Raw genomic sequence first — 45,282 nt, 5'->3', positions numbered from 1 at the left:
CAACCTTAAGGAACGGCTTTCCATGCGACGAATGTCCGTCGCATCAGAAGAAAACTTTGAAGGCAAACTGTTTATTCAGTTTATAGCACTTCAGATGGTGTCTTATATCAAAAAGAAGATGGATGAAAACGGTCTGTTTAGCAGGTACACAATCCAGTCATTACTTGATGAACTGGATACCATTGAGTATTATCAGCAGCCCGGAAAGGCACATCATCTATCTGAGATAACAGCAAAGCAATGTGAACTCTATGAGTTCATGGGGTTAAATGTCCCGACATGATCAAACCTTGGTATAAAATGACGGGAGTTTAGGATGAAGCACAGCCTGAAGTGTTTAAGAATGCGTTTTCCGGAATCTGGTGGTCCGCATCGACGCTTCTTACAATAGGCTATGGCGATATATATCCCGTTACGATAATGGGTAAGATTTTTGCGATAATAATAGCTTTTTTGGGCGTTGGAATGGTCGCTATCCCTACGGGTATCATTTCCGCGGGTTTCGTTGAGCAGTTTCAAAGGCTTAAGGATATAGGCGAATTTGCCGAAGAGGAGAATATTCACTTTATAAGAATCATGCTTCAAGGCGATGATTCCTGGTGTGGCAGGAAAGTTTCAGATCTCGGGATTCCCAAGGATATGATGGCCGTTGCCGTTCAAAGAGGCAATGAGACAATAATTCCGCGTGGCGACACGGTTCTTTGCGCCGGTGACATTGTTGTTTTGTGTGCAGAGAAGACCAAAGAGCTTCAGCCTGTCGCAATAAAAGAGATAGTTATAAATGAGGGACATTCCTGGAACAATACTGCCGTAAGAAATATAGATATATCGAGACAGAGCTATATCTATGTGGTAAGAAGAGGCAATAAAACGCTGATCCCGAGCGGAGATCTTGTAATAAAGGCAGGTGACGTTGTCTTGCTGTATGACAAACATCTGCATAATGAAAATATATAAAGAGGTTTTAAAATGCTTAGTATGTTTAATTTAGAAACAAAGAAAAAGATACTTAATTCAACGGAACTGTTTGTACTTGATATGGACGGAACTTTTTATCTTGAAAATGATATACTCGACGGTTCGCTTGATTTTTTGGAAGCGGTGAAAAGAGCCGGAAAAAGATATATCTTTTTTACCAATAATTCATCCACATCATCCGAGGAATACATAAAGAAACTGGCTAAAATGAACTGTCATATAATAAGCGATATGATCATGACGTCGGGTGATGTTATGATCAAGTTTTTGCAGACGGAATATCCGGGTAAATCCGTTTATCTTCTCGGTACAGAACCGCTCAGAACAAGCTTTGTAAATGCGGGGATCAATTTGTATGACGCTGAGAACGGTGTGTCATCGGACGGTAGAAAAGCCAATCGTCCCGATATTGTAGTTGTCGGTTTTGACAAGACTCTTACATATGAAACTCTTACAAATGCGTGCACATATATTCGTGAAGGAGCGATTTTTCTTGCAACGCATCTTGATATAAACTGTCCCGTAAAAAATGGATTTATACCCGATTGCGGTGCCATCTGTGCTGCGATTGAACTTTCTACGGGCGTTAAACCAAGGTTTGTCGGAAAACCTTTTAAGGAAACGGTTGACATGATCGTTGCATCTACGGGCATTTCGGCAGATAAGATATCATTTGTCGGAGACAGGATATATACCGATGTGGCAACAGGCGTAAATAACGGAGCTATGGGAGTTTTGGTTCTTACCGGTGAGACTAAAAAAGATGATATTCCTGCATCCAAAGTACAGCCTGACGCAGTATTTGATTCGATCAAAGAGATGGGAGAAATGCTTTCTGATTGAGATTAAGTACGCGAGATTAAGGAAGTTAGGTTAGGATTAAAGATAATAAAAAGTGGTAAAAAGTTAAACAGGGCGGAAATCTTTCGATTTCTGCCCTGTTTAGAAAAGAGAGAAAAGTGGGGGTTTACTTTGAGGATAGCTTAAACAGTGGTTGTGATTACTTTTAACCACAATCTGATTTTATTTAATTTTTATGATTATGTCTATGCCTATAAGGGGAATGTGTAATTTTTGCAAGATTTCGTTCATATTAGTGTGCAAATTAATTTTGAGACTAAAATTAGCCTGGTGCCATTAGGTTGTAGAATGCGTGCTTTTTTCCGTAACACGCAATATGATTTAAAATAAATTAGCTTTATGTTATAGTTAAAAATACCTGTTATAAAAATATTGTTTTAGTTACGAAATATCATACAACAGAGGAAATTGTAGTGAGTGATTTAAAGAAAGAACCAAAGTGTGTAATAATTTCAGCCGGAAGTTTTGTTCCGGTCGATATAAAACTTAATGAAGGCGATTATCTTATCGCATGTGATGCCGGATTTGCATATGCGGAGCAACTGGGACTTTTACCGGATCTTATTGTCGGAGACTTTGATTCTACTGCTGAACTTGGACCGCAGGCGCTTAGAAGTCTTGAAGAGATCGCGGGGGCAGATCCGGGCAGAATCCTGCGCCTTGATGTGAGAAAGGATGACACGGATACAATTAAAGCTGTAAAGATAGCTCTTTCAAAAGGCTACAAGAAGATATATTTATACGGAGCTCTGGGCGGCGCACGCTTCGATCACAGCTTTGCCAATGTACAGACTTTGTTGTATATTAAACATAACGGCGGAACGGGATATATCATGGAACATGACAAGATGCTCATGATAGCGGAGAACGAGACGGTTAAGTTTAACAGGGGGAATACGGGATATCTCTCAATTTTTTCTCTTTCCGAAAAATCCTACGAAGTTACTTTGAAAGGACTTATGTATACGCTTGATAACGGGACTCTTACAAGTGATTTTCCGCTTGGTGTCAGTAATGAGTTCATCATTGATGAGGAGGCGGAGGTATCTGTGGGCAGAGGGACACTTCTGATATGTATTCATTTTTTTGAAGACAACAGAAAGTAACTGCTTGTGATACTCGATATATGTATGATATGTTTTCTTGCAAAGTTTTTTATTAAAGACTATACACAGGTTAAAAATGCGAAAGTAAGACAGCAGTACGGCGTTTTGAGCGGTGCTGTCGGTATTTTTTTGAACTGTATTCTTTTTGTTTCTAAATTGATCGCGGGTTGTATCACCGGATCGATCTCTATTATGGCGGATGCCTTTAATAATCTCTCGGATGTCGGTTCGTCTGTCGTGACTCTTGTGGGCTTCAGGCTTTCCGGCTGTGAAGCCGATGAGAAACATCCCTTCGGACATGGAAGAATTGAATATATTGCGGGACTTATAGTTGCGCTTCTTATTATTCTCATGGGAGTTGAGCTTATCCGTACATCTTTTGGGAAAATACTCAATCCCGGAGAGATAAGCTTTGATCCTGTTGTGGCAGGTATTCTGATCTTTGCCATATTTGTCAAATTTTTGATGTACATGGGAAATAAGGAAGCTGCAAAGAAGATAGAGAGCCCTGCGCTTAATAATACGGCTCTTGACAGTATTTCCGATGTTTTTACAACAACCGTCGTACTTGTATGTGCGATAATTACGAGCAAAACAGGTATTGTTCTTGATGGCTATGTGGGAATACTGGTTGGAATACTCATTGTAAAAACGGGACTTGATGCCGCAAGAGATACGATCAATCCGCTTTTGGGAGAGCCACCCAGTAAAGAGCTTGTAAAAGAAATTGAAGAGACGGTTCTTTTACACGAAAATATTCTCGGAGTACATGATCTTGTGATACACAATTACGGTCCTACGGGACTTTTTATGTCGCTTCATGCCGAAGTTGACGGAAGACTCGATCTTGTGACCGTTCATGATTTTATCGATGATATCGAGAATGAACTCAGGGCCAAATACAGCTGCGAGGTTGTTATACATATGGATCCCGTAGTTATAGGAGATAAGGACACCGACAGATTAAAGCGCAAAGTGAGCTGCATTGTAAAAAATCTTGATCCTGAGCTTAAATTTCACGATTTCAGGCTTAAACATTCAAATGATAAGGGGCACAGGGTTGCGTTTGATCTGAGCGTTCCGTACAAATACAGTATGAAAGACGATGAAATAACCGCATATCTCGAAGATAGGATAAAGAGGATGGAACCCGATATCGAATGTGAGATTACAATAGATAAGACAGAGAAGACGGAAAAGGCATGAAGAAAGTTTTAGGAGGGAATATGTTGGGGCTTAAGAAAATCAGAAACGGTTTTATGGAAATAGTAAAAGAGCATCCGGTTTCGGTTATAAGTGTGCTGATATCGACGATTCTTTACTGCTTTATTTGCGAGGGCGGAAGTGACAATACAACGCTTACCGTCAAATGTTTGGCCACATTCTTTTTAATCATCGCACTTGGAGCTCTTCCCTTGGAAGCTTTTCGAATGTATAGGATAAAAAATGGCGACAAGGATATCCTAAAGAATATGAACTATAAGATAGCTTGTTCCGTTGTTATGTTTGTAAGCGTTATTCTCGGTTTTTTTACAGCGATATTTTTTTCGTTCGGTCACAATATAATTGCGGCAAAAATAGGCGTTTCCGAGTTAACCGTAGATCTCTGGGAGGAATATGATTACAGGATCGTCTCGTGTTTTGCGGTCGTTATGATATGCGCGGCGTTATATCTTTTTTTGAAAAAGAGCGGTTGTACGTTTGAAGAATATACCGCCAAGGCCTTCTGCGGACTTATGAAAGCCGAGATTGTTTTCATTGTCCTTGTTATCGGACTTATGATGATCATAGGGGCGTTCAGCGTGCTTATAGTTGAGGTTGATTTTGTTGTTTACGAGCGCGTATGGATACTGCTTCTTGGATTTGTTCAGTATCCGTGCGCTTTGATGGGCGTTTCCAAGACTGATGACGAGATATCAAAGTTTGGCAAAGTGATGCTGAACTATGTGCTCACAGGACTTTTGGCCATAGCATTTGTGATCATTTATGCCTATATAATCAAGGTTATCGTAAAATGGATGTTCCCTTTGCATATGGTATTCGGTATTCTCACGACATTGTTTGGATTTGGCGTGTTCATATGGACGATGGCACAGGGAGTATGCGAAGAGAACCTAAGAAAAATTTTTAAATATATGCCGCTTCTTTTTATTCCATGCATCATCATGGAAATATTAAGTCTCGGAAGACAGATCTCATTATATGGACTTACGCTTACAAGATATGCGGGAATCGCGGCTATTGTGTTTGAGATTGCATATTTTGTTCTGTATATCTATAACATGAAAAAAGAGAAGAATGCTATGCCGCTTGTTTTTTGCATAATCATTGCGGTTTCCTATATAGCTCTTTTGGCTCCCGGAATAAATGCATATTCTGTGGTTATCGCATCGCATAAGGGAAATGTGATGAAGTTTCTGAATGAGAACAACAGTAAGGTTTCAAAACATGCCGCCTCCGAGTCGTACAAAACAATTGCGTATTCCTGCGGCGCTGTTGGGAAAAATTATATACATAAAAAACTGAGCGACGAAGAGAATGAGGCAATGGTCGAAATTTCGGGATCCGGAGTTGAGCCTTCAACCAATTCTTTATACATCTATGCAAACAGATATGAAGACAACAGCTATGATATTTCGGGCGGATATAAGAAACTCTATGTAGCAAACCTTGAATACTACGGCTATGCGGGTGAAGAGACGGACGGTTATGAGTATGATGTTACCTGCGGCGGAAAGAAGATAGGCGTTGTCAATCTTGAAGATGTGATAAAAAAGCTTATTGAGCTTAATAAAGCGGGAGCAAGCGGTTCTGAGATGAATGATGCGATAAAGGAGCCGGTTCCTCTTAATGACGGAGGGAAATTTATTATTTCTTATATCAGTATAAATTGCAGTGAGGATATGAGTAGTATCGGAAGTATTGATGCAAACGGTTATGTACTTAAATAAACCCATCTTGTCATTTAGCCACTGTTTGAGATATACTATGCAAGGAAAAAATAATTTATCAGTATTTTAATCGCTTTATGCGTAGATTATGGAGGAATAAATAAATGAAAGGTTCAAAGCCAACAGTTCTTTTGATTCTTGACGGATACGGAATCAATCCCAATCCTGAGGGAAATGCCATTGCAATGGCAAAGACTCCTGTAATGGATTCACTTATGAAGGAATATCCTTTTGTACAGGGTAATGCCAGTGGACTTGCTGTAGGTCTTCCCGACGGCCAGATGGGTAACTCAGAGGTAGGCCATATGAATATGGGTGCCGGAAGAATCGTATATCAGGAGCTTACAAGAATTACAAAGTCTATCGAGGACGGCGATTTCTTTACAAATGAAGGACTCATGGCTGCTATAAATAACTGTAAGGCAAATGATTCGGCTCTTCATATGTACGGACTTGTTTCAGACGGTGGTGTACACAGCCACATTTCACATATTTACGGACTTCTTGAGCTTGCTAAGAAGAACGGACTCAGCAAGGTATATGTACATTGCTTCCTCGACGGAAGAGATACTCCTCCGGAGAGTGGAATCGATTTCGTTCAGCAGCTTGAGGATAAGATGAAAGAGCTTGGTGTAGGCCAGATCGCTTCTATCTCAGGCCGTTACTATGCTATGGACAGAGATAATAACTATGACCGTGTTGAGTTTGCTTACAATGCTATTACAAAGGGCGAAGGAAATAAGGCAGACAGCGCACATGAGTGCATGGTTCAGACATATAAGGACGGCAAGACAGACGAGTTCGTTATTCCTACGGTTATCATGAAGAACGGCGAGCCTGTTGCTACAGTTAAGGATAAGGATTCGGTTATCTTCTTTAACTTCCGTCCCGACAGAGCAAGAGAGATCACACATTGCTTCTGCGATGATGATTTTGATAAGTTTAACAGAGGTAAGAGACTTGACGTAACTTATGTATGCTTCACAGATTACGATCCTCTTATCCCCAATAAGGAAGTTGCATTTAAGAAGGTTCTTCTTACAAATACATTTGGTGAATGGCTTGCGGCTAAGGGGCTTAAGCAGGCACGTATCGCTGAGACAGAGAAGTATGCTCATGTAACATTCTTCTTTAACGGCGGTGTTGAGCAGCCCAACGAAGGCGAGGACAGAGTTCTTGTAAACAGCCCTAAGGATGTTCCCACATACGATCTTAAGCCTCAGATGAGTGCTCCCGAAGTATGCGAGAAGATTCTTGATGCCATCAACTCACAGAAATACGATGTTGTTGTAGCAAACTTTGCAAACCCTGACATGGTAGGACATACAGGCGTTATCCCTGCTGCAGTTCAGGCTATTGAGACAGTTGATGAGTGCGTTGGAAAGATCGTTGAAGCGGTTAAGGCAACAAACGGAACAATGTTTATCTGCGCAGATCACGGTAATGCAGATATGATGATCGATTATGAGACAGGTGAGCCTTGGACAGCTCATACAACAAATCCTGTTCCTTTCATCCTTGTAAATTACGATTCTGCGTACACACTCAGAGAGGGCGGATGCCTTGCAGACATCATTCCCACACTTATCGAGTGCATGGGAGAGAAGCAGCCTGAGGAAATGACAGGAAAGTCTTTGTTGATAAAAAAGTGATAATATGTTAAAGTATTATTTGTTCGCTAATTGCGAGAGATATTTATTTCAGTAATATGTACTGGGAGGGCTATTTTTGTGAATGCTTTAAATTACGCTGTAGGAGTAATTTTCATATTGATATGTGCCGCTCTTGTGGTGCTTGTTCTTGCTCAGGAAGGTAAGAGCCAGGGACTCGGAGCTATTCAGGGTTCAGTTGAGAATACATATTGGAGTAAGAACAAGGGACGTTCTTCCGAAGGTTTGATGAAGAAAGCAACAGTTGTTCTTGCTGTTCTTTTCATCATCATAAGTGTAGTTCTTGATATGAATATTTTTTAAAATTATTTTTTTGATGGATTTCGGGCACTCTATTAGTTTAGAGTGCCTTATTTCGTATATGACATAATGTCACGGAGCTTGATTATGAGTAAGGGAAAAAGACTTAAGAGAATAGAAGGCAGCATATATGGCGGAAGCAAGAAAAAGTCCGCGGAACTTGTGGTGGGTAAATTTATCTCTAACGCAAGAGGCTTTGGCTTTGTGAGTGTTGATGATATGGAGGATGATATTTTTATCCCTGAGGAATATGTGCACGGAGCCTACCATTCAGACACTGTGGAAGTTGAACTTCTGAAAGAACAGACGGGTAAAAGACAGGAAGGCAGGATCAGAAATATTCTTGTAAGAGGTATTGAAGAGATTGTCGGAACATACCAGGCTGAGAAGAATTTTGGCTTTGTTATTCCCGACAGTGATAAGTTTACCAGCGATATTTTTATCCCGATAGAACATCATAATAAAGCTGTTACGGGCGATAAGGTTCTTGTTAAGATAACGGATTACGGAAATATCGCAAAGAGACAGAAGCCCGAGGGCAAAGTTCTTGAGATAATCGGAAATATAAACGATCCGGGTGTAGATATCCTGTCTATTGTAAAAAATAACGGAATACCTTATGAATTTCCCGAGAAAGTTATCAATCAGGCCAATAAGTGTCCCGATTCCATAAGCGAAGCCGATATGTATGGAAGAGAAGACTTAAGAGACCTCACTATGGTCACTATTGACGGTGAGGATGCCAAGGATCTTGATGATGCGGTTAGTCTCTATGTTGATGATGAGGGACTTTATCATCTGGGTGTGCATATAGCCGATGTTACAAACTATGTGCAGGAAAGCTCTGCGCTTGACAGAGAGGCGCTAAAGCGAGGAACGAGCGTGTACCTCGTAGACAGAGTTATCCCAATGCTTCCGCACAGGCTTTCTAACGGCATTTGCTCTTTAAATCACGGCGAAGACAGGCTTGCGCTCAGCTGCCTTATGACGGTTGATAAAAACGGCGGCATTGTCGATCATAATATTGTTGAGTCGGTCATTAACGTCAATGAGAGAATGTCATATACTTCGGTTGCGAAGATTCTCGAAGATGAGGATGAAGAGGAAATTGCCAAGTACAAAGAGCTTGTTCCCATGTTCAAGGATATGGCGGTTCTTTCCGGTATTCTCAGGAAAAAGAGAGAGAAGAAAGGTGCCATTGATTTTGATTTTCCCGAATCAAAAATTCTTCTTGATGCGGACGGAAATCCTACAGATATAGTGATGCGTGAGCGAAATACGGCAACAAGGCTTATTGAAGACTTTATGCTTGCTGCAAATCAGACTGTTGCGGAGCATTTTTATTACATGCAAAGTCCTTTCGTGTATCGTATCCATGAGCAGCCTGATCCGGAGAAAATCGCGACACTTTCTGTTTTTGTAAATAATTTTGGTTTTCATATCAAGACAAGAAGGGATGAAGGCGTTAAGCCCAAAGAGATCCAAAAGCTCCTCAAGGGAATCGAGGGAACAAAGGAAGAGGCCGTTGTAAGCAGAATGACACTGAGAAGCATGATGCAGGCTAAGTATAGCACGGAGTGTACAGGCCACTTTGGACTTGCATTTGATTATTATTGTCATTTTACTTCTCCTATCAGAAGATATCCCGATCTTCAGATTCACAGGATCATCAAGGATCATCTTCGCGGCAGGATGAATGAAGCTAAGGCTTCTCACTATGAGGAGATTCTTGATGAAGTTGCAAAACATTCATCCGAGACGGAGCGAAGAGCGGAAGAAGCTGAGCGCGAGACAGAGAAGCTCAAAAAAGCCCAGTATATGGAAAATCATATCGGCGAAAAGTTTGAAGGTGTCATTTCGGGCGTTACCCAATGGGGAATGTTTGTTGAACTTGAGAATTCCTGTGAAGGCATGATACGCGCCGCTTCTATGGAAGATGATTTCTATGTGTATGATGAAGCTTCGATGAAGCTTGTCGGCGAGAGGTATCATAAGGAATATACACTTGGAATGAAAGTGATGATCCGTGTTCTTGGAGCTGACAGGATTACCAAGACCATAGATTTTATGCTTATCGATTCCGATAGTGAAGATGGTGAGACAGATTTTTATACAGGCTATGACCGTTTTGTGCCGAAAGCGAGAAAAATCGCTGAGGATAAGGCAAGAAAGATCAGGAAGCTAAGCGAAGCATCAGAAGACAGGGAAGATACAGAGTATCAGGGTGATGTTGATGATTTTGAAGCGCTTGATGATGCCGGTGATTCTGCAAAAGAGAGAGTCAGAAAGAGGCTCGTCGAGTATGCAGGTAAGCTGATAGACCTTAACGAGTATGAACCCGATCCGAGAACGGGCGAGCCACAGCCAAAGCGCAGGAAAGGCTCTAAATCCGGAAAAGGTGTTGCGGCAAAAACTTCACATTCCGGAAGAAAGAAGACCGATGACGGCGGCGATAAGAAAAAATCCACCCGCAAGGTCTACAAGGTACATAAATACAAGAAGTCTGCCACGAGTAAGGCTGCAAGAAGCGCTCAGGGCAAAGGGAAAAGAAGAAACTAAAAAGGAAATATTATGGCAGAAGATAAGGCAAGAAAACTGGTAGCCAATAATAAGAAGGCATATCACGATTATTTCATAGAGGAAAAATATGAGGCCGGCATTGAACTGTTCGGTACCGAGGTTAAGTCGATACGTCAGGGTAAGTGCAGCATTAAGGAAGCGTGGATCAGTATAGATAAAGGTGAAGCCTTTATTATGGGAATGAATATCACTCCGTATGAGAAGGGCAATATCTTTAATAAGGATCCTCTCAGGGTTAAGAAGCTTCTTTTGCATAAGACTGAGATCAGAAAGCTTGACCAGCAGAAGATGGTTCAGGGATATACGCTTGTTCCGCTTGAAGTATATTTTAAGAGCGGAAGGGTGAAGGTTGAGATCGGTCTTGCCAAAGGTAAGAAGCTGTATGATAAACGTGCGGATATGGCCAAGAAAGATCAGCAGAGAGAAGCCGAAAAAGAATTCAAGATGAGATTTAAGTGATAAAGCTGTTGATAAATGGCTGCTTAGACGATATACTTAATAAGCAATAAGAGCCAAAGGTTCTTTGCATATAATTAAATAAGGGTTAGTAAAGGTTTCGACAGGGATTTTGAAGCTGGAGAAGCTATCCGCGGGATGGTGCGTTAAACCTCAAATTAAAATTAAACGCTAACGATAATTTAGCTTACGCTGCCTAAGTGCAGCCCGTCGACCCGGGTACACCTACATATCCGGTAATCGGCGTCAAAACTTGTAGGAAACGACACAGCTTAAGCTTTGCGGCTGTGGTCGTATCATGAAGCTACCGATTGTTTGCGGTTGTCAATTACTGCAGGCATGAGGGAACAGGGATGCAGAATCCCGCAATAATTGACTATGATAGTAGAAGTACAGGGGATGAATTTTTGGACACGGGTTCGACTCCCGTCTAATCCATACTTAAAAAGCGCGTTGTTACGCGCTTTTTGCATAATAAGGATATTTAGCATAAGAAGGGCATTTGGTATGAGACGATTCGCATCACTTTTATTGACATATGTTATGGTTGCAGAGGCGTTCTGTAGCAGCGTGGTTTCCATAAAGGCTAAAGAGCCGGTGGAATCCATTATATCCGGAATGACTACAGAGCAGAAAATTGCGCAGATGATCATTCCGTCGCTTCGAACATGGAACAACAAGGATACTACGGTGCTTAATTCCGAGCAGGCAGCTGCATTAAAGAAGTATGATTTCGCCGGAGTGATCTTATTTTCACAGAATACAAAGAATGTGACTAAGACAACTGAACTTATAAACAGCATTCAGGATGCACATTCAAACGGTGGGTTCAAAGACAGTATGTTTGTTGCCGTGGATCAGGAAGGCGGAAGAGTGACACGTCTTCAGACGGGAACGCATATGCCCGGAAACATGGCTGTTGCCGCTACCGGAGATGTCACAAACGCTTACAAGGCTGCAACTGTGATCGGAAAAGAGCTCGCTGTGCAAGGTTTTAATCTCGATTTTGCACCGGTTGTTGATGTGAACAGCAATCCGGCAAATCCCGTGATCGGAGTAAGATCTTTTTCCGATAAACCTGAGATAGTAACACAGTATGGCTTAAATTATGTAAATGGCCTTCATGATCAAAAGGTTATGACGTGCCTTAAACATTTTCCGGGGCACGGAGATACTGATGTTGATAGTCATACGGGGCTTCCCAAGATTGACAAGACATATGATGAACTGCTTAAAAGCGAGCTGATTCCGTTTTCTTCGCTGGCTGCAGCAACAGATTTCATAATGACGGCACATATCCAGTTTCCTCAGATAGAAAAAGAAACGTGTATTTCCAAAGCATCCGGGCAGAAAATATATCTTCCGGCAACGCTTTCTAAAATGTTTTTGACAGATATTTTGCGAAAGAAACTTGGATATCAAGGGCTTATTATAACCGACTCTATGGAGATGGACGCAATATCCACTAATTTTGATAAGCTTGATGCTTCCGCAAGAGCGATTAACGCGGGAGCGGACATTCTTTTGATGCCGGTGCGTCTCACATCTACCAAGGATATTGCTGATCTTGACGCATATATCAAAGGGCTCGGAGATATGGTTAGGAGCGGCGCGATATCCGAAAATAGAATAAATGAGTCTGTGACAAGGATTCTTCGTACCAAAGAAAAATACGGTCTTTTGGATAAGGTTCAAAAAGCTTCCCCTAAAAATGCGGCAAGCATTGTAGGTTCCAAGGAACTCAAGGCTGTAGAGTGGGAGATTGCTCAAAAAGCCGCTACGGCGACTAAAAATGACGGAGTTTTTCCGATAGGTAAAGATAAAAAAGTAGTAATTTTTTATCCCAAAAAGGAAGAGCTTAATTCCATTAAGGCGGGAGTTAAGAAGGCCGGAATAAATAAAGTTGATTATATTTTTGACGGCGAAGGAGTTTCATCTTCGGCCGATTCATCCATACAAAACGCGGATGTGGTTATTTGCATATCAAGTTGCGCTACGGGAGGAGAGTTAAAAAATACGGCTACCGTAGATACATTGATCGAAAAGGCAAAGAACAACGGAAAAAAGACTTTGGTACTCAGCACAAATCTTCCGTACGATCTTCAGAAGTTTAATAATGCGGATGCGCTTGTTGCCTGCTACGGACCCGGAGTTAATATAACTGCGGCAATCTATAAGATTTTCTTGGGATAATCATGGAGATAAAGGAAAATATGCGGACAAAATATGATAGGCAAAACGTCAAAATTTAGTAAGTAAATATTGGAACGCGATGCTATTATCTTCAGTCTGGTTGCGGACAGACATAATATAGGTATTGCGACATTTATAAATCTTTTTCTTCTGGGATATATTACGCAGTTTACGCTTAAGGTTCTTCAAAGTCTTATTCCTGAGCCTTCGATGATCGTTCGCGTGATATGTCTTTTGATAGGTATCGTTATCATATGCTTTGGATCTGCGATGTATATGACCGCAGATCTTGGAGTTTCAACTTATGATGCGGTGGCTATTGTGATGTCATCCAAATGGAAACTCGGTAAGTTCAAATACATAAGAATCTGCACCGATCTTGTATGCGTTGTTATCGGATGCGTTTTGTTTGTACTTGCGGGCAACTCATTATCCATGATTCCCACCATTGCAGGTGTCGGAACGATTATCACGGCATTTTTCATGGGACCTTTGATTGATTTCTTCAATGTGAAATTTGCCAGACCTTTCCTTAATAAACAATAATAATGCGCCGACTTTTACAGGATTAATTTATTAAGTTCCTCTTGGCTCAGATTAGCGGCTTCTTGACTAATTTACTACGCACATATAAAATCATTTTATTCGTAAAAAAAGAGAAGAAGGAACTGATATGAGCGTAAGTAAGAAGAGAATAGTTGTAAAAGTCGGAACATCTACAATAACAAATGACAGTGGAAATGTTGATATAAGATCACTTGATCATCTATGCAGAGCACTGTCCGGTGTTGAGAACCTGGGATATGACCTGGTGCTCGTGTCGTCGGGGGCAATAGCTGTAGGCGCAGGAAAGATGCGTCTTGCGCAGAAGCCTAAGGAAATAAGACTTAAGCAGGCGGCGGCAGCGGTCGGACAGACTGAGCTCATGCATCTTTATGATAAATTCTTTGGTGAATATAACAGAATGGTTGGCCAGATATTGCTTGATAATGCGGATTTTTGCAATCCCGCAAGAAGCGAGAATCTCAAAAATACATTCGATGCACTTCTTGAAAATCATATTATTCCCATAGTTAATGAAAATGACTCTGTAAGCCATACGGAGATTGAATCGGATAAGAAGCTCTTTTCCGATAATGATATGCTTTCTGCGCTTGTTGCAATTTTCTGTAATGCAAGCAAACTTATTATTTTCTCTGATATTGACGGACTTTATGACGGCAATCCCAAAACGGATCCGAATGCAAAGGTTATAAGCAGAGTTGAGGAAATTACTGAAGAGCTTAAGAGCGTTGCGTCGGGATCAGGGTCAAACAGAGGAACAGGCGGAATGATCACTAAGCTTGAGGCCGCAGAACTGGCTACATCTCATGGAATTGACGTACTTATTACCAACGGAAAAAATCCCGAAAAGCTATATGATATTATCGAAAAAAAGAAAGTTGGAACACTTTTTGTTGCAAAGGAGCAGTGATAGAGTAGCATTTTTTTAACTAATTTATGGCAAATACTTGCATAAATATATGAAATTTTTACTATTTATATTAACTTCACTTGCTTAAAATATATGCGGATTATATTATTAAGTTAACTAATGCGCTTTATTACAATTGCATCATGGAGGCTTATATGGGACAAAAAAGGAAAAAAAGTGGTATAAAGTGGTATAATTCAATTCTTTCTCAGGTTATTGCCGTTAACGTTATAATGGCTGTAGTCTTTGGACTTGTTATGTTTGCAACGATGGATTCGTTGGATAATTCTGTAAATATGTCATCTTCACTTATGTCATATATTGCGAACGTAAATAATTACGAAGGTAAGATATCGGCAAAGGTTTATTTTTTGTATTCTCAGCCTTTTAGCTATATGTATACCGATAGAGAGCAGAAGCAAAATCTCGGTAACATTGTTCAGCAGAACAGAGCGGAGATTACTAAGCTTGTGACTGAACTTATGGATGAACTCGGTAAGAACAGAAGTGAGTATTCAGTTAAGGCTTTGGGTGTTGCACAGCAGTTGTCGGAGAGCATCGATCAGTATGTGAACCTTGTCGATCAAGCATATGAGCTTGCCAAAAAGGCCCAAGGTGCATCATGTGCTCATATGATGGAAACAGAGGTAAAAGATCAGCTCGGTGTTGTTGAACAGGATTTGCAGAATCTTAATTATGCTGTAGAACAGATTGCTACTGGATCAATCTATGACATGATAGATATGAGAAACGGCGCTGTAGTAAAGATAGTTGTTGGCCTTCTTATTTTTGTCGTATGTATTTTGGCTACATTCTTTATGAACTATTTCCTTATCATTCGTAAGATTTCTTCAATGTCAAATGAGGTTAACAGGATCATTGATGAGATTGATAACGGTCAGGGAGATCTTACTTCAAGAATTATGACGAGTGTCGATTCTGAGCTTATATATTTCAAGAAGGGATTCAACAGATTCATTGAGACTCTTCAGACAATTATGCGTGAGATCAGAGAGGGTACATTGGTACTTGCTACTTCTGAAGAGGAAGTATCCATGAAGATTCAGAAAGCAAATGACAATGTTTCAAATACATCTGCAGCTCTCGAAGAACTTTCTGCAAGTATGGAGAATGTATCACATACCGCAAACAATATGCTTGATAAGCTTGAAGATGTTAAGCGCGCTACTCAGAGCATAAATGATGAAGTATATGGCGGACAGGAAGCGGCAACAGAGATTAAGGTTGAGGCATCAAATGTTCGTGATGAGGCTAATCTTAAGAAGAGCAATACTGGCGCTAAGATGGAAGAGCTCAGTAAGGTTCTCGAGATGTCTGTTAAAGAGAGTGAGCAGGTTAACCAGATCGGTGAGCTTACAAATGTCATTCTTGATATCGCATCACAGACCAATCTTCTTGCTCTTAATGCAAGTATTGAGGCTGCCAGAGCCGGTGAAGCGGGTAAGGGATTTGCGGTCGTTGCCGAAGAGATCAGTTCACTTGCTGAAAACAGCAGACAGACAGCCGGAAACATTCAGGCAATCAGCCAGAATGTTACAAGTGCGGTTAAGGATCTTTCAGATAACGCACTTCAGGTTCTTGATTTCATTAACACAACAGTTCTTTCCGATTACGATTCATTCGTAGAAATCGGTGAGAAGTATGGAAATACAGCTGTAATCATTGACAACATGCTTAGCAAGTTTAATGCGAAGGCTGACAATCTCAATGCGATCATGGCTGAGATGGCAACATCGGTTACTTCAATCAGCGAGTCTGTTAAGGAAAGTACAGTGGCTATCAATACTTCAGCATCTAACTCAACAGAGATTGTTGGAGAGATGCAGGGTATCGGAGAAGCTATGGATAACAACAACCGTGTTACCAACCAGCTCTCAGACAGCACAAAACAGTTTGTTAATCTTTAATCCTTGCATTTTGGGATTACAGGTATATAAGACTAAATTGATTTATAAGGCATGGCTCATATCATTTTTGGGCTGTGCCTTTTTCTATGTGTTTCTATATGTTTTTATAATAAGAAAAACTGGTATTTGATAATAATATAAAGCTGTATATTCATATGATACCAGAATAAAAGTATACTAATATTGCTGTTATCATATGCTTGATTACGGCGACAATAACTTAAATTATACAGACAAGAGAGGATGCATGATGAGAGTAGCGGCAATAAACGATCTTTCCGGTTTGGGTAAATGTTCACTTGTAGCAGATATTTCGGTTTTTTCAGCAATGGGAATCGGAACCTGTGCTGTACCGACGGCTGTACTTAGTGCTCAGACGGGTTTTTCTTCATATTACTGTAAAGACCTTACGGGAATTATTCCTGAGTATAAGGCAAATTATGAGAAGCAAAAGGCAGCTTTTGACGGCATTATAACGGGATTTATGTTGAATGAGGCACAGGCAAAGAGTGCACTTGAGTTTATAAAGGCTTTTAAGACAGAGAATACCCACGTTCTCGTAGATCCTGTGCTTGGGGATGACGGAGAACGATATATGAATTTTTCGGACAGTCTTCTTAATGCTATTAAAGAGATGGTTAAAGAGGCTGATATAATAACTCCCAATATCACAGAGCTGTGTCTTCTTGCAGACGTCGATCCGGGAGAATATCATAAGTATTCCGGTGAAAAGCTTATTGATTATGTGCTTAAAGTTTCTGATGATATCAGAGGAAAGAGCAAGCAGATGATTGCTGTTACGGGAATTCCTGTGAGTGAAGAGGGTGAAGTCGGAAATCTTGTTATATCTGACGGAGAACACGGATTTATTAAATCCCGCACCAACGGCGTGCATTATTCGGGAACGGGAGATCTGTTTGCGGCAATTATAATGGGCGGAATTCTTAATGGAATGACTATTCTGGATGCGGCAAAACTTGCCGGAGATTTTATACGTGCGTCAGCTGAAGATGCGGCAAAAGACGGCACTTTGGGTATCGAAGGTGTTGCATTTGAGAAAAATCTTGGGATGCTTATTAGGTAAAATGCTTTTTTACGAGTGAAATAAAATAAGCGGTGTAGAGAGATAAAACACTCTCAATACACCGCTTATATTTTTTCTTATAGATACGATCAAGGATTTTCGTGATATTTGTCATAGATTTCCGCGAGGTATGTTTTTACTATCTGGATATTTGACATCTTGCGGAGATCGAGATTTCCCATGAGAACTGCGATTTCATCGGCGAGTAAAAGCATGTTGTAGATCTTAAGCTTGAATTCGTCTCTGGTCAGCTCATCAATGTTAATTTCCATAAGTGGAGCACCGAGTTTAAGTGTTACATTTTCGTCGGCGATTCCTGTGAGCATAATTCTTGTAGTAGGATCAAAATTTACATATAAAAGCAGTTTTTCTTTCTCATGTTTTTTGAGAGACATAGGGCTTTGATGTGATGACTCCATCCATTCGTAAAGATCTGTTTCATCGGGATTCATTAGATACTTGGTAAGCTCTTCTTTATGCTTTTCAATGTATTGCATATATTTACCGGCGTTAGGACCTGTGTATGCAAGCTCTACTTTGACCCCGTTGTCTGTTCTGACAAGTCTGCACTTCTCGGCGACTTCTTTAAGTTTTAAAGATGTTTCCGCTGCGCCGACCATTTTGAAAGTGCCTGTTTCTAACTCCTGTGTGAATTCCATTTTTATCTCCTTTACGCAAAACTACAATAACGTTAGTATAGCATATGGGGTTAGAAAATGGTATACTTATAAGAGTTTTGTATAAGTCAAGGGGAGAATATGGCACAAAGTAATAATGGTAGAAAACAGACAAGAAAGACCGCTTCGAGGAGTACGGGAAGAAGCTACTCCAGAGCAAAGACTTCCGCCAAGAGAGCAGAAGAAATTGACTATTCTTTAAGAAGCGAACTTGTGGTTATTGCAATGGTCGCTTTAACGATTTTCCTTTTCTTATGTAATTTTGGTATTTGCGGAGAGTTTGGCAGTGCGGTAAGCGGAATATTATTTGGCTTTTTCGGCGTTACGGCGTATATTGCACCACTTGTGGCACTTGGCGCTGTTCTTATTTCAGTGGCTAATTTTGGCTCAAGTGCGGCACAGCGTAAGGTCGTTTCCGGCATTGTGCTTTTCTTTATGTTGGGCATTATTGCGGAGCTTTTTACCAACAGACCTCAGCAGGCGATGAATTACGATGTCGCATTTATATTTAATTCGGCAAAAGACGGAAGAGACGGCGGCGGATTCTTTGGAGGCTCACTTGCTTATGCATTGTATAAACATCTGTCATTTGCGGGAACGGCTCTTGTGCTGCTTCTGGTTGGCATTGTCAGCGTTGTGATATTCACGGAACAGTCTTTTGTCGGTGGTATCAGGAACGGTAGCAGGAAGCTTATTGAGAAGACAAGAGAAGATGCTGCAAATTACAGAGACTACGCGGAAAGACGACGCGAGATGGCTGAGAAGAGAAGGGCTGAAATAAGAGAAGAGAAGCGCCTTGCCATCGAACAGAAAGAAGATGCCAAGATCCTCAGGATGGAGAAAAATGTCCGGGGAGTCATGCTTGACACCAACATCACAAAAGAGGATGTTGAAGAAGAGAAAACAGACAATATCCATATTTATGGTGAAAATAAAGAAGAAAATATCGGGAATATATTTATTCCGGATGAAGAAGAGTTCCATGACGATATACATGAGATCATGCTCAATAAGCATGAGATAGAGACAGACATAGAACCTGACGGACAAAGAGTCCTTGTCACCGAACCCAGAATTCACAGCATGGATTTTGGTTCAAGCAAGGAAGAAGAGCCTATTGCATTACCTGATAATCACAATGGTGGTAAGCTTGTTGCAAAGGCGGCACCTGTAGAGGTTCAGGAAGATATTCTTCCCGATGTTCCGATACATGCGGAAGATCTCGGGAACGGCATGAACGGTGATTATGCGATACATGCTCAGGACCATATTTCAAGATCGCCCGGAGCATCTTCCAAGATCACATCCACAGCCGAAACTGTGCATGTTCCTTCAGGTCCGGGACCGCATACGGTCAATGTCGGCATGGAAAAAGAAATTGAGGCACATAAGCGTGCCATTGCCAAGAAGTACGTATTCCCTCCCGTAAGTCTTTTGGAGAAGGGGGTTAAGAACAAGAATCTTGAGACGGCAAGACAGCTCAAGGAAACGGCACTCAAATTGCAGGAGACACTTAAGACTTTCGGCGTAAATGTAACCGTAACCGACATAAGTCAGGGACCTTCCGTAACAAGGTTTGAACTTCAGCCCGAAGCGGGAGTCAGAGTCAACAAGATTGTCGGACTTGCAGATGATATCAAGATGAATCTCGCTGCAAGAGATATCCGAATAGAAGCGCCTATTCCGGGTAAAGCGGCTGTCGGAATCGAAGTGCCGAACAAGGAGAATCAGGCGGTTGCACTGCGAGACCTCTTTGAGTCAAAAGAGTTCAAAGAATTCTCATCAAAGCTTGCTTTTGCCGTCGGCAAAGATATAGCAGGAAAAACGGTGGTTACGGATATTTCCAAGATGCCGCACCTTCTTATCGCGGGTGCTACGGGATCGGGTAAGTCCGTATGTATAAATACCATAATAATGAGCCTTATTTATAAGGCTAAGCCCGAAGAAGTACAGATGATCATGATTGATCCCAAGATTGTTGAGCTCAGCGTTTACAACGGAATCCCTCATCTTATGATTCCTGTCGTAACAGATCCCAAGAAAGCTGCTGCTGCGCTTAACTGGGCGGTTGCGGAGATGACAAACAGATATAAGAAGTTTGCCGAAGCCGGAGTCCGTGATCTTAAGGGATATAACAAATTTGTTGAACAGAGCGGTGATCCGGAGAAGCAGGTTCTTCCCCAGCTTGTCGTTATCGTAGATGAGCTTGCGGACCTTATGATGGTTTCCGCGAATGAAGTCGAGGATGCAATCTGTCGTCTTACACAGCTTGCAAGAGCTGCGGGAATCCATTTGATCATAGCTACTCAGAGACCTTCAGTTGATGTCATCACGGGTCTTATCAAGGCAAATATGCCGAGCCGAGTTGCGTTTGCGGTATCAAGTGGTGTTGACTCAAGAACAATCCTTGATATAACAGGTGCGGAGAAGCTTTTGGGAAAGGGTGACATGCTCTTTTATCCTCAGGGATATACAAAGCCCGCACGTATGCAGGGAGCATTTGTTTCGGATAAAGAAGTTCAGGCAGTTACCGATTTCTTAAGAAATCAGGGAATCGAATCGTCTTACGGAGAAGAGATTGAACAGCAGATTCAGAATATTCAAAGTCAAGGCGGTGGCGGCGGTGCCGCAAGTTCGGGCGATGGAGCATCGAGCAGGGATGAATACTTTGTGCAGGCCGGCGAGATGATCATTGATAAAGAGAAAGCATCTATAGGAATGCTTCAGAGAGTATTTAAGATTGGCTTTAACAGAGCGGCAAGAATCATGGACCAGCTTTGTGAAGCGGGTGTTGTCGGAGATGAAGAAGGCACAAAACCAAGAAAAGTCCTTATGACAAAGGTTGAATTTGAAGAAATGGTAGGAGGAGAATAATGGGAGTAAAAAGTGATATTGAAATCGCGCAGGAAGCGAAAATGCTTCATATCAAAGAGGTTGCTAAGTCAGTAGGTGTAGAAGAGGATGATCTTGAATTTTACGGAAAATACAAGGCTAAACTTACTGAAGAATATCTGAAAAAAGCTGAGAGCAAGAAGAAAGGTAAACTCATTCTTGTAACAGCCATCAACCCCACTCCCGCAGGAGAAGGAAAGACAACTGTTTCCGTTGGACTGGGAGATGCGCTTAACAGACTCGGACATAAGACTGTTATCGCACTCAGAGAGCCTTCACTCGGACCTTGCTTTGGTATCAAGGGTGGAGCTGCAGGCGGCGGATATGCACAGGTTGTCCCGATGGAAGATCTGAACCTTCATTTTACAGGTGATTTCCATGCAATTACTTCTGCAAACAACCTGCTTGCCGCACTTCTTGACAATCATATCCAGCAGGGCAATGAGCTTATGATCGATACAAGACAGATCATTTGGAAGAGAGCCGAGGATATGAACGACCGTGCGCTCAGAAACATCGTTGTCGGACTTGGTGCAAAGGCAGACGGTGTTCCGAGAGAAGACCACTTTGTTATAACCGTTGCTTCTGAGATTATGGCAATCCTTTGCCTTTCAAGTGACCTTGAAGATCTCAAGAAGAGACTTGCAAATATAATCGTTGCTTATAACTTTAAAGGTGAACCCGTAACTGCCGGAGACCTTCAGGCAGTCGGCGCTATGGCAGCTCTTTTAAAAGATGCGCTCAAGCCCAATATCGTACAGACACTTGAGCACACACCCGTTATCGTTCACGGCGGTCCTTTTGCGAATATCGCACACGGATGTAACTCTGTAAGAGCTACAAAGACAGCGCTTTCAATAGCTGATTATACGGTTACGGAGGCAGGATTCGGTGCGGATCTCGGCGCCGAGAAGTTCCTTGATATCAAGTGCAGAATCGCGGGACTTAAGCCTGATGCGGTTGTTCTTGTTGCTACCATAAAGGCACTTAAGTATAACGGCGGAGTACCCAAGACAGAGCTTGGAAAAGAGAACCTTGAAGCTCTCAAGAAGGGAATCGTGAACCTTGAAAAGCATATAGAGAACATTCAGAAATACGGTGTACCAGTTGTTGTTACACTTAACTCCTTCATTACGGATACCGAAGAAGAAACTAATTTTGTAAAAGAGTTCTGCGAAAAGAAAGACTGCAGATTTGCTCTTGCGGAAGTTTGGGCAAAAGGCGGCGAAGGCGGAGAAGCTCTTGCAAAAGAGGTTATTGATACAATAAATACCAAGCCAAGCAACTATGCGCCTATCTACAGCGACGATATGTCAATCAAGGATAAGATTGGAACGGTTGCTACAGAGATTTACGGTGCGGACGGAGTTACATATACACCTGCCGCAAGCAGACAGATTGCAAAGATTGAAGAGATGGGATTTTCCAAGCTTCCTGTATGTATGGCGAAAACCCAGTATTCTCTTTCGGACGATCCGACACTTCTCGGAAGACCTACAGGATACAACATTACCGTAAGAGAAGTATACGTTTCTGCCGGAGCGGGATTTGTCGTTGCACTTACGGGTGCGATCATGACAATGCCCGGACTTCCGAAGCATCCTGCCGCTTACGACATTGATGTTGATGAAAACGGCAAGATCACAGGATTATTCTAAGGAAACACCGGTTAAATCTATTTATTTGAGGAGTATGTATGAGTGCACAGATTATTGATGGAAAAGCGATTTCGCAGATAATTAAAGACGAGCTTAAAGAAAAAACGGCTCGTCTTAAGGAACAGGGAATAGAAGTTACGCTTGCCGTAATTCTTGTCGGAGAAGATCCGGCTTCCCAGGTTTATGTAAGAAACAAGAAAAAGGCATGTGAGTATATCGGATACAGATCTCTTTCTTATGAACTTCCGAAGGAAACTTCTCAGGAAGAGTTGCTTAAGCTGATTGATGAACTCAACAACAGAGAAGATGTAAACGGAATACTCGTTCAGATGCCGCTTCCTTCGCAGATAGATGAGAAGACTGTTATCGATGCAATAAGTCCGAAGAAAGACGTAGACGGATTCCATCCTATGAATGTGGGTGCGCTCTGTATAGGTGAAAAAGGCTTTGTATCATGTACTCCCGCAGGAGTTATCCAGCTCTTAAAGCGCGGATGTGACGGTAAGATCGATATAGCCGGCAAAGAATGTGTTATCGTGGGAAGATCCAATATTGTCGGTAAGCCTATGTCGATGCTGATGTTAAGAGAGAATGCAACTGTGACCGTTGCTCATTCCAAAACAAAGAATCTTGAGGAAGTCTGCAAGAGAGCGGATATCCTTATCGCAGCTGTCGGAAAAGCAGGTATGATCACCAAAGATCATGTCAAAGAAGGCGCAGTTGTTATAGATGTCGGAATTAACAGAAATGAAGACGGTAAACTTTGCGGAGATGTATGCTTTGATGAGGTTAAAGAGATAGCTTCCGCAATTACACCCGTTCCCGGTGGTGTAGGCCCCATGACTATTGCTATGCTCATGAACAACTGTTATGAAGCTGCTACAATGTTCAGATAATTGTAGAAGAGAAGTAGAGATAATAGTGGAGTATAAGATATGAAATGTCATAATTGCGGCGCCGATATACCTGATGGACATCTGTACTGTGATAAATGTGGCGCGGAGATAAATATTGTTCCGGAGTTTGAACCGGAAGTTGAAAATGAAATTGATACAACGCTGTCATCGATTGCAGATAGACTCTCTAGAGATGATAAGCCCAAAGTTGTGATCAAATATAGGAATAAAGATGATTTCTTTGAATTTATAAAGAAAAAGAAGAATGTCATCATCGGAAGTGTTCTGGGAATACTTATAATTGTACTGTTTGTAAGTATAATCTTTATGTCGCAGGATAAAACAGGTGCCAAATACCTTAAACTTGCCGAAAAGTCAAGAAGTAACGGTAATACTTATGAAGCAGTTGCATACCTAACGGAAGGAAACAAGAGATATCCGTATAATACGGATATTATTTTCAGGCTGGCGGATTGTTATCTTGAACTTGGATCTGTCGGAAATGCTGTTGATACACTGAAAATAATCACCGATTCGTCAAATTACCCAAAAGATTCTGTCACAGCAGCGTACGAAAGTATAATTTCGATATATAAACAATCGGGAGAATATGATAAAATAGCTGAGATTCTTAATGAAGGTCATAATGAATCTGCAGATGCACTCAGAAAAAAATATGTGCCGAAAGAGCCCGAAATGACTCCGGGAGACGGAACATATGAGGAAAAAGTATCAATATCAATTTCTTCCGATGACGGTTCAAGTATTTATTACACCATCAACGGGGACGACCCCACCAAGAAGAGTGAAGCTTACAGAAGCGAATTTGAGATCGATAAGGATGGCGAATATAACATTAAAGCTGTAGCCATCAATGAATACGGTGTTTCAAGTCCTATAGTTGATAGAACTCTTATAATAGAAGGCGGAACCGCGCCGACTCCTGAGATTATGGAACCGAGTGGTGATTATAAGGAAAATACCATGATAGTAGCCATATCAGGCGACGGATGCAGGATTTTTTACACGACCGACGGAACCGATCCCACTATGGAATCAGAGGAATATACGGAGCCTATTCCCATGCCGATGGGAACATCGAACTTTAAGTTTATCGCATATAATGAAAAAGGCAATCCGAGTGAGATAGTGGAGAGGGAATATGTTCTTGCGTATGACAGAAGGGTTACAAAAGAACAGGCCGTGCAGAGACTTGTAAGTAAACTTCTTGCACTTGACGTTCTTCTTGATGAAAAGGGAAGTGTAAGAGGCGGCGGACATAATGAATATATTTATGATTCCGTGATCGAGGTTGCGGGTGCCGGTGAATATTACAAGATCATTGAAGAATTTGTTCGCGGTGACGGAACAAGAATTCAGACCGGAAGATTATTTGCCGTTAATACGCATGACGGTACGTTAAATCATCTCGGATATGATACCCGTGGCAGATTTACATTAAAAACCATCAAATAAAGAGTAATTTACTTTATATACTTATTCAAGATATTGGAGGATGATGACTATGTTCAAGATTTTAGAGGCAAATGAGCTTACTACGAACATCTATCAGATGATCGTTGAGGCTCCGCGTGTTTCTGACGCATGTTTACCCGGACAATTTTTGATTATCCGTGTTGATGAGGAGGGAGAAAGAATTCCTCTTACAATATGTGATTATGACAGAGAGAAGGGCACGGTAGAGATTGTTGTTCAGGCTATCGGTGCTGAAACACACAAACTTTCTAAACTCAAGGCCGGCGATTATTTGGCAGACGTTGTCGGACCTTTGGGAAAACCTTCCGATCTTTGCGAAGAGAGCGTTGAAGATCTCAAGAAAAAGAAGATCGTATTTATTGCAGGTGGTGTAGGAACTGCTCCCGTTTACCCTCAGGCAAAGTGGTTAAAGGAACAGGGCGTTGAATGCGACGTTATCATAGGTGCAAAGACAAAGGATCTTGTTATCATGGAGGAGAGATTCAAGAAAGTATGTAATCTCCACATTACAACAGATGACGGATCATACGGAAGAAGCGGAATGGTTACAAAGGCTCTTCAGGATCTTTGGGATGAAGGAAATAAATATGATCACTGCGTAGCTATCGGACCTATGATCATGATGAAGTTTGTTTGCAAGCTTACAAAAGAACTTGGAATTCCTACAATTGTCAGCATGAATCCTATTATGGTTGACGGAACGGGAATGTGCGGAGCTTGTCGTCTTACAGTTGACGGACAGGTTAAGTTTGCCTGTGTAGACGGTCCCGAGTTTGACGGACACAAGGTTGACTTTGATCAGGCAATGAATCGTATGAAGCTTTACAAGACTGAGGAGGGAAGACTTCTTCTCAAGGCTCAGGAAGGTGATACACATCACGGTGGATGCGGAAACTGCAACTGATAGATGATTGATTCGTTTAGCAAATTATTCTATTTGCGATAACTATATAGGAGAATAAAAGATGGATGGATTTGTAAGAGTTCCGGTCCGCGAACAGGACGCTAAGGAACGTGCGACTAATTTTAAAGAAGTATGTCTCGGATATAATAAAGAAGAAGCTGAGAAGGAAGCTCTCAGATGTCTTAATTGTAAGAACCCCAAATGTGTACAGGGATGTCCTGTATCAATTAATATTCCTGCATTTATTGAGCAGGTTAAGCAGGGGAATGTTGAGGAAGCTTATCAGGTGATCAGCCAGTCAAGTGCACTTCCCGCTGTATGCGGACGTGTATGCCCTCAGGAGAGCCAGTGTGAGGGACAGTGCGTAAGAGGAATCAAGGGTGATGCCGTTTCAATCGGTAAGCTTGAGAGATATGTTGCCGACACAGCAAGAGAGATGGGAATCAAGCCCGAGGGTGCAAAAGAGAAGAAGGGCAAGAAAGTTGCCATTATCGGTTCAGGCCCTTCAGGTCTTACATGCGCAGGCGATCTTGCAAAGATGGGTTACGATGTAACTATATTTGAAGCGCTTCATGAGGCAGGCGGTGTTCTTGTATATGGTATTCCTGAGTTCCGTCTTCCCAAGGATGCCGTTGTTAAAAAAGAAATCGAGAACGTTAAGTCACTCGGCGTTAAGCTTGAGACAGACGTTGTTATCGGTAAGTCTGTTACTATAGACGACCTTATGGAGAAGGAAGGCTTTGAGGCTGTATTCATCGGTTCCGGAGCAGGACTTCCCAGATTCATGAATATCCCCGGCGAGCAGGCTATGGGTGTATTCTCAGCAAACGAGTTCCTTACAAGAAGCAATCTTATGAAAGCTTTTGATGAGAATTCAAGAACACCTATCATGAGACCTAAAAAGTGCGTAGTTGTAGGTGGCGGTAATGTTGCTATGGACGCAGCAAGAACAGCACTTCGTCTCGGAGCTGAAGTTCATGTTGTATATCGTCGTGGTGAGGAAGAGCTTCCTGCACGTAAGGAAGAAGTAGGACATGCTAAGGAAGAGGGAATCATCTTCGATCTTCTTTGCAATCCTGTTGAGATCCACGCTGATGAGAACGGCTGGGTAACAGGAATCACATGTATCAGAATGGAACTTGGCGAGCCTGATGAGTCAGGAAGAAGAAGCCCTGTTGAAGTTCCCGGTTCTGAGTTTGAGATTGAATGTGATGCTGTTATCATGTCACTCGGAACATCACCTAATCCGCTTATTTCTTCAACAACAGCGGGACTTGATATCAACAAGAGAAAATGTATCGTTGCAGAAGACAACGGACAGACATCAAAGCCCGGCGTATTTGCAGGTGGTGATGCCGTTACCGGAGCAGCTACTGTTATCCTTGCAATGGGTGCAGGTAAGGCTGCTGCAAAGGGTATTGATGAATATCTTCAGAGCAAATAATATATACTTGAAATATTGATATGGCACCGTCATCCGTTATCGGGTGACGGTGTTAATCTAAAGAAATACCGATAATACCGGTATTTATCTATAAAGAACACGGGAAGAACAGAAAATATGGTTGCTTATGTAAATGGTATTCTTGAGAGCATCGAAGAGGGAAATGCTGTTATAGACGTAAACGGCATTGGGATAAACGTAAATATTTCCGGTTCTACCATGGACAGAATGCCCGGAATTGGCGAGATGGTAAAAGTTTATACTTACACAAACGTCAAAGAGGATGCGTTTACACTTTTTGGATTCCTTTCAAGGGATGAGCTTAGTCTTTTTAAACTTCTTATTACAGTTAACGGAATAGGACCTAAGGGCGGACTTGCGATATTGTCGGTTATGTCGCCGGACGATCTTCGTTTTGCCATTATTGCGGGAGACAGTGCATCTATTGCAAAAGCTCCGGGAATAGGCAAAAAAACTGCGGAGAGAATAACTCTTGAACTCAAAGACAAGATCAAAGTTACGGAGGATTCTTTGCTTTCGCAGGGTGGAGATTCGCTTGACGGAGACCTTTTGGGTGATAACTTGTCTGCGAAAGATGAGACGGTTGCTGCACTTGTGGCGCTTGGTTACAATAATTCCGATGCTATGAGAGCGGTCAGAAAAGTTCTCGGCACTGAAGAAGGAGCAGCCGCAAATACGGAAGATTTGCTGAAACTTGCTCTTAAGGAGATGTTTTAAACAGCCATGGAAAAGAAAAAGATAGTAACAAACGCCAGAGGAATAGCACCGGAGGCAAACCGGGAAGATATAAAGATTGAGGGATCGCTTCGACCTCAGAACCTTGATTCCTATATTGGACAAAAGAAGATCAAGGAAAGCCTTAAGATTTATATTGAAGCTGCAAAGAAGAGAGGAGATTGCCTAGATCACCTTCTTTTTTACGGACCACCCGGACTTGGTAAGACCACTCTTGCGGGAATAATTGCAAATGAGATGGGTGTACATATCAAGATAACAAGCGGACCCGCTATCGAAAAGCCCGGTGATATGGCGGCTATATTAAATAATCTTCAGGAAGGCGATATCCTTTTTGTGGATGAGATTCATCGTCTTAACAGACAGGTCGAGGAAGTGCTCTATCCCGCCATGGAGGACTATGCCATTGATATTATGATAGGAAAAGGTCCTACCGCGAGATCGATAAGACTAGATCTTCCTCATTTTACTCTGATAGGTGCGACAACCAGAGCGGGAATGCTCTCTGCGCCTTTAAGAGACAGATTCGGAATGATACATAGAATGGAATTTTATGATATTGATGAACTTTGCAATATCATTTTACAGTCGGCAAAACTCCTTGATGTCGAGGTAGACAAGGGCGGCGCCGTTGAGATGGCAAGAAGAAGCAGAGGAACGCCCAGACTTGCCAACAGAATACTTAAGCGTGTCAGGGATTTTGCACAGGTTAAGTTTGACGGAAAGGTTACGGGAGAGGTCGCAATGACGGCTCTTGATCTGATGGACGTTGATAAAATGGGACTTGACCATACGGATAGAAATCTTCTTCTTACCATGATCAACAAATTTGCAGGAAAGCCTGTCGGACTCGATACATTGGCGGCAGCCATAGGAGAAGATCCGGGAACAATCGAGGATGTTTACGAGCCGTATCTTATTAAGAACGGTTTCATAAACAGAACTCCCAGAGGGCGCGTGGTTACTGAAATTGCGTATGCTCATTTGGGACTTGAAAACCCCGTCGATACCGATATATAATTTAAAAGTACAAATTTGCTTATTGTTTGATTTTTTTATGCAGGGAGAAAACTATGGCTTCTAAAACGGATACTGAAGTAATTATCGGGGGAAAAGTATTCACCTTAAGCGGCTATGAAGGCGAGGAATACCTCCAGAAGGTGGCTTCGTATATTAACAATAAGATTGCGGAGTACAACAAGTTGGATGGCTTTAAGAGACAGCCGGTAGATACACAGAATGTTTTGTTACAGCTTAATATTGCAGATGACTATTTCAAGTTGAAGAAGCAGATAGAACTTATGGAAGAGCAGCTTACCGAGAAGGAAAAAGAGCTCTACGATCTTAAACATGAGCTTATCGCGACGCAGATAAAGCTTGAAAATACCGAGAAGAACAGTAAGAGTCTTCAGAGTAAACTTGATGATTCTTCCAAAAAGATAATTCAGTTAGAAACACAGGTTAAAGGTAATAAAAGGTGATTTAATGGGGCTGTCTTTAGGGACAGCCTTTTATATGAATATGAAAAAAGTCGAACTTTTGGCTCCCGCAGGGGGTTATGAAACAATGGTAGGTGCCTTCAATGCAGGCGCCGATGCCGTTTATCTTGGCGGATCTAAGTTCGGAGCAAGGGCTTATGCGGATAATTTCGATGAGGCCCAGGTTCTGGATGCTATTTCTTATGCCCATTTACACCACAAAAAAATATATATGACAGTCAATACGCTCGTTAAAGAGCGCGAGTTTTCAGAGCTGTATGATTTTATGATTCCTTATGCGGAAAAGAATCTTGACGGTGTTATCGTTCAGGATTTCGGCGTTATGAAATTTTTGCGCGATGAGTTTCCGAATGTCGAGATTCATGCAAGTACGCAGCAGACCGTTACGGGTGTTTACGGTGCGAAGCTCTTAAAAGATCTCGGATGTTGCAGAGTCGTACCCGCAAGAGAGCTTAGTCTTTATGAAATGAAGGCAATCCGTGAAAAGGCGGATATTGAAGTTGAGGCATTTATTCATGGCGCGATGTGTTATTGCTATTCGGGAGCATGTCTTTTCAGCAGTATGGTGGGAACTAGGAGCGGTAACAGAGGACGCTGCGCCCAGCCATGCAGACTTCCGTATAAAATAGCGGGATCAAACCGCAAAGAGGAATATCCCATCAGTCTTAAGGATATGTGCACGATAGATTTGATTCCGGAACTTATAAGAGCGGGAATTGATTCTTTTAAGATAGAAGGACGAATGAAAAAGCCTGAGTATGCGGCAGGCGTTACGTCGCTCTACAGAAAATATATCGATCTGTATTACAAAGAGCCTGACAAAGAACACAAGGTATCCAAAGAAGATATGGACATCTTGAAAGCTCTTTATCTAAGGACGGGTATAAGCGACGGATATTATCACAGGCATAACGGAAGAGAGATGGTCACCGTCTCATCACCTGCATATAACGGAACTTCGGAAGAAGTTTCCAAGATGATAAAAGAAAAATATCTCGGCTACGAGAAGAAGATAAAGTGTGATATTTACTGCGATCTGACGGCCGGAAGCGCGGCAAAACTTACTATGCTTCTTAAGGACAACAGCGGTATTGTCTGCGAAGTATCGGGGAATGAAGTCCGGCAGGCATCAAACAGACCGATGGATGAAAAAAGTATTGAAAAGCAGCTGAGAAAGCTTGGAAATACGCCGTTTGAAGCGGATGAAGTCATTGTTTCCATAAATGATAACGGTTCGGGAAACGGAATCTTTATTCCCGTAAGTGAGCTTAATGAATACAGACGAAGCCTCTGCGAGAAGATGCTTAATATGCTTCTTGATTCGGATACAGGCAAGAAGGTTCGGGAGCAAGGTAACGGTAATGGTTCGGACAGTTTAGAGGTAACGGAAAGTAAAGTAGCAAAGCCGGAAAAAAGAAAAGCAGATTTCCATGTGCTTGTAAGAAGTATGGGACAGCTCAGAGTTGTTTTAAGTTTCCTTGACGGTAATTTTGGCGAAAAGAAAATCGGAAGAATTTATGTCGATTCAAATCTTCTTCTCGGAGAAGATAAGGATGATGTTTTAAATAATCTTAAAACCGCAGGAGAAGCGGGAGTTGATGTATTCGTGGCTCTTCCTTATGTCACAAGAGAAGAGAAGATTGACGGAACTTCTGATATTATAACGCTCATAAATATCTGTAAAGCAGGTAATCTGCGCGGTTTGCTGGTAAGAAACCTTGAGCAATTGGGATATTTGAGAGATAATAATTATCTTGGGAAAGTAATCTGTGATTACGGAGTTTATGTATGGAACGCAGAGAGCTGCAAACTTCTTTCCGAATGCGCGAAAGGGGATTTTGGCGTCGATGAGATATCTGTTCCGTACGAACTTACAATTCATGAGGCAAAAGATGTTACGGTTTCGATTAAGAGATTTTCCGATATTCCCGTTACATATAATGTCTATGGACATGTTCCCATGATGATAAGCGCCGGCTGCATAAAGAAAACTACGGACAGATGCAGCGGAAAGACCGGAAGCGTTCATAGTGAGAATATTCATATGATCGACAGGATGGGAAATGACATGGTGGTAACGACTGATTGCAGGAACTGCTACAATGTCATATGGAATACAGATCCGACAGTTCTTTTGGGTAAAATGAAAACTATTGAGGATATAGGAATCTTCGATCATTACAGGATTGATCTTACGATTGAATCAGGGAATGATACGGAAAATGTTCTTGAAAGCTTTATTCACGGTAAAGCTTTTGAAAAAAAGAACTATACCACGGGTCATTATAAACGCGGAGTGGAATGATTTAATGAAACTTTATGTTACAGAGATAGCTAAATATGTGATCGCTTTTTTGCTTTTTTTGTACACCGCCGATTCTTTCGGTGCACTTACAAAACCGTATGAGAGCGACAGAAAGCTTATATATACCAGGCAGATCGGCTGCATGTTCGGAGTTCAGATATCTTGTTTTATACAGATATTGGCACGAACGGGAAAGATGAGTTATTTTTTCTTTTTCGCATTTCAGCTGGTAATATTTGCTTCGATAATTATGCTTTTTTATGTCATATATCCGGATGCGAATAAGCTCGTTGTAAACAATATGTGCATGCTTCTGATGATAGGAATAATCATGCTTACGAGACTTTCTTATGAGAAGGCGATAAAACAGTTTATTATCGTTGCGGCATCTATTGTAATAGGCTTTTTTATTCCGGAGCTGATATTCAGACTGAATGTGATAAAGCGCTATGAATGGGTATTTGCTGCGATCGGTCTTGCTGCGATAGGTGTGGTTTTGGTTCTCGGAACCGCAACAAACGGATCTAAGATCACGTACACGATTGCGGGAATTACCTTTCAGCCATCGGAATTTACAAAGATTATCTATCTGCTCTTTTTGGCGGGGGCATTGTATAAGGCAAAAGAACTGACAGATCTTATGAAGATTGCCGGAGTTGCCGGTGTTCATGTAATTATCCTTGTTTTGTCAAAAGATTTGGGAAGTGCGCTTTTGTTTTTCATAGTTTTTCTTGCACTTATATATATTGCAACGAATAATATCGGATATCTTTTCATGGGACTTGGATTCGGGTCGGTGGCGAGTGTTATTGCTTACGGGCTCTTTTCACATATACAGGTGAGAGTTAAGGCATGGCTCGATCCGTTCGGAAATATTGAAAGTGCGGGATATCAGCTGTCACAGTCGCTTTTTGGAATCAGCAGCGGAGGCGCTTTCGGACTTGGACTTTACGGAGGATCGCCGCAGTCGATTCCTTTCGTTGAGCAGGATTTTATTTTCTCGGCGATAGCGGAGGAATTTGGAATCGTATTTGCAGTTATAATGACACTTATATGTCTGAGCACATTTATGCATATCATGTATGAAGGATATATGATGCACGACAAATACTACAGACTTTTGTCATGTGGAATAGGTGTGGCTTATATTTTCCAGACGTTTTTGACTATAGGAGGAGGCTCCAGATTCATTCCTCTTACGGGTGTAACACTTCCTCTTGTAAGTTACGGCGGATCGTCCGTAATGGTTACGGTTGTCATGATGATGATATTTGAGGGGATTTGTCTGGTGCGGAATTTCGAGGAAGCGGAAGACTACATGAGACGCGACAGATCAAGAGGAAGCAAGAGGGATTATTATTACGATGAGAGAAACGAGAGGTACGAGGAGGACTACTAAAGACACAAGGTCGTCGCAACCGACATCGATAATTGTACTTTCGGGTATATATGTGATGTTGTTTGTGGCAATGCTTGTATTTATAGCATATTCCGCTACCGTAAATAAACAGAAATACATGAATAACAATTTCAACACCAGACAGAAGATCTTGACGGCTCAGAATACAAGGGGCAAGATCCTGTCTCGTGACGGTGACGTTCTGGCAAGTACGAAGACGGACAAGCACGGCAAAGAAAAAAGGGAGTATCCTTACGGAAAAGACTTTGCTCATGTTGTCGGATATTCATCCCACGGAAAAGCTGGTGTTGAGCTTATGGCCAACTATTATCTGATAAATTCGGGATTGGATCTTTCAAAAAAAGCCGCATATGAGTCTAAAAATGAGAAGTTTCCGGGAAATGACGTAACAACGACTCTTTCCGTTGAACTTCAGAAAATATGCAGTGATGCAATCCAGGCACCGAGAAAAGGAGCAATAGTTGTTTCGGACCCGAAGACGGGAGAGATACTGGCGATGGTATCAAAGCCTGATTTTGACCCAAATACGATACCGCAAGACTGGGACAGTTATGTTGCTGATGAATCAGGCGATGCGACTCTTGTAAACAGAGCTACGCAGGGACTTTATCCGCCGGGTTCCACATTTAAGATAGTCACTTCGCTTGCATATTTAAGGGAACATCCAAAGGACTACAACGATTATAAGTTTACCTGTAAGGGCAAAGTTTCCGAAGGTGAGAATACCATATCCTGCTATCACGGAGAGAGGCATGGATCGCTTGATCTATACAAGTCTTTTGCGAAGTCGTGTAACTCTTCCTTTGCAAATATCGGAGTCAATTATATAGATCAGCATACATTTAATGATGTTTTAAACGATCTTATGTTCAACGGAAAACTTCCTCTTGATATGACATATTCAAGAAGTAAGGCGAGATATAAAGATGATATGTCAAAGGGAGATGTAATGCAGCTTGCAATCGGACAGGGTGCGACGACTGTTTCTCCCATGCATATGAATATGATCACTTCGGCTATAGCAAATAAGGGAATTCTTATGAAGCCTTATTTTGTAAAAAAGGTTGAGACTGCAGACGGTAAGGTGCTCGAGTCGTATAGCCCGGAAGAAGCCAAGAGGCTTATGAGTGAAGAAGAGACAAGGATCCTTACAGAGATGATGATCCAGGTTGTTCAAAAAGGAACTGCGACCAAATTAAAAGGCCGTTCCTACACGGCGGCAGGAAAGACCGGTTCTGCTGAGTTTAATTCTGCAAAGTCGGATTCTCATGCATGGTTTACAGGTTTTGCACCGGCTGAGGATCCCAAGATCTGCGTTACCGTGATCGTTGAGGATGCCGGAAGCGGCGGTAGTTTTGCCGTTCCAATCGCAAAAAAGATTTTTGATGCATATCTTAAGTAAAGAAACATACGAAAAAACTTCCAACACCTGCACGCCGCGGGTTACAGGTGTTGGAAGTTTTTTAATTACTTTTTTATCAATAAACTTCTTCGATTGCAAGTCTGTAATCCATCGAAAGATCGAGTGGAGCATTGTTTTCGTTTAAGAGTATTACGGGATGGGAGAGTGCGTGTTCGTTTATGCGGATCACGGTTCCTCTCTTTCCGTTGTTTAACTTGATGCTGAATCCAAGCTGTGAGCTTGCTATATGCAATAGTATTGAAGTAAGGGCTTCGCTGTAGAATTTCTGGAAACCCTGCATTTCATAGTTTGCGATGATCTGAAATGCATTTAATTTTCTTCTGTAATTTCTTTTTGATGTCATCGCAACGTAGGAATCGACAATCGCTATATACTTGGCGAATCTGTCTATGTTGTCGCCGTGAAGTCCTGCCGGATAGCCTGTTCCGTCGCATCTTTCGTGGTGCTGCATCGCCGCATTGAGGACATGCTCGTTAAAATCACCCATATTCTTAAGGAAATCGTATCCGATGACGGTGTGCTGGATGATTATCATATATTCTTCTCTTGTAAGGCGCTGCGGCTTTGTAAGGATCTGATTGGGAATGCTGAATTTACCGATGTCATATACAAATGCACATTGGATAAAAAGCAGCTGATCTTCCGGTGTAAGACCGATGAAAGATCCGAAAACGCCTGCGATAAGAGCTGATTTCAAACAGTGGTGAAGAATCATATCTTCATCTGAAGGCGAAAGATTATACAAATATTCAAGAAGCTGCTCACCGTTTGCAACAGAAGAAACGATTGAGTTGTAAACATCCATGAGCTGCTGCATGATGATCGGCTGATGGGAAGTAAGAGCACCCATCATGTAACCCCTGAATACAGGGAAATAAACGTTATAAATTGACTCGAATTTTTTAAATCCTTCGGAAATACGAACCTTGTCATTGTGCGTGGTAGCAAAATCGGCTTCTTCCTTTATCGGGACGGCCATAATTGACTGTCTTGTAAGCCTTTCTATGACTGTTGCGTCAATCTTTGTGTTGGCGGCAACGATTATCTCGTTCTTGTAATTCAAAATATTCTCTGCGGCTACCATACCGGGTTTTAATTCCATCCGGGCAACGTACTTCATTTAAGGGACCTCCGTAATTCCATAAACGCCCTCCTTATGATAAAATAATAAAGATTTGAGAGCGCTTAATAATAATATACTTTTTCGTGTTATTAAGGTCAATTTATTTATCTATGGGAGCTTCAATTTTTATGACAAAAAATGCATCCTGTAAATTTTATAAGAATCTGTACTGGGATGAAACGATCAGAAACAAGAGCATGATCAAGTGGCGCCTTTGTCACAACAAGAAGCAGCTCACAATTTTTTGCGTGGTGAGGGCTACGAACGGATCGGATCAGCTTGAGATCATTCACAGTGCTTTTTTATCCCAGGATTATTATAAAGAACATCCGGCATACATATATGGGATTGCGTCGGGGTATTCCGAGGCGATCGATATAGTCATCAGAATTTCCGATGAGGCGCAGAAAGTGGGGAAGCCGGGGAAACTTTTGGATTATCTGGACAAAAAATAATTTAAACGGAGAAGTTTATGTTGGCGGTTTTTTTATCGGTATTGAAAGTGGTCGGCATTGTGCTGGCAGTCTTACTTCTTATTGCTATATTGCTGGTCTTGCTGGTCCTTTTTGTTCCCGTAAGATACAGGATAAAAGGAAATTATCCCAAGACTGTATTTGCCGAAGGGGAGGGCTTTGATAAGGATAAAGCTTTTTTGTCGGTGAAGTTTTCATGGCTCTTACATGTGCTTTCGGGAAAATTTTTTTATCCGAATCCTAAAGGGACCGAGTTTGTCATAAGAGTGCTCGGTGTAAAGATTTTTCCGCGAAAATTCGGAAACAAGGCGGATGACGGGGCAGATAAAAAGAAAAACAGGGACGGGAACGGCACCAAAGAAAATCCGGAGGCTGAGAACGGAATTATTTTCTGCGAGGAGTTTGTTAATAAAAAAGAGAGCTTTAAAGACGAAAATACATCTTTGAGTGAACATATAGAAAACAATATTACGGAATTAAATCAAAAAGATAGTGAAATAACAGAAGAAAAAAACGAAGACGAAGATAAGGACACTTTTTTCGACAAGCTTAAAAAGGTTGCAAATACAGCTTTGGAGCTGATTAAAAAGCCAAAACATGTGTTTGAAAAAAATCAATATACAATATCTAGAGTTTGTGATAAGATAAGAATGATAAAAAATACTCTGGAAAATGATATTTTCAAGAGAGCTTACAGTCTTGTTAAGGACAAGCTGACACGACTTTTAAAAATGATCCTTCCCGATAAGAGCAATATAGAATTATATGTTGGATTGGGAGATCCCGCTACGGAAGCGGAACTTATGTCTGTATACGGAGTTTTGTATCCGGTTTTATATGACAAGATCAAGTTCACACCTGATTTTGAGAACAGGGCGCTCGGTGTGGATCTGGATCTTAAGGGGCATATAACTGTATTTACGGTTATATATTGTGTTGCTGTTTGTTATTTTAACAAGGATGTAAAGAAAGTCATAAACAGATTCAAGAAGATAATGAATTCATGAGGCAATTCTTTATCACCCGGAGGAGTAAATGGGAGACAACAATTTTGGCGGCGTGGTTGACTCGCTGCTTAAAGGTATGAATTCAATTCTTGCGACAAAGACTGTCGTAGGGGAGGCTACTAAGGTTGATGACACAGTGATCTTACCACTTGTCGACGTATCTTTCGGTGTTGGAGCAGGCTCCAGTGACGCTGACAAGAAGAACGGCGGAGCCGGCGGATTTTGTGCAAAGATGTCGCCAAGTGCCGTATTGGTGATCAAGGATGGATCTACTAAACTAGTTAATATCAAGAACCAGGATCTTGTGACGAAGGTTTTTGATCTCGTGCCTGATATTGTGGATCGTTTTTCCAAAAAAGAAGAGAACATGATGGATGATAACACGGCAGTAGACATTGCTTTTCCTGAGGATAAGGACAAGGAAGAGTAAGTCTTAGGCTAGGGGGGTCCTAATGGAAAAAAAGAGAGACATTGAAGACATTATTCTTAACGGGACAAAAGATGAACTTTCGGAACTCAGGCTTTGGCTTTTTAAAGAAAGCGTAAGACTGGAGAATCAGGAAAGTTCCCTTTCGGACCGCTACGCACGACTCGAAGCTGACGAGATTTCTTTTAAGAACAGAGTTGATGCGGCAGAGAGGAAGCTTGAAACAGCAACAAAACGCCTTGATAACGATCAGGCACTTTTTGAGCAGAGACTCAAAATTCTTAATAATGGCTTTGATCAGCTTAACAACGACAAGAAAAAGTTGCAGAGTGAGTTTGTCAGACTTGAGAGGGAGAGAACTTACCAGCGCGAGATTGAGTATGATGCGGTTGACTGCCTTTTCAGAGGTGTCAACAGTGCGCTTGCTCTTAAAAAGAGATATAAAGATCTGATGAAGATGTTTCATCCCGATAACATAAGCGGAGATCAGGATATGGTTCAGCTTATCAATCAGGAGTACAGCGAATTGTGCAGACGCTACGACGTCAGCATGATCAACTGAATACAATCTTCATAAAATCTTAAGTTGTTAGTTATCGTAATATATGATAATATAACCAAGTCATTGTTCCGTCTGGGAACAATGACTTGTGTATGTTTTCGGGGATTTTTTTTGTTTCATTGGGTTCATTATTGGATGTGAGCCTATATAATGGCATTTTCGTCATAGATTCCAAAAAAGAAAAATTAAATATTCAAAAATTAAATTATTGACATGAACGAATGTTTGTTTTATTATAATTTTCAGATAGAACAGATGTTCTAGAAAAGGAGACTCGTATGGAGAGAGAAGAAAAACAAAAAGCACTTGAAGCAGCACTTGGTCAGATTGAGAAGCAGTTTGGTAAAGGTGCTGTCATGAAGCTTGGTGATTCATCAGACACTATGAATATAGAGACAATTCCCACAGGTTCACTCAGCCTTGATATCGCGCTCGGACTTGGCGGAATCCCTAAGGGAAGAATTGTTGAGATATACGGACCTGAGTCAAGTGGTAAGACAACAGTCACACTTCACATGATCGCGGAAGTTCAGAAGAGAGGCGGCATTGCAGGATTTATCGATGCTGAGCATGCTCTTGATCCTGTATATGCAAAGAATATAGGCGTTGATGTTGACAATCTTTATATTTCACAGCCGGACAGCGGTGAGCAGGCTCTTGAGATCACAGAGACAATGGTTCGTTCCGGTGCTATTGATATAGTTGTTGTCGACTCTGTTGCTGCGCTTGTTCCCAAGGCAGAGATTGACGGCGATATGGGAGATTCTCATGTCGGACTTCAGGCAAGACTTATGTCTCAGGCACTTCGTAAGCTTACTGCAGTTATCAGCAAGTCAAACTGTACGGTTATTTTCATCAACCAGCTCAGAGAGAAGGTTGGCGTTATGTTCGGTAATCCTGAGACAACAACAGGCGGACGTGCGCTAAAGTTCTATTCATCCGTACGTATGGATGTTCGTCGTATCGAAGCAATCAAGCAGAACGGTGAGAATACAGGTAACAGAACAAGAGTTAAGGTTGTTAAGAATAAGATCGCTCCTCCTTTCAAAGAGGCAGAGTTTGATATTATGTTCGGCAAGGGAATCTCAAGGACAGGAGATATTCTTGATCTTGCAGCAAGTGTGGACATTGTCAACAAGAGCGGTGCATGGTATCAGTACAATGGCGAGAAGATCGGACAGGGACGCGAGAATGCAAAGCTGTATCTTGAAAACAATCCGGAGATCCTTACGGATATCGATGCTAAGGTAAGAGCATATTATAACCTTCCGGTCAATGTATCTGCATCAGATAAAGCAGCAGACGAACCGGCACCTAAGAAGACTAAGGCAGCGAAATAATGATCGTTTCAGATATATGTGCATTGGATAAAAAGAGATCCAAAGTATTCATAGACGGAGAATTTGCTTTTGTTTTATATAACGGTGAGCTCAGGGATTTTGATATCAAAGTCGGAAATGAGCTTTCCGAAGATAAATACAATGAGATTGAGTGCGGACTTCTGCCCAAAAGAGCGAAGCTCCGCGCTATGAATTTACTGCAAAAAAGAGATTATACAGAAAAGCAGCTGAGAGATAAGCTTTCTGATGGAATGTATCCGCAGGACTGCATAGATACTGCGATAGATTATGTTAAATCATACAGATACGTAGATGATGAGAGATATGCGGAAGATTACATAAATTATCATATGTCCGGAAGAAGCAGAAACAGGATTATCATGGATCTCATGAATAAGGGGATTTCTAAGGATATTATCCTTAATAAGCTTGAAGAATTGTATTCTGAGAGCGGTGATGAAAATGAGATTATTCAGATCAGACAACTCCTTATCAAGAAAAAATATGATGCGCAAACGATTGACCATAAAGAAAAACAGAAACTTATTGCCTTTCTGATGAGACGCGGATATGACATTTCAACGATTAAAAAGGCTATGGATAGCGGAATAACTTGACACTGCGTTTTATAGAATGTAAAATTTAAGTGTTGTAAAATTGTATTTAAGTGTGCATTTTTTTTGTGCACTATACAAAATATTGTACAATGAAAATTGAATAAGGAGGTGCTCCTGTAATGACTACTGTTATAGTTGCAGCAGTAACTCTTGTTCTTTCTGCGATTTTAACTTGGATTGTTTCGTCTGCATATCAGAAAAAGGTAACAGAAGAAAAAATCGGAAGCGCTGAAGAGAGGGCAAGAAAAATTATTGACGAAGCACTCAAGACTGCCGAAGAAACGAAGCGTGAGAAACTTCTTGAAGTAAAGGAAGAGGCACTTAAAACACGTAATGAACTCGAGAAAGAAGTACGAGACAGAAGAAATGAAGTCCAGCGTACAGAGAGGCGTATTCAGCAGAAAGAGGAAAACGTCGAGAAACGATCTGAAGCGATCGAAAGGAAAGAGCAAAGTTTAAATGCGAGAGAGGACGCTTTAAACAAGAAGAATGAAGAGGTTACTAAGCTTAACGAACAGAGGGTACAGGAACTTGAGAAAATCTCTGGCTTAACCTCCGAGCAGGCTAAAGAGTATCTTTTGAAAATTGTCGAAGATGATGTAAAACATGAGTCAGCTGTCATGATTAAGACCATGGAAGCTGAGGCTAAGGAAGAAGCTGATAAGAAAGCTAAAGAAATCGTTGTAAACGCGATTCAGCGTTGTGCCGCCGATCACGTCTCCGAAACAACAATTTCGGTTGTTCAGCTTCCGAATGATGAGATGAAGGGTAGAATCATCGGTCGAGAGGGTAGAAATATCAGAACTCTCGAGACAATGACAGGTGTCGATCTCATTATTGATGACACACCTGAAGCCGTAGTTATTTCGGGATTTGATCCCATTCGCCGCGAGGTTGCACGCATAGCACTGGAGAAGTTGATCGTTGATGGTCGTATTCATCCTGCCAGAATCGAAGAGATGGTTGAGAAGGCACAGAAGGAAGTTGCTGCCAAGATCAAAGAAGAAGGTGAAAATGCTGCTATTGAAGCCGGTGTTCACGGCCTCCACCCGGAAGTTATCAAGATTCTCGGTCGTATGAAATTCAGAACAAGTTACGGCCAGAACTGCTTGAAACATTCTGTAGAGGTTGCTCAGTTATGTGGACTTTTGGCATCGGAACTTGGTCTCGATGTCAGAGTTGCTAAGAGAGCAGGACTTTTGCATGATATTGGAAAAGCTGTCGATCATGAGCTTGAGGGCTCACATATTCAGCTTGGTGTTGATATCTGTAGAAAGTACAAGGAATCACAGACTGTTATTAACGCAGTAGAAGCTCATCATGGTGATGTTGAGCCACAGTCACTTATTGCTATCCTTGTTCAGGCTGCCGATACAATTTCGTCAGCAAGACCCGGAGCAAGAAGAGAAACTCTTGAAACTTACACATCTAGACTTAAAGAACTCGAAGATATTACCAATAGCTTTAAGGGTGTTGATCACTCTTTCGCTATTCAAGCCGGCAGAGAAGTCAGAGTAATGGTTGTTCCTGAGCAGGTTTCAGATTCAGACATGATACTCATGGCTCGTGATATTGCTAAGAAGATTGAGGATGAAATGGAATATCCCGGACAGATTAAGGTTAATATCATAAGAGAGAGTAGAGCAACTGATTACGCTAAGTAATCCTGTTTCTGAACTATTATTGGGTAAATGTAGTGGAGAGGCTATTTTGCGAAAGCAAGATAGCCTCTTTTTAAATAATAGGAAACTCTTTGGCTTTCCGGTTATTTGATTTAGGAGAATTGATTTAATATGTTGCCGGTTGAATTTAAAAACAGAATGAAAGATCTTCTGGGAGAAGAAGATTATGAGCGTTTTATTGAGGCATTTGAAGCAGATAACAGGTATCATGCTTTAAGACTTAATACATTAAAAGTAAAAGGTGACTTTAAGGATGAGTTCGAATGTATCACAGAGCAGGTTCCGTGGGAGGAGACAGGGTTTTATTATGACGCCTCTTTTACGCCCGGAAAACATCCTTATCATGAAGCCGGGCTTTATTATATTCAGGAGCCTAGTGCAATGGCACCTGTCCATTATCTTGACCCGAAACCGGGGGAGAAGATTCTTGATCTGTGCGCCGCGCCCGGCGGTAAATCCACTCAGATTGCTTGCAAACTTGATGGAAAAGGTCTTTTGATCACAAATGAGATAAATAGAGACAGAGCAAAGATTCTGTCTTTGAATATAGAGCGACTTGGCATAGAGAATGCCATGGTCTTAAATGAGACATCGGAACATTTAGCAGGATATTTTAGCAGCTATTTTGATAAAATACTTGTGGATGCTCCTTGTTCGGGCGAAGGCATGTTTAGGAAAAATGATAATGCCGCCGATGAATGGAGCGAAGAAAATGTCCTTCTTTGCGCTAAGAGACAGGCGGAGATACTTGATAATGCCGCTGAGATGCTTGTTCCCGGAGGAACACTTGTATATTCAACATGTACGTTCTCAAGGGAAGAAAATGAAGACAATATTGAGGCTTTTTTAGAAAGACATGATGATTTTAAGTGCGAAATGACAAAGAGACTCTTTCCGCATGAGGTAAAGGGAGAGGGGCATTTTTTGTGTGTTCTTAAAAGAGATGGATTAAACGTAGCTGTCAAAAACGGATTTATTCCGGGTGGCAGGATAGTTCCTGCAAGAAAAGAACAGATAAAGATCCTTGATGCTTTTTTGAATGAAACATTTGAAAAAGATGCCATAGACAGGCTTTTAGAAGGCAAAGTTATATTCATGTTCGGAGATCAGATGTATATCGCTCCAAAGGATATGCCGTCTTTTGAAGGATTAAAGGTCTTGCGACCGGGGCTTCATCTTGGAACGCTTAAGAAGGATAGATTTGAACCTTCACATGCGCTGGCACTTTTTTTAAAACCGTCGGATGTGAAGCTCACCTATGAAATCCCATCCGAAGATGATAATATAAAGCAATATCTGAACGGACAGACGCTTAGAGTAACACGAAGCGGAAATAAAGGGTGGTGTCTTATCACGACGGACGGATATAGCATAGGCTGGGCCAAAGAGGCGGGTGGAATGCTCAAAAATCACTATCCTAAAGGACTTAGGATAAATTATTAAAAGGAAAAGTATAAGAATGAAAAAGCTTCTTGTATATCTTAGGGATTACAAAAAAGAAATAGCGCTTGGACCTTTATTTAAGCTGCTTGAGGCATCTTTTGAACTTATGGTGCCTCTTGTTATCGCAGCTATGATCGATAAAGGAATCGAATCGGGGGATAAGTCATATGTGATAAAAATGTGTATGATACTTATCCTTTTGTGCGTTATAGGATGTGTCAGTGCGATAACTGCGCAGTTCTATGCGGCTAAGGCTGCGGCGGGATTTGCCAAAAAAGTAAAGAGAGCTCTTTTTAACAATATTCAGTCGCTTTCGTTTTCTGATATGGACAGAATCGGTACATCTGCAATGATGACCAGAATGACAAGTGATATCAATCAGGTTCAGCAGGGAGTTAATCTCACTATAAGACTTTTGCTAAGATCGCCCTTCATCGTCTTTGGTGCAATGATAATGGCATTTACGATTGATGTAAGGCAGGCCCTTATTTTCCTTGTGACAATAATATTATTGTTTGCGGTTGTCGGTGCGATCATGGGATGGAGTATTCCCAAATACGGCGAGATACAAAGCAGGCTCGATAAGGTTCTGAGACTTACAAGAGAAAATCATACGGGTGTCAGGGTTATCCGTGCTTTTGGACTTGAAAATGAGGAAAAAGATAAGTTTCATAAGAGTAATGATCACCTCATGGAGTTGCAAAGCTTTGTCGGAGGGATTTCCTCTCTTATGAATCCTGTTACATTTGCGATTTTGAACATTGCGCTTTTGATTCTCATTTACAAGGGTGGAGTCTATGTTGAAGCGGGCGAAATGACAAAGGGTGAAGTTGTTGCTCTTTACAACTATATGTCACAGATTCTCGTTGAGCTTATTAAGCTTGCCAATCTTATCCTTACGATCACAAAGTCTATCGCGTCTGGTAACAGGGTTCAAGAGCTTATTGAGCTTAAATCCTCAATGAGTGACGGAAGCGTTGATACTTTTGATAAAACAGATGAGCATGTTGTCTTTGACAATGTGTCTATGCGTTACGAAGGCGACAGTGAAGATTCGCTGGAACATATTAGCCTTACTGTAAAGCGAGGCGAGAGAATCGGTATAATCGGTGGAACGGGAAGCGGCAAATCTACGCTTATCAACCTGATCCCTAGATTTTATGATGTAAGAGAAGGAAATGTTTTAATAGACGGAAGGAATGTTAAGGAATATAAGCTTGATGCCCTCAGGGAGAGAATCGGTATTGTTCCTCAGAAAGCGGTTCTTTTCCACGGTACTGTAAGAGACAATATGCGTTGGGGTAAGAATGACGCGACTGATGAAGAGATATATGAGGCTCTTGGTATTGCACAGGCAAAAGAGATTATTGACGGGAAAGATAACGGACTTGATCATATGGTTTCTCAGGGCGGTAAGAATTTTTCGGGCGGTCAGAGGCAGAGACTTACCATTGCGAGAGCACTTGTGAGAAAGCCGGAGATACTTATTCTTGATGACTCGGCTTCGGCGCTTGATTTCCTTACTGACAAGAATCTAAGAAAAGCAATCGGTGAAATGAAAGATGCGCCGACTACTTTCATTGTGTCTCAGAGAACTTCAGCTGTCCATGATTGTGATAAGATACTTGTACTGGAAAATGGTGCGGTTGTTGGAAT

36 protein-coding genes, 1 other RNA gene and 2 pseudogenes (1 of these 39 running past the window's edge) are annotated in these 45,282 nt (G+C 41.5%); 37 read left to right on the top strand and 2 right to left on the bottom strand.

Annotated elements, in window-relative coordinates:
- The 16 genes and pseudogenes from BLP87_RS10235 to BLP87_RS10160 all read left to right on the top strand — a co-directional run.
- Nucleotides 1-283, top strand: a pseudogene (locus BLP87_RS10235) (IS1634 family transposase); the annotation flags it as partial.
- A gap of 50 nt (nt 284-333) precedes the next feature.
- Nucleotides 334-957 (top strand): potassium channel family protein, encoded by a 624-nt coding sequence (locus BLP87_RS16355; protein ID WP_074462618.1) that lies wholly within the window; start codon nt 334-336, stop codon nt 955-957.
- A gap of 12 nt (nt 958-969) precedes the next feature.
- Nucleotides 970-1,821, top strand: a complete 852-nt coding sequence (locus BLP87_RS10225; protein ID WP_176756636.1) for an HAD-IIA family hydrolase — start codon at nt 970-972, stop codon at nt 1,819-1,821.
- A 431-nt stretch (nt 1,822-2,252) separates the two neighbouring features.
- On the top strand, nt 2,253-2,945 hold the full coding sequence (locus BLP87_RS10220) for a thiamine diphosphokinase (protein WP_074462617.1): 693 nt from the start codon (nt 2,253-2,255) through the stop codon (nt 2,943-2,945).
- Nucleotides 2,946-2,951: 6 nt separating this feature from the next.
- Complete coding sequence (locus BLP87_RS10215) at nt 2,952-4,151, top strand: cation diffusion facilitator family transporter (RefSeq protein WP_330390042.1); 1,200 nt, start codon at nt 2,952-2,954, stop codon at nt 4,149-4,151.
- On the top strand, nt 4,148-5,896 hold the full coding sequence (locus BLP87_RS10210) for a DUF4153 domain-containing protein (protein WP_083334567.1): 1,749 nt from the start codon (nt 4,148-4,150) through the stop codon (nt 5,894-5,896). Before BLP87_RS10215 ends, BLP87_RS10210 begins: the two co-directional genes overlap by 4 nt.
- A 104-nt stretch (nt 5,897-6,000) precedes the next feature.
- Entirely contained in the window at nt 6,001-7,548 is a 1,548-nt protein-coding gene (gene gpmI / locus BLP87_RS10205; RefSeq protein ID WP_074462615.1) for a 2,3-bisphosphoglycerate-independent phosphoglycerate mutase, read from the top strand.
- Nucleotides 7,549-7,626: 78 nt separating this feature from the next.
- On the top strand, nt 7,627-7,869 hold the full coding sequence (gene secG, locus BLP87_RS10200; protein WP_074462614.1) for a preprotein translocase subunit SecG: 243 nt from the start codon (nt 7,627-7,629) through the stop codon (nt 7,867-7,869).
- Nucleotides 7,870-7,998: 129 nt separating this feature from the next.
- Nucleotides 7,999-9,960, top strand: a pseudogene (gene rnr, locus BLP87_RS10195) (ribonuclease R); the annotation flags it as partial.
- Nucleotides 9,961-10,437: 477 nt separating this feature from the next.
- Nucleotides 10,438-10,905, top strand: a complete 468-nt coding sequence (gene smpB / locus BLP87_RS10190; RefSeq protein WP_074462612.1) for an SsrA-binding protein SmpB — start codon at nt 10,438-10,440, stop codon at nt 10,903-10,905.
- A gap of 82 nt (nt 10,906-10,987) precedes the next feature.
- Nucleotides 10,988-11,343: a transfer-messenger RNA gene (gene ssrA / locus BLP87_RS10185) on the top strand.
- Between the two features lie 66 nt (nt 11,344-11,409).
- The gene (locus tag BLP87_RS10180) at nt 11,410-13,095 is read left to right on the top strand and encodes a glycoside hydrolase family 3 protein (protein ID WP_074462611.1); all 1,686 of its coding nucleotides are present in this window, start codon (nt 11,410-11,412) and stop codon (nt 13,093-13,095) included.
- A 69-nt stretch (nt 13,096-13,164) separates the two neighbouring features.
- Nucleotides 13,165-13,641, top strand: a complete 477-nt coding sequence (locus BLP87_RS10175; RefSeq protein ID WP_083334566.1) for a YczE/YyaS/YitT family protein — start codon at nt 13,165-13,167, stop codon at nt 13,639-13,641.
- Nucleotides 13,642-13,768: 127 nt separating this feature from the next.
- Nucleotides 13,769-14,569 (top strand): glutamate 5-kinase, encoded by an 801-nt coding sequence (gene proB, locus BLP87_RS10170; protein WP_074462609.1) that lies wholly within the window; start codon nt 13,769-13,771, stop codon nt 14,567-14,569.
- A gap of 155 nt (nt 14,570-14,724) precedes the next feature.
- Entirely contained in the window at nt 14,725-16,497 is a 1,773-nt protein-coding gene (locus tag BLP87_RS10165) for a methyl-accepting chemotaxis protein (protein ID WP_074462608.1), read from the top strand.
- Between the two features lie 247 nt (nt 16,498-16,744).
- The gene (locus BLP87_RS10160; protein WP_074462607.1) at nt 16,745-17,581 is read left to right on the top strand and encodes a bifunctional hydroxymethylpyrimidine kinase/phosphomethylpyrimidine kinase; all 837 of its coding nucleotides are present in this window, start codon (nt 16,745-16,747) and stop codon (nt 17,579-17,581) included.
- An 89-nt stretch (nt 17,582-17,670) separates the two neighbouring features.
- Here BLP87_RS10160 and BLP87_RS10155 read toward each other — a convergent pair whose 3' ends face one another.
- Complete coding sequence (locus BLP87_RS10155) at nt 17,671-18,240, bottom strand: hypothetical protein (protein WP_074462606.1); 570 nt, start codon at nt 18,238-18,240, stop codon at nt 17,671-17,673.
- Between the two features lie 99 nt (nt 18,241-18,339).
- Between BLP87_RS10155 and BLP87_RS10150 the strand changes: the two genes are divergently transcribed.
- The 12 genes from BLP87_RS10150 (at nt 18,340) to BLP87_RS10095 (ending at nt 34,931) form a co-directional block, all read left to right on the top strand.
- Nucleotides 18,340-21,132: an FtsK/SpoIIIE family DNA translocase gene (locus BLP87_RS10150; RefSeq protein ID WP_074462605.1), complete on the top strand. Its 2,793-nt coding sequence runs from the start codon at nt 18,340-18,342 to the stop codon at nt 21,130-21,132.
- Nucleotides 21,132-22,808, top strand: a complete 1,677-nt coding sequence (locus BLP87_RS10145; RefSeq protein WP_074462604.1) for a formate--tetrahydrofolate ligase — start codon at nt 21,132-21,134, stop codon at nt 22,806-22,808. The genes BLP87_RS10150 and BLP87_RS10145 overlap by 1 nt, the downstream gene beginning before the upstream one ends.
- Nucleotides 22,809-22,846: 38 nt before the next feature.
- A complete protein-coding gene (folD, locus tag BLP87_RS10140; protein WP_074462603.1) occupies nt 22,847-23,704 on the top strand; it encodes a bifunctional methylenetetrahydrofolate dehydrogenase/methenyltetrahydrofolate cyclohydrolase FolD in 858 nt (285 codons plus the stop codon).
- A gap of 39 nt (nt 23,705-23,743) precedes the next feature.
- A complete protein-coding gene (locus BLP87_RS10135; protein WP_074462602.1) occupies nt 23,744-25,180 on the top strand; it encodes a chitobiase/beta-hexosaminidase C-terminal domain-containing protein in 1,437 nt (478 codons plus the stop codon).
- A 49-nt stretch (nt 25,181-25,229) separates the two neighbouring features.
- A complete protein-coding gene (locus BLP87_RS10130; protein ID WP_074462601.1) occupies nt 25,230-26,105 on the top strand; it encodes a sulfide/dihydroorotate dehydrogenase-like FAD/NAD-binding protein in 876 nt (291 codons plus the stop codon).
- Between the two features lie 61 nt (nt 26,106-26,166).
- Nucleotides 26,167-27,549 (top strand): NADPH-dependent glutamate synthase, encoded by a 1,383-nt coding sequence (gene gltA, locus BLP87_RS10125; RefSeq protein WP_026655044.1) that lies wholly within the window; start codon nt 26,167-26,169, stop codon nt 27,547-27,549.
- Between the two features lie 117 nt (nt 27,550-27,666).
- On the top strand, nt 27,667-28,287 hold the full coding sequence (gene ruvA, locus BLP87_RS10120) for a Holliday junction branch migration protein RuvA (protein WP_074462600.1): 621 nt from the start codon (nt 27,667-27,669) through the stop codon (nt 28,285-28,287).
- A 6-nt stretch (nt 28,288-28,293) separates the two neighbouring features.
- Nucleotides 28,294-29,325: a Holliday junction branch migration DNA helicase RuvB gene (ruvB, locus tag BLP87_RS10115; RefSeq protein WP_074462599.1), complete on the top strand. Its 1,032-nt coding sequence runs from the start codon at nt 28,294-28,296 to the stop codon at nt 29,323-29,325.
- A gap of 53 nt (nt 29,326-29,378) precedes the next feature.
- Nucleotides 29,379-29,786, top strand: a complete 408-nt coding sequence (zapA, locus tag BLP87_RS10110) for a cell division protein ZapA (protein WP_074462598.1) — start codon at nt 29,379-29,381, stop codon at nt 29,784-29,786.
- A gap of 34 nt (nt 29,787-29,820) precedes the next feature.
- Entirely contained in the window at nt 29,821-32,109 is a 2,289-nt protein-coding gene (locus tag BLP87_RS10105) for a U32 family peptidase (protein WP_074462632.1), read from the top strand.
- Nucleotides 32,110-32,113: 4 nt separating this feature from the next.
- Entirely contained in the window at nt 32,114-33,508 is a 1,395-nt protein-coding gene (locus BLP87_RS10100; RefSeq protein ID WP_074462597.1) for an FtsW/RodA/SpoVE family cell cycle protein, read from the top strand.
- On the top strand, nt 33,474-34,931 hold the full coding sequence (locus BLP87_RS10095; RefSeq protein WP_074462596.1) for a peptidoglycan D,D-transpeptidase FtsI family protein: 1,458 nt from the start codon (nt 33,474-33,476) through the stop codon (nt 34,929-34,931). Before BLP87_RS10100 ends, BLP87_RS10095 begins: the two co-directional genes overlap by 35 nt.
- Nucleotides 34,932-35,007: 76 nt before the next feature.
- Here the strand turns inward: BLP87_RS10095 and BLP87_RS10090 are convergent, their stop codons facing one another.
- Nucleotides 35,008-36,072: an HD-GYP domain-containing protein gene (locus BLP87_RS10090; protein WP_074462595.1), complete on the bottom strand. Its 1,065-nt coding sequence runs from the start codon at nt 36,070-36,072 to the stop codon at nt 35,008-35,010.
- Between the two features lie 131 nt (nt 36,073-36,203).
- Between BLP87_RS10090 and BLP87_RS10085 the strand changes: the two genes are divergently transcribed.
- The 9 genes from BLP87_RS10085 to BLP87_RS10045 form a co-directional block, all read left to right on the top strand.
- Complete coding sequence (locus BLP87_RS10085; protein WP_074462594.1) at nt 36,204-36,530, top strand: hypothetical protein; 327 nt, start codon at nt 36,204-36,206, stop codon at nt 36,528-36,530.
- Between the two features lie 17 nt (nt 36,531-36,547).
- Entirely contained in the window at nt 36,548-37,555 is a 1,008-nt protein-coding gene (locus BLP87_RS10080) for a hypothetical protein (RefSeq protein ID WP_074462593.1), read from the top strand.
- Nucleotides 37,556-37,583: 28 nt separating this feature from the next.
- Nucleotides 37,584-37,985, top strand: coding sequence for a GerW family sporulation protein (locus BLP87_RS10075; RefSeq protein WP_074462592.1), 402 nt, complete (start codon nt 37,584-37,586; stop codon nt 37,983-37,985).
- Nucleotides 37,986-38,007: 22 nt separating this feature from the next.
- Nucleotides 38,008-38,544: a J domain-containing protein gene (locus BLP87_RS10070; protein WP_074462591.1), complete on the top strand. Its 537-nt coding sequence runs from the start codon at nt 38,008-38,010 to the stop codon at nt 38,542-38,544.
- Nucleotides 38,545-38,822: 278 nt separating this feature from the next.
- Nucleotides 38,823-39,884, top strand: coding sequence for a recombinase RecA (recA, locus tag BLP87_RS10065; RefSeq protein WP_074462590.1), 1,062 nt, complete (start codon nt 38,823-38,825; stop codon nt 39,882-39,884).
- Complete coding sequence (locus BLP87_RS10060) at nt 39,884-40,501, top strand: regulatory protein RecX (RefSeq protein ID WP_074462589.1); 618 nt, start codon at nt 39,884-39,886, stop codon at nt 40,499-40,501. The genes recA and BLP87_RS10060 overlap by 1 nt, the downstream gene beginning before the upstream one ends.
- A 119-nt stretch (nt 40,502-40,620) precedes the next feature.
- Nucleotides 40,621-42,165 carry a ribonuclease Y gene (gene rny, locus BLP87_RS10055; protein ID WP_074462588.1) on the top strand — a complete coding sequence of 515 codons (1,545 nt, stop codon included), beginning with the start codon at nt 40,621-40,623 and terminating at the stop codon, nt 42,163-42,165.
- Between the two features lie 129 nt (nt 42,166-42,294).
- Nucleotides 42,295-43,626: an RsmF rRNA methyltransferase first C-terminal domain-containing protein gene (locus BLP87_RS10050; RefSeq protein WP_074462587.1), complete on the top strand. Its 1,332-nt coding sequence runs from the start codon at nt 42,295-42,297 to the stop codon at nt 43,624-43,626.
- A 16-nt stretch (nt 43,627-43,642) separates the two neighbouring features.
- On the top strand, nt 43,643-45,282 hold the 5' portion of the coding sequence (locus BLP87_RS10045) for an ABC transporter ATP-binding protein (protein ID WP_074462586.1). The gene runs 85 nt beyond the window's last position; 1,640 of the gene's 1,725 nt are visible here — the first part of the coding sequence; its start codon is at nt 43,643-43,645; its stop codon lies off the right edge, out of view.

It is taken from the genome of Butyrivibrio hungatei, assembly GCF_900101605.1.
Taxonomy (GTDB): domain Bacteria; phylum Bacillota; class Clostridia; order Lachnospirales; family Lachnospiraceae; genus Butyrivibrio; species Butyrivibrio hungatei_B.
Note: the sequence above shows the minus strand (reverse complement) of the source record. Positions and strands in the feature narration are given on the sequence as shown.

Bases quoted from the DNA above. Each gene is read 5' to 3' on its own strand.
- smpB (WP_074462612.1), top strand. From the start codon at position 10,438: ATGGCAGAAGATAAGGCAAGAAAACTGGTAGCCAATAATAAGAAGGCA.
- BLP87_RS10095 (WP_074462596.1), top strand. From the start codon at position 33,474: ATGAGAGAAACGAGAGGTACGAGGAGGACTACTAAAGACACAAGGTCG.
- BLP87_RS10210 (WP_083334567.1), top strand. From the start codon at position 4,148: ATGAAGAAAGTTTTAGGAGGGAATATGTTGGGGCTTAAGAAAATCAGA.
- zapA (WP_074462598.1), top strand. From the start codon at position 29,379: ATGGCTTCTAAAACGGATACTGAAGTAATTATCGGGGGAAAAGTATTC.
- BLP87_RS10130 (WP_074462601.1), top strand. From the start codon at position 25,230: ATGTTCAAGATTTTAGAGGCAAATGAGCTTACTACGAACATCTATCAG.
- gpmI (WP_074462615.1), top strand. From the start codon at position 6,001: ATGAAAGGTTCAAAGCCAACAGTTCTTTTGATTCTTGACGGATACGGA.
- BLP87_RS10145 (WP_074462604.1), top strand. From the start codon at position 21,132: ATGGGAGTAAAAAGTGATATTGAAATCGCGCAGGAAGCGAAAATGCTT.
- BLP87_RS10155 (WP_074462606.1), bottom strand. From the start codon at position 18,240: ATGGAATTCACACAGGAGTTAGAAACAGGCACTTTCAAAATGGTCGGC.
- BLP87_RS10165 (WP_074462608.1), top strand. From the start codon at position 14,725: ATGGGACAAAAAAGGAAAAAAAGTGGTATAAAGTGGTATAATTCAATT.
- BLP87_RS10135 (WP_074462602.1), top strand. From the start codon at position 23,744: ATGAAATGTCATAATTGCGGCGCCGATATACCTGATGGACATCTGTAC.
- BLP87_RS10060 (WP_074462589.1), top strand. From the start codon at position 39,884: ATGATCGTTTCAGATATATGTGCATTGGATAAAAAGAGATCCAAAGTA.
- BLP87_RS10150 (WP_074462605.1), top strand. From the start codon at position 18,340: ATGGCACAAAGTAATAATGGTAGAAAACAGACAAGAAAGACCGCTTCG.
- BLP87_RS10160 (WP_074462607.1), top strand. From the start codon at position 16,745: ATGATGAGAGTAGCGGCAATAAACGATCTTTCCGGTTTGGGTAAATGT.
- BLP87_RS10075 (WP_074462592.1), top strand. From the start codon at position 37,584: ATGGGAGACAACAATTTTGGCGGCGTGGTTGACTCGCTGCTTAAAGGT.
- BLP87_RS10050 (WP_074462587.1), top strand. From the start codon at position 42,295: ATGTTGCCGGTTGAATTTAAAAACAGAATGAAAGATCTTCTGGGAGAA.
- rny (WP_074462588.1), top strand. From the start codon at position 40,621: ATGACTACTGTTATAGTTGCAGCAGTAACTCTTGTTCTTTCTGCGATT.
- BLP87_RS10225 (WP_176756636.1), top strand. From the start codon at position 970: ATGCTTAGTATGTTTAATTTAGAAACAAAGAAAAAGATACTTAATTCA.
- ruvA (WP_074462600.1), top strand. From the start codon at position 27,667: ATGGTTGCTTATGTAAATGGTATTCTTGAGAGCATCGAAGAGGGAAAT.
- recA (WP_074462590.1), top strand. From the start codon at position 38,823: ATGGAGAGAGAAGAAAAACAAAAAGCACTTGAAGCAGCACTTGGTCAG.
- BLP87_RS10085 (WP_074462594.1), top strand. From the start codon at position 36,204: ATGACAAAAAATGCATCCTGTAAATTTTATAAGAATCTGTACTGGGAT.
- proB (WP_074462609.1), top strand. From the start codon at position 13,769: ATGAGCGTAAGTAAGAAGAGAATAGTTGTAAAAGTCGGAACATCTACA.
- BLP87_RS10180 (WP_074462611.1), top strand. From the start codon at position 11,410: ATGAGACGATTCGCATCACTTTTATTGACATATGTTATGGTTGCAGAG.
- BLP87_RS10070 (WP_074462591.1), top strand. From the start codon at position 38,008: ATGGAAAAAAAGAGAGACATTGAAGACATTATTCTTAACGGGACAAAA.
- BLP87_RS10105 (WP_074462632.1), top strand. From the start codon at position 29,821: ATGAATATGAAAAAAGTCGAACTTTTGGCTCCCGCAGGGGGTTATGAA.
- folD (WP_074462603.1), top strand. From the start codon at position 22,847: ATGAGTGCACAGATTATTGATGGAAAAGCGATTTCGCAGATAATTAAA.
- BLP87_RS10090 (WP_074462595.1), bottom strand. From the start codon at position 36,072: ATGAAGTACGTTGCCCGGATGGAATTAAAACCCGGTATGGTAGCCGCA.
- BLP87_RS10080 (WP_074462593.1), top strand. From the start codon at position 36,548: ATGTTGGCGGTTTTTTTATCGGTATTGAAAGTGGTCGGCATTGTGCTG.
- ruvB (WP_074462599.1), top strand. From the start codon at position 28,294: ATGGAAAAGAAAAAGATAGTAACAAACGCCAGAGGAATAGCACCGGAG.
- BLP87_RS10100 (WP_074462597.1), top strand. From the start codon at position 32,114: ATGAAACTTTATGTTACAGAGATAGCTAAATATGTGATCGCTTTTTTG.
- gltA (WP_026655044.1), top strand. From the start codon at position 26,167: ATGGATGGATTTGTAAGAGTTCCGGTCCGCGAACAGGACGCTAAGGAA.